The 55,508-nt window shown below is 72.1% G+C and carries 55 protein-coding genes, 5 tRNA genes and 1 pseudogene (1 of these 61 running past the window's edge); 19 read left to right on the top strand and 42 right to left on the bottom strand.

What is annotated here, in order from left to right; all coding sequences use genetic code 11:
- From ABZ479_RS34285 to nsdA, 4 genes are all read right to left on the bottom strand, one after another.
- Window positions 1-948, bottom strand: partial view of a [protein-PII] uridylyltransferase gene (locus ABZ479_RS34285; protein WP_500465188.1) — the start only. 1,530 nt of this gene lie to the left of the window's left edge; only the first 948 of its 2,478 coding nucleotides appear in the window; the start codon lies at window positions 946-948; the stop codon falls past the left edge of the window.
- 93 nt (window positions 949-1,041) lie between these two features.
- Window positions 1,042-1,380, bottom strand: coding sequence for a P-II family nitrogen regulator (locus ABZ479_RS34280; RefSeq protein ID WP_391578994.1), 339 nt, complete (start codon window positions 1,378-1,380; stop codon window positions 1,042-1,044).
- Window positions 1,377-2,735 carry an ammonium transporter gene (locus tag ABZ479_RS34275; protein ID WP_500465187.1) on the bottom strand — a complete coding sequence of 453 codons (1,359 nt, stop codon included), beginning with the start codon at window positions 2,733-2,735 and terminating at the stop codon, window positions 1,377-1,379. The genes ABZ479_RS34280 and ABZ479_RS34275 overlap by 4 nt, the downstream gene beginning before the upstream one ends.
- Before the next feature lie 418 nt (window positions 2,736-3,153).
- Window positions 3,154-4,602, bottom strand: a complete 1,449-nt coding sequence (gene nsdA, locus ABZ479_RS34270) for a transcriptional repressor NsdA (RefSeq protein ID WP_500465186.1) — start codon at window positions 4,600-4,602, stop codon at window positions 3,154-3,156.
- Window positions 4,603-4,901: 299 nt separating this feature from the next.
- On the opposite strand from nsdA, the gene ABZ479_RS34265 reads away from it, so the two are divergent.
- Window positions 4,902-5,576 carry a bifunctional DNA primase/polymerase gene (locus ABZ479_RS34265; protein WP_500465185.1) on the top strand — a complete coding sequence of 225 codons (675 nt, stop codon included), beginning with the start codon at window positions 4,902-4,904 and terminating at the stop codon, window positions 5,574-5,576.
- A gap of 64 nt (window positions 5,577-5,640) precedes the next feature.
- On the opposite strand, the gene ftsY is transcribed toward ABZ479_RS34265, so the two are convergent.
- Window positions 5,641-6,867 (bottom strand): signal recognition particle-docking protein FtsY, encoded by a 1,227-nt coding sequence (gene ftsY / locus ABZ479_RS34260; protein ID WP_499602192.1) that lies wholly within the window; start codon window positions 6,865-6,867, stop codon window positions 5,641-5,643.
- Window positions 6,868-6,967: 100 nt separating this feature from the next.
- On the opposite strand from ftsY, the gene ABZ479_RS34255 reads away from it, so the two are divergent.
- On the top strand, window positions 6,968-7,957 hold the full coding sequence (locus tag ABZ479_RS34255; RefSeq protein ID WP_500465184.1) for an LLM class flavin-dependent oxidoreductase: 990 nt from the start codon (window positions 6,968-6,970) through the stop codon (window positions 7,955-7,957).
- 11 nt (window positions 7,958-7,968) lie between these two features.
- Here the strand turns inward: ABZ479_RS34255 and ABZ479_RS34250 are convergent.
- The 4 genes and pseudogenes from ABZ479_RS34250 to ABZ479_RS34235 form a co-directional block, all read right to left on the bottom strand.
- A pseudogene (locus ABZ479_RS34250) lies at window positions 7,969-8,227 on the bottom strand (MFS transporter); the annotation flags it as partial.
- Between the two features lie 58 nt (window positions 8,228-8,285).
- Window positions 8,286-11,846, bottom strand: a complete 3,561-nt coding sequence (smc, locus tag ABZ479_RS34245) for a chromosome segregation protein SMC (RefSeq protein ID WP_500465183.1) — start codon at window positions 11,844-11,846, stop codon at window positions 8,286-8,288.
- 175 nt (window positions 11,847-12,021) lie between these two features.
- Window positions 12,022-12,210, bottom strand: coding sequence for a hypothetical protein (locus ABZ479_RS34240; RefSeq protein ID WP_319131640.1), 189 nt, complete (start codon window positions 12,208-12,210; stop codon window positions 12,022-12,024).
- A 413-nt stretch (window positions 12,211-12,623) separates the two neighbouring features.
- Entirely contained in the window at window positions 12,624-12,905 is a 282-nt protein-coding gene (locus ABZ479_RS34235) for an acylphosphatase (protein ID WP_026251710.1), read from the bottom strand.
- 124 nt (window positions 12,906-13,029) lie between these two features.
- Here ABZ479_RS34235 and ABZ479_RS34230 point away from each other — a divergent pair, with 124 nt between their 5' ends.
- On the top strand, window positions 13,030-13,938 hold the full coding sequence (locus tag ABZ479_RS34230) for a CAP domain-containing protein (RefSeq protein ID WP_500465182.1): 909 nt from the start codon (window positions 13,030-13,032) through the stop codon (window positions 13,936-13,938).
- Window positions 13,939-14,188: 250 nt separating this feature from the next.
- On the opposite strand, the gene ABZ479_RS34225 is transcribed toward ABZ479_RS34230, so the two are convergent.
- Both ABZ479_RS34225 and ABZ479_RS34220 read right to left on the bottom strand, forming a co-directional pair.
- On the bottom strand, window positions 14,189-14,542 hold the full coding sequence (locus ABZ479_RS34225; RefSeq protein WP_500465181.1) for a hypothetical protein: 354 nt from the start codon (window positions 14,540-14,542) through the stop codon (window positions 14,189-14,191).
- A 262-nt stretch (window positions 14,543-14,804) separates the two neighbouring features.
- A complete protein-coding gene (locus tag ABZ479_RS34220; protein ID WP_500465180.1) occupies window positions 14,805-15,701 on the bottom strand; it encodes a phosphotransferase in 897 nt (298 codons plus the stop codon).
- Window positions 15,702-15,823: 122 nt separating this feature from the next.
- On the opposite strand from ABZ479_RS34220, the gene ABZ479_RS34215 reads away from it, so the two are divergent.
- Window positions 15,824-16,282: a winged helix-turn-helix transcriptional regulator gene (locus ABZ479_RS34215; RefSeq protein ID WP_500465179.1), complete on the top strand. Its 459-nt coding sequence runs from the start codon at window positions 15,824-15,826 to the stop codon at window positions 16,280-16,282.
- Here ABZ479_RS34215 and mutM read toward each other — a convergent pair.
- The 11 genes from mutM to ABZ479_RS34160 all read right to left on the bottom strand — a co-directional run bounded on the left by mutM (window position 16,225) and on the right by ABZ479_RS34160 (window position 26,857).
- Window positions 16,225-17,124, bottom strand: a complete 900-nt coding sequence (mutM, locus tag ABZ479_RS34210; protein ID WP_500465178.1) for a bifunctional DNA-formamidopyrimidine glycosylase/DNA-(apurinic or apyrimidinic site) lyase — start codon at window positions 17,122-17,124, stop codon at window positions 16,225-16,227. The two genes, ABZ479_RS34215 and mutM, sit on opposite strands and share 58 nt — an antisense overlap.
- A gap of 94 nt (window positions 17,125-17,218) precedes the next feature.
- A complete protein-coding gene (gene rnc / locus ABZ479_RS34205) occupies window positions 17,219-17,968 on the bottom strand; it encodes a ribonuclease III (protein ID WP_500465177.1) in 750 nt (249 codons plus the stop codon).
- A 19-nt stretch (window positions 17,969-17,987) separates the two neighbouring features.
- On the bottom strand, window positions 17,988-18,161 hold the full coding sequence (rpmF, locus tag ABZ479_RS34200) for a 50S ribosomal protein L32 (RefSeq protein WP_026251550.1): 174 nt from the start codon (window positions 18,159-18,161) through the stop codon (window positions 17,988-17,990).
- Window positions 18,162-18,163: 2 nt separating this feature from the next.
- Window positions 18,164-18,703, bottom strand: a complete 540-nt coding sequence (locus ABZ479_RS34195; RefSeq protein WP_500465176.1) for a YceD family protein — start codon at window positions 18,701-18,703, stop codon at window positions 18,164-18,166.
- Between the two features lie 181 nt (window positions 18,704-18,884).
- The gene (locus ABZ479_RS34190) at window positions 18,885-19,976 is read right to left on the bottom strand and encodes an ATP synthase subunit B family protein (RefSeq protein ID WP_500465175.1); all 1,092 of its coding nucleotides are present in this window, start codon (window positions 19,974-19,976) and stop codon (window positions 18,885-18,887) included.
- 10 nt (window positions 19,977-19,986) lie between these two features.
- Window positions 19,987-20,466, bottom strand: coding sequence for a pantetheine-phosphate adenylyltransferase (gene coaD, locus ABZ479_RS34185; RefSeq protein WP_499602207.1), 480 nt, complete (start codon window positions 20,464-20,466; stop codon window positions 19,987-19,989).
- Between the two features lie 35 nt (window positions 20,467-20,501).
- Entirely contained in the window at window positions 20,502-21,083 is a 582-nt protein-coding gene (rsmD, locus tag ABZ479_RS34180) for a 16S rRNA (guanine(966)-N(2))-methyltransferase RsmD (RefSeq protein ID WP_500465174.1), read from the bottom strand.
- A 70-nt stretch (window positions 21,084-21,153) separates the two neighbouring features.
- Window positions 21,154-21,699, bottom strand: coding sequence for a helix-turn-helix domain-containing protein (locus ABZ479_RS34175; protein ID WP_500465173.1), 546 nt, complete (start codon window positions 21,697-21,699; stop codon window positions 21,154-21,156).
- Between the two features lie 95 nt (window positions 21,700-21,794).
- Entirely contained in the window at window positions 21,795-23,993 is a 2,199-nt protein-coding gene (gene recG, locus ABZ479_RS34170; protein ID WP_500465172.1) for an ATP-dependent DNA helicase RecG, read from the bottom strand.
- 141 nt (window positions 23,994-24,134) lie between these two features.
- A complete protein-coding gene (locus ABZ479_RS34165) occupies window positions 24,135-24,989 on the bottom strand; it encodes a calcium-binding protein (RefSeq protein WP_500465171.1) in 855 nt (284 codons plus the stop codon).
- Between the two features lie 152 nt (window positions 24,990-25,141).
- Complete coding sequence (locus tag ABZ479_RS34160) at window positions 25,142-26,857, bottom strand: DAK2 domain-containing protein (RefSeq protein ID WP_500465170.1); 1,716 nt, start codon at window positions 26,855-26,857, stop codon at window positions 25,142-25,144.
- A 269-nt stretch (window positions 26,858-27,126) separates the two neighbouring features.
- On the opposite strand from ABZ479_RS34160, the gene rpmB reads away from it, so the two are divergent.
- The gene (rpmB, locus tag ABZ479_RS34155) at window positions 27,127-27,312 is read left to right on the top strand and encodes a 50S ribosomal protein L28 (RefSeq protein WP_014628431.1); all 186 of its coding nucleotides are present in this window, start codon (window positions 27,127-27,129) and stop codon (window positions 27,310-27,312) included.
- 104 nt (window positions 27,313-27,416) lie between these two features.
- Here the strand turns inward: rpmB and thiD are convergent, their stop codons facing one another.
- Together thiD and ABZ479_RS34145 are read right to left on the bottom strand one after the other, a co-directional pair.
- Window positions 27,417-28,205 (bottom strand): bifunctional hydroxymethylpyrimidine kinase/phosphomethylpyrimidine kinase, encoded by a 789-nt coding sequence (gene thiD, locus ABZ479_RS34150; protein ID WP_499602216.1) that lies wholly within the window; start codon window positions 28,203-28,205, stop codon window positions 27,417-27,419.
- Between the two features lie 22 nt (window positions 28,206-28,227).
- On the bottom strand, window positions 28,228-29,187 hold the full coding sequence (locus ABZ479_RS34145; RefSeq protein ID WP_499602217.1) for a thiamine-phosphate kinase: 960 nt from the start codon (window positions 29,185-29,187) through the stop codon (window positions 28,228-28,230).
- Between the two features lie 155 nt (window positions 29,188-29,342).
- Here ABZ479_RS34145 and ABZ479_RS34140 point away from each other — a divergent pair, with 155 nt between their 5' ends.
- Entirely contained in the window at window positions 29,343-29,576 is a 234-nt protein-coding gene (locus ABZ479_RS34140) for an Lrp/AsnC family transcriptional regulator (protein ID WP_018562083.1), read from the top strand.
- Window positions 29,577-29,626: 50 nt separating this feature from the next.
- The gene (locus ABZ479_RS34135) at window positions 29,627-30,091 is read left to right on the top strand and encodes a DUF3515 domain-containing protein (RefSeq protein WP_500465169.1); all 465 of its coding nucleotides are present in this window, start codon (window positions 29,627-29,629) and stop codon (window positions 30,089-30,091) included.
- Between the two features lie 33 nt (window positions 30,092-30,124).
- Here the strand turns inward: ABZ479_RS34135 and ABZ479_RS34130 are convergent, their stop codons facing one another.
- Genes ABZ479_RS34130 through ABZ479_RS34120 form a run of 3 tightly spaced genes read right to left on the bottom strand, consistent with a single transcriptional unit; the run spans window position 30,125 to window position 33,012 of the window.
- Window positions 30,125-31,261, bottom strand: a complete 1,137-nt coding sequence (locus ABZ479_RS34130; RefSeq protein ID WP_500465168.1) for a D-alanine--D-alanine ligase family protein — start codon at window positions 31,259-31,261, stop codon at window positions 30,125-30,127.
- A gap of 27 nt (window positions 31,262-31,288) precedes the next feature.
- Complete coding sequence (locus ABZ479_RS34125; RefSeq protein ID WP_500465194.1) at window positions 31,289-32,236, bottom strand: NAD(P)H-dependent glycerol-3-phosphate dehydrogenase; 948 nt, start codon at window positions 32,234-32,236, stop codon at window positions 31,289-31,291.
- 50 nt (window positions 32,237-32,286) lie between these two features.
- On the bottom strand, window positions 32,287-33,012 hold the full coding sequence (locus ABZ479_RS34120) for a lysophospholipid acyltransferase family protein (protein ID WP_500465167.1): 726 nt from the start codon (window positions 33,010-33,012) through the stop codon (window positions 32,287-32,289).
- Window positions 33,013-33,301: 289 nt separating this feature from the next.
- On the opposite strand from ABZ479_RS34120, the gene cofC reads away from it, so the two are divergent.
- Window positions 33,302-34,015 carry a 2-phospho-L-lactate guanylyltransferase gene (gene cofC, locus ABZ479_RS34115; protein ID WP_500465193.1) on the top strand — a complete coding sequence of 238 codons (714 nt, stop codon included), beginning with the start codon at window positions 33,302-33,304 and terminating at the stop codon, window positions 34,013-34,015.
- Window positions 34,016-34,025: 10 nt separating this feature from the next.
- Entirely contained in the window at window positions 34,026-34,244 is a 219-nt protein-coding gene (locus ABZ479_RS34110) for a hypothetical protein (protein WP_500465166.1), read from the top strand.
- Between the two features lie 76 nt (window positions 34,245-34,320).
- On the opposite strand, the gene ABZ479_RS34105 is transcribed toward ABZ479_RS34110, so the two are convergent.
- The 4 genes from ABZ479_RS34105 to leuC all read right to left on the bottom strand — a co-directional run bounded on the left by ABZ479_RS34105 (window position 34,321) and on the right by leuC (window position 37,441).
- Window positions 34,321-34,929 (bottom strand): HU family DNA-binding protein, encoded by a 609-nt coding sequence (locus tag ABZ479_RS34105; RefSeq protein ID WP_500465165.1) that lies wholly within the window; start codon window positions 34,927-34,929, stop codon window positions 34,321-34,323.
- Window positions 34,930-35,052: 123 nt separating this feature from the next.
- Window positions 35,053-35,286, bottom strand: coding sequence for an SCO5555 family protein (locus ABZ479_RS34100; RefSeq protein ID WP_329185541.1), 234 nt, complete (start codon window positions 35,284-35,286; stop codon window positions 35,053-35,055).
- Window positions 35,287-35,420: 134 nt separating this feature from the next.
- The gene (leuD, locus tag ABZ479_RS34095) at window positions 35,421-36,014 is read right to left on the bottom strand and encodes a 3-isopropylmalate dehydratase small subunit (RefSeq protein WP_500465164.1); all 594 of its coding nucleotides are present in this window, start codon (window positions 36,012-36,014) and stop codon (window positions 35,421-35,423) included.
- 5 nt (window positions 36,015-36,019) lie between these two features.
- On the bottom strand, window positions 36,020-37,441 hold the full coding sequence (gene leuC, locus ABZ479_RS34090; RefSeq protein ID WP_500465163.1) for a 3-isopropylmalate dehydratase large subunit: 1,422 nt from the start codon (window positions 37,439-37,441) through the stop codon (window positions 36,020-36,022).
- A gap of 161 nt (window positions 37,442-37,602) precedes the next feature.
- Here leuC and ndgR point away from each other — a divergent pair, with 161 nt between their 5' ends.
- Complete coding sequence (gene ndgR / locus ABZ479_RS34085) at window positions 37,603-38,319, top strand: IclR family transcriptional regulator NdgR (RefSeq protein ID WP_499602225.1); 717 nt, start codon at window positions 37,603-37,605, stop codon at window positions 38,317-38,319.
- 13 nt (window positions 38,320-38,332) lie between these two features.
- Here the strand turns inward: ndgR and ABZ479_RS34080 are convergent, their stop codons facing one another.
- Window positions 38,333-38,833, bottom strand: a complete 501-nt coding sequence (locus ABZ479_RS34080) for a DUF4188 domain-containing protein (protein WP_500465162.1) — start codon at window positions 38,831-38,833, stop codon at window positions 38,333-38,335.
- Between the two features lie 81 nt (window positions 38,834-38,914).
- Between ABZ479_RS34080 and ABZ479_RS34075 the strand changes: the two genes are divergently transcribed.
- Window positions 38,915-39,559 (top strand): MerR family transcriptional regulator, encoded by a 645-nt coding sequence (locus ABZ479_RS34075; RefSeq protein ID WP_500465161.1) that lies wholly within the window; start codon window positions 38,915-38,917, stop codon window positions 39,557-39,559.
- A gap of 89 nt (window positions 39,560-39,648) precedes the next feature.
- Here ABZ479_RS34075 and ABZ479_RS34070 read toward each other — a convergent pair.
- The 10 genes from ABZ479_RS34070 to ABZ479_RS34025 form a co-directional block, all read right to left on the bottom strand.
- Window positions 39,649-39,721 (bottom strand) — tRNA-Glu (locus ABZ479_RS34070).
- 18 nt (window positions 39,722-39,739) lie between these two features.
- Window positions 39,740-39,811 (bottom strand) — tRNA-Gln (locus ABZ479_RS34065).
- A gap of 12 nt (window positions 39,812-39,823) precedes the next feature.
- Window positions 39,824-39,896 (bottom strand) — tRNA-Glu (locus ABZ479_RS34060).
- A gap of 27 nt (window positions 39,897-39,923) precedes the next feature.
- Window positions 39,924-39,996, bottom strand: a tRNA-Glu gene (locus ABZ479_RS34055).
- A 17-nt stretch (window positions 39,997-40,013) separates the two neighbouring features.
- Window positions 40,014-40,085: transfer RNA gene (locus ABZ479_RS34050), tRNA-Gln, on the bottom strand.
- An 88-nt stretch (window positions 40,086-40,173) separates the two neighbouring features.
- Entirely contained in the window at window positions 40,174-40,893 is a 720-nt protein-coding gene (locus ABZ479_RS34045; RefSeq protein WP_500465160.1) for an HAD family hydrolase, read from the bottom strand.
- A 9-nt stretch (window positions 40,894-40,902) separates the two neighbouring features.
- Window positions 40,903-41,862, bottom strand: coding sequence for a pseudouridine synthase (locus tag ABZ479_RS34040; protein WP_500465159.1), 960 nt, complete (start codon window positions 41,860-41,862; stop codon window positions 40,903-40,905).
- A gap of 69 nt (window positions 41,863-41,931) precedes the next feature.
- Complete coding sequence (gene gltX / locus ABZ479_RS34035; protein ID WP_500465158.1) at window positions 41,932-43,416, bottom strand: glutamate--tRNA ligase; 1,485 nt, start codon at window positions 43,414-43,416, stop codon at window positions 41,932-41,934.
- Entirely contained in the window at window positions 43,409-44,200 is a 792-nt protein-coding gene (locus ABZ479_RS34030) for a fumarylacetoacetate hydrolase family protein (RefSeq protein ID WP_500465157.1), read from the bottom strand. Before ABZ479_RS34030 ends, gltX begins: the two co-directional genes overlap by 8 nt.
- An 85-nt stretch (window positions 44,201-44,285) precedes the next feature.
- A complete protein-coding gene (locus ABZ479_RS34025) occupies window positions 44,286-44,474 on the bottom strand; it encodes a hypothetical protein (protein ID WP_499602236.1) in 189 nt (62 codons plus the stop codon).
- A 565-nt stretch (window positions 44,475-45,039) separates the two neighbouring features.
- Here ABZ479_RS34025 and ABZ479_RS34020 point away from each other — a divergent pair.
- From ABZ479_RS34020 to ABZ479_RS33985, 8 genes are all read left to right on the top strand, one after another.
- Complete coding sequence (locus tag ABZ479_RS34020; protein WP_500465156.1) at window positions 45,040-48,600, top strand: sensor histidine kinase; 3,561 nt, start codon at window positions 45,040-45,042, stop codon at window positions 48,598-48,600.
- Window positions 48,601-48,609: 9 nt separating this feature from the next.
- Window positions 48,610-49,023 (top strand): roadblock/LC7 domain-containing protein, encoded by a 414-nt coding sequence (locus ABZ479_RS34015; protein WP_018562063.1) that lies wholly within the window; start codon window positions 48,610-48,612, stop codon window positions 49,021-49,023.
- Window positions 49,024-49,099: 76 nt separating this feature from the next.
- Window positions 49,100-49,507: a DUF742 domain-containing protein gene (locus tag ABZ479_RS34010; RefSeq protein WP_018562062.1), complete on the top strand. Its 408-nt coding sequence runs from the start codon at window positions 49,100-49,102 to the stop codon at window positions 49,505-49,507.
- Window positions 49,488-50,096, top strand: a complete 609-nt coding sequence (locus tag ABZ479_RS34005) for a GTP-binding protein (RefSeq protein ID WP_500465155.1) — start codon at window positions 49,488-49,490, stop codon at window positions 50,094-50,096. Before ABZ479_RS34010 ends, ABZ479_RS34005 begins: the two co-directional genes overlap by 20 nt.
- Before the next feature lie 462 nt (window positions 50,097-50,558).
- Window positions 50,559-53,672, top strand: a complete 3,114-nt coding sequence (locus ABZ479_RS34000; protein ID WP_500465192.1) for a sensor histidine kinase — start codon at window positions 50,559-50,561, stop codon at window positions 53,670-53,672.
- A gap of 9 nt (window positions 53,673-53,681) precedes the next feature.
- The gene (locus tag ABZ479_RS33995) at window positions 53,682-54,095 is read left to right on the top strand and encodes a roadblock/LC7 domain-containing protein (protein WP_018562059.1); all 414 of its coding nucleotides are present in this window, start codon (window positions 53,682-53,684) and stop codon (window positions 54,093-54,095) included.
- A gap of 71 nt (window positions 54,096-54,166) precedes the next feature.
- Window positions 54,167-54,727, top strand: coding sequence for a DUF742 domain-containing protein (locus ABZ479_RS33990; RefSeq protein ID WP_499602242.1), 561 nt, complete (start codon window positions 54,167-54,169; stop codon window positions 54,725-54,727).
- The gene (locus tag ABZ479_RS33985) at window positions 54,708-55,286 is read left to right on the top strand and encodes a GTP-binding protein (RefSeq protein ID WP_089224993.1); all 579 of its coding nucleotides are present in this window, start codon (window positions 54,708-54,710) and stop codon (window positions 55,284-55,286) included. The genes ABZ479_RS33990 and ABZ479_RS33985 overlap by 20 nt, the downstream gene beginning before the upstream one ends.
- The last annotated feature ends 222 nt before the right edge of the window (window positions 55,287-55,508 follow it).

Genomic DNA, 55,508 nt, shown 5'->3' with positions numbered 1-55,508 from the left:
CTCGGGACGGGAGCGGCCGAGCAGCCCGCGCCTCCGGGGGCGCGTCTGGCGGGAGCGCAGGACCCGGCCGACCTCGCGCCAGGTGACGTCGAAGGCGTAGCCGACGGTGCGGGCCGCCTCGTACACCTGGCGCAGCAGCGCGTCGGCGTCCAGCAGCCCGAGCGCGTCGGCGACCTGGTCCTGCTCCTGCAGGGCCAGCCGGTCGGTGGCACGGCCCGTCACCAGGTGGAGTGCGTCACGGGCGTCGAGCAGCCGGGTACGGGCCTCCTCCAGGCCCTCGCGGGGCGCGTCGGCGAGCCAGGACGCGGCGACGGCGCGCAGCGCGGTCGCGTCGCGCAGCCCGCCGCGGGCCTCCTTGAGGTCGGGCTCCAGCAGGTACGAGAGCTCGCCGTGGCGTTCGGCGCGCTCCTGGCACAGCTCTTGGAGCGCGGGGAGCCGCTTGGGGGCCTGGTTGCGCCAGTCGGCGAGGACGGCGGTGCGCAGGGAGGCGGTGAGGGCGGTGTCGCCCGCGATGTGGCGGGCGTCGAGGAGGCCGAGCTGGACCTTGAGGTCCTCGGCGGCGGTCCCGCGGGCCTCGGCGGGGGTGCGGACGGAGTGGTCGAGGGCGACGCCGAGGTCCCAGACCGGGTACCAGATCCCGTCGGCGAGGCCGGCGACGTCACCGGGCCCGGCGGAGCCGTCGTGGAGCAGCAGCAGGTCGAGGTCGCTGCGCGGGGAGAGCTCGCCCCTGCCGTAGCCGCCGACGGCGACCAGCGACCAGCCCCGGGCCCCGGTCCGGTCGGCCGCACCGCGGGCGAGGTCGGCGAGCCAGCCGTCGGTGAGGGCGGCCAGCGCCTTGCGCCGCGGCGGCCCGGACGGTCCCCCGCCGTTCAGGAGGGCCAGCCGGGCCGCCGCGTAGCCTGCGGGGGCGTGTCCGTCGGGGGCTTTCGCGTCGACGTTCTCCGTCACACTGTCTCCAGTCGCAGGCCGTGCGGCGGAACCGCCCGGTTTCGGTGGTGCGGAAGGGGCGCGGCCGGTCTCCCGGCCGCGCCCCCCGCGTCCTCAGAGTGCGTCCGGGCCGCGCTCCCCGGTCCGGACCCGTACGGCGGTCTCGACGGGGATGCTCCAGACCTTGCCGTCACCGATCTTGCCGGTGCGGGCCGCCTTGACGACGACGTCGATCAGCTGGTCCGCGTCGCCGTCCTCGACGAGCACCTCGATGCGGATCTTGGGCACGAGGTCGACGGTGTACTCGGCACCGCGGTAGACCTCGGTGTGGCCGCGCTGGCGGCCGTAGCCGCTGGCCTCGGTGACCGTCAGGCCCTGGACGCCGAAGGCCTGCAGGGCCTCCTTGATCTCGTCCAGCCGGTGCGGCTTCACGACCGCGGTGATGAGCTTCACGCGTCCACCTTCTTCGACGGGGCGTCGGTCACCTGGGTGCCGCTGCCGCTGCTGCTGTCCAGGGAGGAGAGGGCGGCCCTGACCGCGCCGGCCACGCCCGCGAAGTCGTAGCCGGTCTCCGCGTGCTCGGCCTGGTCGATGCCGGCGACCTCGGTCTCCTCGCTGACGGTGAATCCGATCACCAGGTCGATCAGCTTGGCAAGGATCGCCGAGGCGACCAGCGAGTATGCCAGGACCACGCCGACGCCCAGGAACTGCTTCCACAGCTGGTCGAAGCCGCCGCCGTAGAAGACGCCCTTGGCGGTCTGGCCGACCCCGCCGGTGGCGAAGAAGCCGATGAGCAGGGAGCCGACGATGCCGCCGACCATGTGCACGCCGACCACGTCGAGGGAGTCGTCGAAGCCGAACCTGAACTTCAGGCCGACCGCGGCGGCGCAGGCCACACCGGCGATGGCGCCGACCGCGATGGCCCCGAGCGGACTGACCGAGCCGCAGGCCGGGGTGATGGCGACCAGGCCGGCGACCGCTCCGGAGGCGGCACCCAGGGTGGTGAAGGAGCCGTGCCTGATCCTCTCGTAGGCGAGCCAGCCGAGCATCGCGGAGGCGGTGGCGACCTGGGTGTTGGTGAAGGCCACGGCCGCGACGCCGTCGGAGGCGAGCCAGGAGCCGGCGTTGAAGCCGAACCAGCCGAACCACAGCAGACCGGCGCCGAGCATGACCAGCGGCAGGTTGTGCGGCCGGAACGGGTCCTTCTTGAAGCCCACGCGCTTGCGGATGACGAGGATCACGCCGAGCGCCGCGGCACCGGCGTTGATGTGCACCGCCGTACCGCCCGCGAAGTCGATCACGCCGCGCGTGAAGAGGAAGCCGTCCGAGGCCCAGACCATGTGGGCGACCGGGAAGTACACGACGGTCGCCCACAGGGCCACGAAGAGCGACCAGGCGGTGAACTTCACCCGGTCGGCCAGGGCGCCGCTGATCAGGGCAGGCGTGATGATCGCGAACATCAGCTGGAAGACGGCGAAGACGTAGACCGGGATCGTGTAGCCGTCCCACAGCTGGTTGATCCCGATGTTGCGCATGCCGGCCCACTCGAAGCCGCCGAAGAAGGCGTTGCCGGAGTCGAACGCGACGCTGAAGCCGTAGAGCGTCCACAGCACCGTGACGATGCCGATGGCGATGAAGCTCATCATCAGCATGTTCAGGACGCTCTTGACCCGGACCATGCCGCCGTAGAAGAAGGCCAGGCCGGGGGTCATCACGAGCACCAGTGCCGCGCTCAGCAGCATGAACGCCGTGCTACCGCTGTCGAGCGTGGGCGTGTCTGCGGCAAGCGTCAGAAAGCCTGCTGCCATCGGCGTCTCCTCGTCATCCGAACGGCCCGTGCGGGAAGCGGGCTCGGTGGGCCGGTTTTCGCCATGAGGTTGTCCCAGCCGGGTTTCCGTCGGCGCCATCGGGTGTTTCGTCACCGTGACGAAGAAGTCGTCCGTGTTACGTCGCGATGAACCGCCGCCCCAGCGGGCGCCGCCATGACGACGCCGTCATGACGCCGCGACCCCTCTGGCGGGCCGACGAGCTGTATACGTGCCGCGCGGGCCGGGGTGGACAAACCTCGCCACGCCGTCGAGGGGGCGCGGGAGGACGCACAGGAGGACGAAGCGCCGGTGGACGAGGACCGGCCGCGGCGGGCCACCCGGTTGACCTGGCATGGGGGAGCCGAGTCGGGCTGTCGGGATGGCCGGCCGCGGCCGGGGTGCGGGGCGGACCGCCGGTTCAGGCGGTCTCGGCGACCTCGGGGAGGTCGGCGGCGAGGCGCTCGCTGAGCTGGGCGACCTCGGCGACCTTGCCGAAGTCGCGCAGGGCGGTGTCGGCGGTCTTGCGGATACGGGTGTTCACCCGCTCGGAGCGCACGTGCTTGGCGACGTCGATCGCCTGGACGGTGAGCCCGGCGGCCTCCTCCGGGCTGCGCTGGAGCAGGTGCACGGTGGCCATGCCGATCAGGTTGAGGGCGTAGGCGCGCTGGTGGACGCTGTCCTTCGCGAAGAGGTCGACGGCCCGCTGCATCACCGGGTGGGCCAGCGAGGCGTACGTGGGGCTGCGGCCGGCCACGTACGCCAGGTCGCGGTAGGAGTGGGCGTTCTCGGCGTTGAGTTCGGCCTCGTTGAAGAAGCTGATCCAGTCCGGGTCCTCGGTGGGCCGGGAGTCGGTGTAGGAGTCCTCGGCCATCCGCACGGCGCGGTGGCACTTGCTGACCTGGCCCATGTTGGCGTAGGCGCGGGCCTCCATCGCGTACAGCATCGCCTGGGTGGTGGCGCTCGCGGTGTCCCTGCTGCCGTACTGCGCCAGGTGGATGAGTTCCAGTGCGTCGTCCGGCCGGTCCAGGTGGATCATCTGGCGGCTCATGCTGGACAGGACGAACGCGCCCAGCGGGCGGTCGTCTGCCTCCTTGGCCGCGTGCAGGGCCAGGACCAGGTACTTCTGCGCCGTCGGGTGCAGTCCGACGTCGTACGACATCCAGCCGGCGAGCGCCGCGAGCTCGGCGGTGACGCGGTAGAGGCGCTTGGCGACGGACTGCGGATGGGACTCCTGCAGCAGGTCGGTGACCTCGTGCAGCTGGCCCACCACGGCCTTGCGGCGCAGGCCGCCGCCGCACTGGTTGTCCCACTGCCGGAACATCACCGTGGTGGCCTCCAGCAGCTCCAGCTCGGGCTCGGAGAGCCGGACCCTGCCGCCGGATTCGCGCGGCGGGGGCACGTCGGCGCCGGACGCGGGGGTGGGCACCAGCCAGCGCTGCATCGGCTCGACCAGGGAGGGGCCTGCGGCCAGCGCCAGGGAGGTCCCGAGGAAGCCGCGGCGGCCGAGCATGAGGTCGCTGCGGGAGAACTCGTTGATCAGCTGGACCGTCTGCGGCCCCGCCCACGGCAGGTCCACTCCGGTCGAGGCGGGCGGCTGGTGGGCGGGGCGCAGCCCCAGGTCCTCCACCGGGACGACGGTGCCGAACCGTTCGGAGAACAGCTCGGACAGGATGCGCGGGATGGGTTCGCGCGGTTGCTCGCCGTCCAGCCAGCGGCGCACCCGTGAGGTGTCCGTGCTGACGTGCAGGGCACCCATCTGGCGCGCTCTGCGGTTCACCTGTCGGGCGAGTTCGCCCTTGGACCAGCCACTGCGCACAAACCAAGAGGTCAGCTGCGCGTTGGGCTGCTTGTCCTGTGTGCCGCCCACCGTGACGCCCCCATTCCGTCGCCCAACACCTTCGGGGATGAGGGCCGTTGCCTGCCTGGGCCCCCAGTGCCTCAGTGTCCTACGAGTCTTGCCTCCGGCATACCCGCCGGCCCGCACACTTCCGGGGCTTGCAAACCGAAAGTAATCCTACGATCACCCATCCGGCGATGCCTTCAGCGAAAACGCCACCATTCGCCACCCCTTCGAATGAACTACATGTGCACGCGGAGCGATTCACTTGACACATGCCGATCAGGCACGGGCGTAACCATCGGCAACTGCGACCCGTTGGGGGTGTCATGGGCTTCACGATCGGCAGCATGCGGGAGATGCGCCACATCCGCTCCGGCGCGCGCCGCCGGACGCACGCCTCGGCGTGCACCACCGTGGCGGAGTACACCGGGTTGTGCGGATGGGCGGTGGCGCCGGGTGCGCGCGCCACACGCGGGGGCGGGCAGTGCTCCTGCGGTGACCCGGGGTGCGAGGCACCGGGCGCCCACGCACTGGACTTCGCCGGCGAGGTGCCGGCCGGGGCGACCCTCGAGGAGGCCGTGGCGGCCTGGGAGCACGTCCCGGGCGCGGCGCTGATGCTTCCCGTGGGGCGCACCTTCGACGTGATCGACGTGGCGGAACGATCCGGCGTGCGCGCTCTGGTGCGCCTGGAGCGGATGGGCCTGCGGCTCGGCCCGGTCGTCGCCACCCCGGACGGCCGGGCGCAGTTCTTCGTCGCGCCGGGGGCCGCCGCCGAACTCCCCCACCTGCTGTACCGCATGGGCTGGGACGACGCCGACCTCGACCTGCGCTGCCTCGGGCCGGGCGAGCACGTGACCGCCCCGCCCTCCGACCTCGGCGGCCTGGGCCCGGTCCGCTGGCTGCGGCCGCCGGCGCTGGACGCCGACCGCCAGCCCCCGGAGGCCCGGCTGCTGCTGGGCACGCTGGCGTACGTCTGCCACCGGGACCGCGCGTACGCATGAGCGACGGCGAGGGGCGCACTCCCGGGAGTGCGCCCCTCGTCCGCTGGTCGACCGCTGCCGCCGGCTAGGAGCCGATCAGCGCGTCCACGAAGGCCTCGGGCTCGAACGGGGCGAGGTCGTCCGCCCCCTCCCCCAGGCCGATCAGCTTGACCGGCACGCCCAGCTCGCGCTGGACGGCGACGACGATGCCGCCCTTGGCGGTGCCGTCGAGCTTGGTGAGCACGATGCCGGTGATGTCGACGACCTCGGCGAAGACCCGGGCCTGCACGAGGCCGTTCTGACCCGTCGTGGCGTCCAGGACCAGCAGGACCTCGTTGACCGGGCCGTGCTTCTCCACGACGCGCTTGACCTTGCCGAGCTCGTCCATCAGGCCGGTCTTGGTGTGCAGCCGGCCCGCGGTGTCGATGAGGACCACGTCCGCGCCCTCGGCGATGCCCTCCTTGACCGCGTCGAAGGCGACCGACGCCGGGTCGCCGCCCTCCGGCCCGCGCACGGTGCGCGCGCCCACCCGCTCGCCCCAGGTCTGCAGCTGGTCCGCGGCCGCGGCACGGAAGGTGTCGGCGGCGCCCAGCACGACGCTGCGGCCGTCGGCCACCAGGACGCGCGCGAGCTTGCCGGTGGTGGTGGTCTTGCCGGTGCCGTTGACGCCGACGACCATCAGCACGGCGGGCTGCTCGGCACCGTCCGCGTTCGGCAGCCCGTCCGTGTGGAGGGTGCGGTCCAGGTCCGTGCCGACCAGGGTCAGCAGTTCCTCGCGCAGCAGCTGCCGCAGGTCGGCGGGGGTGCGGGTGCCGAGCACCTTCACCCGGGTGCGCAGCCGCTCCACCAGCTCCTGGGTGGGGGCGACACCGACGTCCGCGGTGAGCAGGGTGTCCTCGACCTCCTCCCAGGTGTCCTCGTCGAGGTGCTCGCGCGAGAGCAACGTGAGCAGGCCCTTGCCCAGCGCGTTCTGCGAGCGCGAGAGCCGGGAGCGCAGCCGTACCAGACGGCCGGCGGTGGGCTCGGGCTGCTCGATCTCGGGGGCGGCCGGGCGCTCCTCCACGATGACGCCGCCTGCGGAGGCGTCCTCGGACTCGGGGAGCTCGACCTCTTCGATGGTCCGGCGGGGCTCGTCCCGCGGGGCCTCCGCCTCGTCGCCGACCTGCGGTTCGGCGGGAGGCGCGGTGATCGTCGGCTGCTCGGTGGGCGGCGCGGGGGGCAGCTGCTTCCTGCGGCGGCTGCCCACCACCAGCCCGCCGGCCGCCAGGATCACGACCAGGGCGATGACTACGGCAAGAATGACGGTTTCCATAACCCGTCCAGTATCGGTCACGCGGCCCGCCCTCCCGGGAGCCACCCGGCGGGCGTCCGCGACTCTGTTCATCTGACGGTTCGTCAGCTAACGTCGGCGCATGCCCGCCACTGTCGTACGTTTCAACCTCGTCGACCCCGCGGCCTCGCCCGGGGCGCTGAGCCACCGCTACCGGGCCGCCCTGGAGATGGCCGCGTACGCCGACGAGCACGGCGTCGCCACCCTCCAGACCGAGGAGCACCACGGCTCCCCCGACGGCTGGCTGCCCTCGCCCCTGACCTTCGCGGGGGCCGTCCTCGGCGCGACGCGCCGGATCGCGGTCACCGTCTCCGCGCTGATCGGGCCGCTGTACGACCCCCTGCGGCTGGCGGAGGACCTGGCGGTGCTCGACCACGTCGGCGGCGGGCGGCTGGTCACCGTCGCCGGCATCGGCTACCGCCCCGAGGAGTACGCGGCCCTCGGGGTCGACTGGCACCGGCGCGGCGCCCTCCAGGACGAACTGCTGGACACGCTCCTGAAGGCGTGGACCGGTGAGCCCTTCGTCTTCCGCGGCCGGACGGTCCGGGTCACGCCCCGCCCGCACAGCTCGCCGCACCCGCTGCTGATCGTCGGCGGAAGTTCGCGCGCCGCGGCGCGCCGGGCGGCCCGTTTCGGTCTGCCGTTCTTCCCCAGCGCCCACCTGCCGGAGCTGGAGGCGTACTACCGGGAGCAGCTCGCCGAGCACGGCACGGAGGGCTGGTGCCTGATGCCCCCGCCGCAGGTGCCGCTGCTCCACCTGTCCGAGGACCCCGACCGCACCTGGGCCGAGCACGGCGGCAGGCTGTTCCACGAGGCCGCCACCTACGCGTCCTGGCAGTCCGCCGGCATCCACTCGGCGGTGCGCTCGACGGCCGCCTCCCCGGAGGAACTGCGCCGCGAGGGCGTCTACCGCGTGGTCACCCCCGACGAGTGCGTCGCCTTCGCGGAGGCGAGCACCGACCCGGCCGCCGCGCTCGTGCTGCACCCGCTGTGCGGGGGGATGCCGGTCGAGGAGGGCTGGCGGAGCCTGCGGCTGTTCGCGGAACAGGTGCTGCCCCGGCTCAAGGACTGATCCGGCTCGGCGATCCGCCCGGCCCAGATCGGGAAGCGGGGCGACTCGGGGATGGCGAACGACAGCAGGCCGTACAGGACGGCGTGCACGATCATCACGCCGAGCACGACCCGCCACGCCTCGACCCCCAGCAGCTCACCGCGGTGGTCGCCGTCGGCGGCGTGGAGCAGCCCCCGGTTGACGAGCTGGGAGACGGCGGTGCCGATCACGATCGCGGCCGCGGTACGCGGCAGCCGCGACCTCGGCGATGCAGGCGGGGTCGATCACCGCCCGATCAGCGCGATGGCGACGACCTGTCTTTCGTTCACCACGTGAAGTCGGCGGTCGATCAGGCCTTGAGGCGCTGGCTGATCACCTTCGACACGCCGTCGCCCTGCATGGACACGCCGTACAGCGCGTCGGCGACCTCCATCGTCCGCTTCTGGTGGGTGATGACGATCAGCTGCGAGCTCTCCTGCAGCTCCCGCATGATGCGGATCAGCCGCTGCAGGTTGGTGTCGTCCAGCGCGGCCTCGACCTCGTCCATCACGTAGAACGGGCTCGGCCGGGCCTTGAAGATCGACACCAGCAGCGCCACGGCGGTCAGCGAGCGTTCGCCGCCCGACAGCAGCGACAGCCGCTTGACCTTCTTGCCCGGCGGACGGGCCTCCACCTCCACACCGGTGGTGAGCATGTTCTCCGGGTCGGTGAGGATCAGCCGGCCCTCACCGCCGGGGAAGAGCCGGGAGAAGACGCCCTCGAACTCCCGCGCGGTGTCGTGGTAGGCCGAGGTGAAGACCTGCTCGACCCGCTCGTCGACCTCCTTGACCACCTGCAGCAGGTCGGCCCGGGTCTTCCTGAGGTCCTCCAGTTGCTCCGAGAGGAACTTGTGGCGCTCCTCCAGCGCCGCGAACTCCTCCAGCGCCAGCGGGTTGACCTTGCCCAGCTGCTGGTACGCCTTCTCCGCCGCCTTCAGCCGCTTCTCCTGCTCGCCCCGGTGGTAGGGGCGCGGCGTGTTGCGGGGGTGCTCCGGGTCCTCCGGCAGCACCTCGCCCTCGGCGGGCGGCGACGGCGGCACGAGCTGTTCGGGCCCGTACTCCGCGACCAGCCCCGCGGGCTCGACGCCGTACTCCTCCAGCGCCTTGCCCTCCAGCTGCTCGATCCGCATGCGCTTCTCGGCGCCCAGCACCTCGCCCTTGTGGACGGAGTCGGTCAGCCGGTCCAGTTCGGACTTCAGCTCACGGCCCCGGCGGCGGGCGGTGTCCAGCTCGGCCTCGCGCTCGGCCTTGGCGCGCTCGGCCGCGCCCCGCTCCTCGTCCGCGCGCCCCAGCGAGACCTGGACGTACGCCAGCAGGCCCTGAGCCCCCTTCAGCACCGCGGAGGAGACCTGCGCCTCGTACTCCAGGCGCGCCTTGCGGCGGGCGGCCCGGGCCCTGGACTCGCGTTCGGCGCGGGCCGCGCGGTCCAGGCCGTCCGCGCGTCCGGCCAGGCCCTTGACCCGCTCCTCGTGGGTACGGACCTGGAGCCGGGCCTCCATCTCCGTCTGGCGGGCGTTGGCGCCGTCGGCGGCCAGCCGGTCCCGCACGGACGTGTCCGGCTCCTCGTCGGCGGGGGCGGCCTCCGCCTCGCTCAGCCGGAAGGAGAGCTCCTCGAACTCCTCCACGGCGGCCGCCAGCGACTCCTCCGCGCGGCCCACGGCGGCGGCAGAACGTTCCGCCTCCCCCGCCGCGGCGCGGGCCTGGCCGCCCAGCCGGCCCAGTTGCTGGGCCACGGCCGACTTCTCCTTCTCCGCGGCCCGGCGACGCTGCGTCAGATCGTCGACCACCCGGCCGGCCGCCCCCCGGCGTTCCTTGGCCGCGGCCTGCTCCTCCGCGAGCGTCTCGCAGCGCCCGGCCAGCGCTTCCAGCTCGGCGGCGGCCTCGTCGACGGCGGCCTGGACCTCCAGCAGGCTGGGGGCGCCGGCCGAGCCGCCGTGCGCGAAGTGGGCGCCGAGGACGTCGCCTTCCGCGGTCACCGCGATCAGCCGCGGGTGGGCGGCGACCAGTGACTCGGCCTCGGCGAGGCTCTCCACGACGACGTGGTCCCGCAGCAGACGTCGCACGGCCGGGAGCAGTTCGTCGGGGCCGCTGACGAGTGCGGCCGCGGCCCGCGCGCCCGCGGGCACCTCGGTGGCCTGCTCCTGCGGGCCGCTCTCGCCGGCGACCAGCAGCGCGGCGCGGCCCGCGTCGTCCTTGCGCAGCAGCCGCAGCGCCTCGGCGGCGGCGGACGGGCCGGAGAAGGCCACGGCGTCGGCGGCGGCGCCCAGCGCGGCGGCCACCGGCACCTCGTGGCCCGGGGCGACGGTGAGCAGTTCGGCGGCGGGGCCGAGCAGCCCGGCCAGCCGGTCGCCCGCGGCGAGCAGGGCGCCGGTGCCGTCCTTGCGGCGCAGGCCGAGGGCGAGGGCGTCGTGGCGGGCGGCGAGCGCGGCCCGTCGGCGTTCGGCGGCGGTCGCGGCCTCGCGGGCGGCGGAGTGCGCCTCGTCGGCGCGGGCCTGCTCGTCCTTGGCGGCTTCCAGGCGCTCGTCGAGCTCGGAGTCGTCGGCGTCCAGGTCCTCGACCCGGGCGCGCAGTTCCTCGTACTCCTCCTGGGCGGACTCGGCGCGCTCGCGCGCCTCGTCGCGGGCCGCGGCCAGCCGGCCGATCTCGGCCTCGGCGGACCCGGCCTTGGAGCGGGCGGCGTTGACCTGGCCCTGCAGCCGGGCCAGGCCCTCACGGCGGTCGGCGATGGCCCGGGCCGCGGCCTTGAGCGCCTTGTCCTCCTCGGCGAGGCGGCGTTCCAGCTCGGCGCGGTGGTCGACGGTGTCGTCCAGGGCGCGCTGCGCGGCCTCCAGGGCGTCGGTGAGTTCCGCCTCCTGCTCGCGGATGCGGGCGGCCTCGCGCTCCATGTCCTCCGGGTCGCGGCCGCGCCGCTCCTCGGTCGGCTGCGCGGTGGCATGACGTACGCGCTGCTCTGCCAGGCCAATGGTGCCGCGGACCCGCTCGGCCAGCTGCGACAGTCCGTACCAGGTGGCCCGGGCGTCGGCGAGCCGCGGGGCGAGCGCCCTGACCTGCTCCTCCAGCCGCGCCTCCAGTTGCACGGCGGCCGCCAGGTCCGTCTCGACGGCGTCGCGGCGCTCCTTGAGCGCGGCCTCGTCGGCGACCTCGGAGCGCAGCGCGTCCCGCAGGGTGACCAGGTCGTCGGCGAGCAGCCGCAGCCGGGCGTCACGCAGGTCGGCCTGGATGACCACCGCCCGGCGGGCCACCTGTGCCTGCCGTCCCAGCGGCTTGAGCTGACGGCGCAGCTCCCCCGTCAGGTCCTGGACGCGGGCCAGGTTCGCCTGCATGGCGTCCAGCTTGCGCAGCGCCTTTTCCTTGCGCTTGCGGTGCTTGAGGACGCCGGCCGCCTCCTCGATGAAGGCGCGGCGGCCCATCGGATCGGCGTGCAGCACCGAATCCAGTTGTCCCTGACCGACGATGACGTGCATTTCGCGGCCGATACCGGAGTCGGAGAGCAGTTCCTGGATGTCCAGCAAACGGCAGGTGTCACCGTTGAGCTGGTATTCGCTGCCACCGTTGCGGAACATGATCCGCGTGATGGTGACCTCGGCGTATTCGATCGGGAGGGCACCGTCGCTGTTGTCGATCGTGAGCGACACCTCGGCGCGGCCGAGCGGCGGCCGCCCCGTCGTGCCGGCGAAGATCACGTCCTCCATCTTTCCGCCGCGCAGCGACTTGGCGCCCTGTTCGCCCATGACCCAGGACAGCGCGTCCACGACGTTGGACTTGCCGGAACCGTTCGGGCCGACGACACAGGTGATTCCGGGTTCGAACCGCAGTGTCGTCGCCGAGGCGAATGACTTGAACCCGCGCAGGGTCAGGCTCTTGAGGTGCACGCCGTTGGACTCTACCTCCCGCTCCCGGTTTCACCGAGGAATGCGGGGGGCACATGCAAGGCAAGGGCGGAGATCATGGGAGGGCAACGGGGCGGAAAACGACGAAGGGACGCCGGGGCGTCCCTTGCACATTCCCAAACGGAGTCGTTTCCACTTGACCGGCCGAAAGGCCGAGTCAGGCGAGAACCGGCTCCGCGTGAGGTACGTCGACGAGCTCGTGCGAGGCGGCGGCCAGCGCATCGTTCTCGGCCTGGATCCGTACGAGCTCGGTTTCCAGGTCCTGGACACGCTGCTGCAGCCTTCGCATCTCGGCGAGGAGTCGAGGGTCGGGGCCGCCGACGTAACCGAGAAGCGCCTTTGCCATGATGGATGGTCCTCCACGCTGAGTGACCGACCGGGGAGCGGTGTGGGTCGTTTGTGAGGGGTTAGAGGCACCCGCGCCGTGTGCGCCGAAGCTGCCCTTTGCCATGCCTACAGCTGCGGTGCGCGGGGCTTCCAGCGTCTCACCAAATGGTTGGACGGTCAACACGATCACAGCCCGGTCGTCGGGTGCGCCTAAGAAAGCACGGCGCGAGAACGGCGCCGCGGGCGTCCCGCGTGGCGTGGAGGACGGGGCCGTCAACCGCTCCCCGAAGATCACCGCGTCCTCGTTGTCGGCAGCCTCGCACGTGGTGCGCGAAATGGCAACCTCCTTACCGCTCTTGCCACGTGAGAATGCCGGAGGTCTGTCGCCCGGCCCCTCACCTGCGAGGACGGGGCGGTGCGCCGGGCGGTGCCTCAGCGGATCGCGAAGCCCTCGTAGCCACCGCGCGGCTCGCCCCAGATCTCGGTCACGCCGTCGACGCGGCCGGGCGTGTCGCCGGTCCGCAGCCAGTCGAGCAGTCGGTCGCAGTGGGACCGGTCGCCTTCGGCCACGATCTGCACACGTCCGTCCGAGAGATTGCTCACATAGCCGTCGAGCCCACCGATCTCCAGCGCGTTCGCCCGCGTCCACCAGCGGAAACCCACTTGGTGTACTCGGCCTCGCACCCAGGCCGTGAGTCGGACAGCGTCGTTCATGGAAGCACGCTAACCCGCCAGTTGCACAGGGTTCACACCGGCCCCGCCTGTCTTTCGGTACAGTCGCGCCGCAACAGGACTCACCCGTTCGGGTGAACACCGTCGACATAAAGGACTGCACCGGATGGGCCGCCACAGCCGTACAGCCTCCGAGCCGGCGCCGTTCTCGGAGGCGCCGCGCCACCGCGGGCAGAGCAGCAGGGCCCGGCGGCGCAAGCAGAACCCGGTGCGCACCGGGCTGCTGGCCTCCTCCGCCGCGCTGGCCGTCGGTGCGATCGGCGTCTCCAGCGGACTGCTTCCCTCGCCAGACGGTTCCGGCGGGTTCGCGTACCATGACGACGCTCCCGGCCAGGTCCAGGCCGCCGGGCTGCCGAACACCGCGAGCCCCCAGGACGTCGGCGCCGTGCCCGCCGACCGCGACACCTCGGCCCCCGCGAGCCGCGGGGACGCCCGTACGACCGCGCCCCCGGCGGCGCCGTCGGCGCCCGTGACCGCCACGACGCCGACCCCCTCCGCACCCAGCTCCGCCCCGGTCGAGGTCCCCACCACGCCCGCCGCGCCCCAGCCCTCCGCGTCCTCCGCGCCGGCCACCATCCCGTCCCCGCCCGCGGCCACCACCGTGCCGGGCGGCGACGAGGAGGTGGAGGACGGCGACCAGAGCGTCGCCGAGGTCTCCGTCCTGGCCCTGGTGAACACCGTCCGGGCCACCGCCGGCTGCCAGCCGCTGCACGCCGACAAGAAGCTCTCCGAGCTCGCCTCCGACTTCAGCGCCGACATGGCCGCCCGGGGCTTCTTCGACCACACCGACCCCGACGGCGACGACCCCTGGGACCGCGCGGCCCAGGCGGGCGTCAAGGACCTCGGCGGCGAGAACATAGCCCGCGGCCAGGCCACGGCCGAGGAGGTCATGGACGCCTGGATGAACAGCGACGGCCACCGCGCGAACATCCTCAACTGCGACTTCAAGAAGATCGGCGTCGGCGCGGTGTTCGGCGAGGGCGGCCCCTGGTGGACGCAGGACTTCGGCTACTGAGGCAGAGGTAGTCGCAGGTCAGGTAGCTCGCGGCGGGCCGTCGTCGATCACAGGTTTCCTTCCGGGACCGAGATCGACGGCGGCCTTCGTGCGTGCGTCGCCCATACCGTTCTCGCGCCCAAGCGAAAGCTCCGGCCGCCATCGCGGTCAGCGTCAGTCCGGCTCAGTTCGGGTCCGGAGCCTCGGCTTTTCAAACCGTCGGGATCTCAGACCACGGGGATATCGCTGCCGCGACGGTTTTCAAGATCGCCTATTCATCCGCCGCCGAGGCCTGGCGCTCATATCCGAGAATGTCGTGGACCCAACGATCGAAGTACTCGGCTTCGGCCTGTCGGTCACCTTCGATGGTCAGCCACTCACGGGCCGCCGTGATCATGTGCGCCTCAGCCTGATCCGTTTCCGTCGGCCGGAGCTCGACCCAATCCGTCAGCGCGCCCCACATGAGATGCAGCGAAAAACACGCTTCGTCTCCGTCAGCCCCAGGCCACTCACCCATGGCGCGACCCCATATCTCCAACGCCAGTTCGTACGGTGAAGCGACGCCGTCCAGCATGGCCGTCGCTTGTGCTCTGACCGCTATGCGGAACGCCTCGGAGTCCTCCATGCCAAGAGACTAAGCGAGGCGATCACTGGTCTTGCACGGCCGGAAATCCCAGGGCGATACCGCTCCATCTCGGCCCGGGCCGCGCTCCGGGCCGTCCGAGCGGGCTTCCGGATCACTTCCTCGGCTGCTGAGGTGGTCACCCGGCGCCGGCGGGCCGTTGAACGGCGGCGGCTTCGGCCGCGTAGTGGTGGGTGTGGTCGGGAGGGACGTGGTGCCGCGGGACGCGGCCGTGGGGTGGGGGTGCGGCCGTGCGTTGCCGGCGCTACGGGGCGGTGAGTGCCGCCTCGATCGAGGTGCCGTGGCGCTCGAGCCAGGCCTCGCGGCGTTTGATCTGGTCGCCGACCCCCTCGTGCCACATGCGGGCCCAGCCGCCGCCCTCGGTCTCGGCCATCAGCTTCATGGAGAACCACGCGCGGCGCGCCCGCAGCACGGCGACCTCCAGCAGGCGGCCGCGGTCGGTGCCGGACATCCCGTACGCGTCGGCGAGGAGGCGGCAGCGGCGGGGGACGTCGACGCCGCGCAGGTGGGGGTCGGCGTCGGCGGGGTCGCCGATCGGGGCCCAGTAGAGCATCGCGTTGTGGATCTCCTCGACCCTGGGGACGGGCTTGGCCAGGTCGAAGTCGATGAGCACGGCGGCCCGCCCGTCGCGGAAGACGATGTTGTCGGGCGTGAAGTCCATGTGGCCGATCACCTCGGCGGGGTGGTCGGGCGCGGGTGGCATGTCCGGGTGCGGGGCGGGACCGGACGGGGCTCCGACGCCCTCCGGCGGGGTGAAGCCGGCGGCCGCGTCGTCGTAGGCGCGGACCAGGCGGCCGACCGAGACGAGGCGGTCCTCGTCGGCGATCCAGGCGGGCCGCGGACGTCCGGCGACCTCGCCCGTGACGTAGGTCAGCACCTCGCGGCCGGCGGCGTCGATGCCGAGCAGACGCGGGGCGCCGGGGAATCCGGCGTCCTCCAGGTGGCGGAGCAGGGCGTGCACCAGGGGGCTGTGGGCGCCGGTCGGGCGGCGGACGGTGTCGCCGACGCGGACGACGCCCTCGGTCACGTCACCGCCGAGCAGCGGGATCTCCGCCTGCGGCTCGGCGGTCTCGGCGTACGTGGCGGCGGGGCCGGGCGGAGGAGCCGGGGACGCCGGGGAGGGCGGGCCGTCGGGAAGCATCCGCCCATTGTGCGCCGTACGGCCCGGGGCGCGCCGGGGTTCACGGCAGGGGTTCAGGGCGGGTCCCCGCCGAGGCGCAGCGCGACCCATGGGGTGTGCCGCGGGCGGGTACGCTCCCGCCCATGGAGACGTCCGCGCGTACCTGTGACGCCCCCGGCGGCAGCAGTGGTGCCGGGCCGGAGGCCCTGGAGTTCGACGTGTTCGCCCGCTCCTGCCCGTCGCGGCCCACGCTGGAGCACGTGACCGGCCGGTGGGGTTCGCTGGCGCTGGGTGCGCTGGCCGGCGGGGCGCTGCGGTTCAACGAGCTGCGCCGCCGTGTCGACGGAGTCAGCGAGAAGATGCTGTCGCAGACCCTGCACGCGCTCGAAAGGGACGGCCTCGTACGCCGCGAGCCCCGGCCCACCAACCCGCCGCGCGTCGACTACAGCCTGACGCCGCTGGGCCGGGACACGGCCGAGCGGCTGCTCGCGCTGATCGAGCTCGTGGAGTCGCGGATGCCCGAGGTGCTGACGGCGCAGCGGAGCTACGACGAGCGGACGACGAGCGCGGTGGCGCCGGCCGCGGTGCGCGGCGGTCGCTGACAGCGGGGGCAGAAGTAGCTCGACCGGTTCATCCAGGGGCGGCGGCGGATCGGGGTGCCGCAGCGGCGGCAGGGCTCGTCCTCGCGGCCGTAGGCGTCGAGGGAGCGGTCGAAGTAGCCGGACTCCCCGTTGACGTTGACGTACAGGCTGTCGAAGCTCGTGCCGCCGGCGGCGAGGGCGTCGGTCATGACCTCGCGGATGTGGGTGAGCAGTTCGGTGGTGACCGGCCGGGTCAGGGTCGCGGTCGGCCGCTCGTAGTGCAGCTTGGTGCGCCACAGCGCCTCGTCGGCGTAGATGTTGCCGACCCCGCTGATCAGCGACTGGTCCAGCAGCGCCCGCTTGATCGTGGTGCGGCGGCGGCGCAACGCGGTGTGGAAGGCCGCGTCGTCGAAGCGGGGGTCGAGCGGGTCCCGGGCGATGTGCGACAGGGGCACCGGCAGCCGCTCGGGGTCGCCGGGTACGCACTCGTGCAGCGACAGGCCGCCGAAGGTGCGCTGGTCGACGAAGCGCAGCTCCGTGCCGAGGTCGTCCTCGAAGCCGATCCGGATCCGCAGGTGGGTCTCCGCGGGCGCGTCCTCGGGCTGGACGAGCAGCTGGCCGCTCATGCCGAGGTGGCCGAGGAGTGCCAGCGGGGAGTCCGCCAGCGGCAGCCACAGGTACTTGCCGCGGCGCAGGGCGGGACCGAAGGTCTGCGCCTCCAGCCGGGCGGCGAAGTCCGCGCCACCCGCGAGGTGGCGGCGCACGGCACGGGCGTGCAGCACCTCGGCCCGGGCGACCGTACGGCCGCTCACCCAGCGGTCCAGGCCCCGGCGTACGACTTCGACCTCGGGCAGCTCCGGCACGCGGTGCGCTCCTCTCGGACGGCGGTTCCCCGCCCGGGGAACCGCAAGGCCCGTCCGGGCGGCCTCGGGGGCCGGCCGGACGGGCCTGACGGGTTCAGCTCGCGACAGTGCCGTTCGCGTCGCGCTTGGCGCGGATGTCGCGCCAGGCGGACTCGGCGGCCTGCTGCTCCGCTTCCTTCTTGCTGCGGCCGGTGCCGGTGCCGTACTCGACACCACCGACGCGGGCGGCAGCCGTGAAGGTCTTCTCGTGGTCGGGTCCGGTCTCGGAGACCACGTACTCCGGGACACCGAGTCCCTCGCCCGCGGTGAGTTCCTGGAGGCTGGTCTTCCAGTCCAGTCCCGCACCGAGGTTGGAGGACCTCTCGATCAGCGGATCGAAGAGCCGGTGCACCAGCTCCGACGCGGCGTCCAGGCCCTGGTCCAGGTAGACCGCGCCGATCACCGCCTCGAGGGTGTCCGCGAGGATGGACGCCTTGTCCCGGCCGCCCGTGCCCTCCTCGCCCCGGCCGAGGCGGATGAAGCTGCCCAGGTCGAGGCCACGGCCGACGTCGGCCAGGGCACGGGAGTTCACCACCGCGGCCCGGAGCTTGGCGAGCGTGCCCTCCGGGAGGTCCGGGTGCGTGCGGTAGAGCGTGTCCGTGACCACCAGGCCGAGCACGGAGTCCCCGAGGAACTCCAGGCGCTCGTTGGTGGGCAGACCACCGTTCTCGTACGCGTACGAGCGGTGGGTCAGCGCACGCACCAGAAGGGCGGGTTCGAGTGTGTACCCGAGCCGCCCTTCCAGAACCGCGGGGGACGAGGCTGCCCTACCGGCGTCCGTCGACGTTGCGCCGTCTGACGACATGGAGCCCCTCACCCGCCGATCAGACCTCGAGGACCTGACGACGGTTGTAGGTGCCGCAGCTCGGGCACGCGATGTGCTGCTGCTTCGGCTCGTGGCAGCGCTCGCACGCCACCAGGCTCACGGGCGCAGCCTTCCACTGCGAACGGCGGTGGCGCGTGTTGCTGCGCGACATCTTCCGCTTGGGAACAGCCACGGCTACTTCTCCTGGTTCTCGTCGGCGCCGTCCTCGGCACCGCTCAGCTGGATTTCCTGCAGGGCCGCCCAACGGATGTCGGTGACCTCGTGGTGGTGGTCCGGGTCGTCCGCCAGCCGCGCGCCGCAGTCGGAGCACAGGCCGGGACAGTCGTCCTGGCACACCGGCTGCAGCGGCAGTTCGAGAACCACCGCGTCCCGCAGCACGGGCTCGAGGTCGAGCAGGTCGCCCTCGAGGAACAGAGTGTCCTCCTCCTCGGCGTCGTCACCGGCGTCGGCGGCACCGTGGTGCCCACCGGTCCGGGTGTCGGCGTCGGGGTAGGAGTACATCTCCTGGAAGTCCGTCTCGAGCTCGCGCTCGACCGGTTCCAGACACCTTACGCACTCCCCCGAGAGCGGTGCGCGGGCGGTGCCCGTGACGAGCACCCCCTCCATCACCGACTCCAGGCGGAGGTCCAGCGTGATCTCCGTGCCCTCGCGGACACCGATGACCTCGATGCCCATGTCCTTGGGGGCCGGCACCGAGCGGGAGACCTTCTTCATCGCCCCAGGACGACGACCCAGCTCGTGCGTGTCGAACACGAGCGGGTTGCGGTGGTCGAGGCGGGTGTTCAGGGCTCCTGCTTTCTTCGGTCCGGTGGTGCGGGCCCGTCGGGACGACGGCGGGCACGCCAAAGCGCCGGGGATCACACGGCTGAGGGATCAGGATACCGGTCCCCCGGGCTCAGCCCAAACCGCGCTCCTGCTCCAGCTCCCGCAGGCGGTTCAGGTCGATCATGCTGGTGTCGAAGAAGCTCGTCTCGTCCAGCGCCGCGCCCTGGCCCTGCTGGTGCTGCTGCGGGACGTAGTGCTGCTGCTGCTCGTAGCCGGTCTGCTGCGGCTGCTGCGGTTGCTGCCAGCCGTAGTTCGGGTCGTAGTACGCCTGCTGCGGCTGCGCGGCGTACGGGTCGGCGTACTGGCCCTGCTGCTGGTACGGGTCCGGCTGCTGGACCTGCTGCTGTTGCTGGTACGGGTCGTGCTGCTGGTAGCCGTAGTCGGGCTGCTGCACGGCGTTCGGGTCGTACTGGTAGTCGCCGGGCGCCACGGGGGCGGCGAGGCCCGCGAGGTACTCGGCGTCGGACTGGCCGGGGACCTGGCCCTCGGCGTCCGTGTCGTGGGCGAGGTGGTCGCCCAGCTCGTCGATGGGGCGGTGGCCGGTGAGCTTCAGGCGGCCGCGGCCGACGGCCTCCAGGGTCTTGCTGAGGACCGCCTCGAAGGCGCCCAGCTTGGCGTCCACGTACTCGTCGGCGCGGCGGCGGAGCGTCTCGGGGTCGCCGCTGCGCTCCGGCGCGTCGTCGTCCTCGTACGGGTAGCCGTTCTCGTCGAGGGCCGGGCCGTGGCCCAGCAGCTTCTCGCGGCCGCGGTCCACCGAGCCGATGGTCTTGGTCAGCACGACCTCGAAGTTGGCGAGCTTGCTGTCGACGTAGTCGTCGGCCTCGGCGCGGATCTCGGTGGCCTCGCGCTGCGCCTCCGTGACGATGCGCTCGGCCTCCTGCTGGGAGCGGCGGGCGATCTCGGTGTCGGAGATCAGCGAACCGCGTTCCGCGTGCGCGGCCCCGATGATCCGGCCGGCCTCGGCCCGGGCCTCCTCGACCATCTGCTCCCGCCCGCCCAGCAGCTGCTGGGCCTGGGAGAGCGAATCGGGCAGCGCCGACCGCACGTCTTCGAGCATGGCGAGCAGGTCGGCACGGTTGACCACGCAGGAGGCCGACATCGGCATGGACCGGGCGGCCTCCACGGCGGCCACGATCTCGTCGAGCTTCTTCTGGACGTCCACGTCCCAGACTCTACTGCTGCCCGAGCTTCTTCTTGAGGGCCTCCAGCACGACGGGCGGCAGCAAGTGCGCGACGTCGCCGCCCCATTGCGCCACCTCCTTGACGAGGCTGGAGGACAGGAAGCTGTAGGTGGGGTTGGTGGGGACGAACAGGGTCTCCACGCCGGACAGCCCGTTGTTCATCTGGGCCATCTGCAGCTCGTAGTCGAAGTCGCTGACCGCGCGCAGGCCCTTCACGATGGCTGGGATGTCGCGCTGCTTGCAGAAGTCCACCAGGAGGCCGTGGAAGGCCTCCACACGCACGTTGCCGTACTCGGCGGTGACCTCCTCGATGAGGGCGATGCGCTCCTCGATCGGGAAGAGGCCCTGCTTCGACTTGTTGATCATCACGGCCACGTAGACCTCGTCGTACAGGCGCGAGGCTCGGGCGATGATGTCGAGGTGTCCATTGGTGACGGGGTCGAAGGACCCGGGGCAGACTGCGCGGCGCAACGGTGACTCCTCGCTCTGAGGGTTCTGCGGGTGGTTCATGACGCGTCAGTAACGTCGGCGGCGCGACCGTACCAAAGCGTCCCTTCGCCGTACCGGCGGGCCCTGATCCCTTCGTACCCCTCGGGCCAGCGGAATTCCCCGCCGCGGGTGCTCCTCTCCACGGTGGCGACGGCGTCGGCGTCCAGCCAGCCCCGGGTGCGGAGTGTGAGCAGGATCTCGCGGAGCTCGTCGTCGGTGACGGCGTACGGCGGGTCCAGGAACACCAGGTCGTACGGTTGCGCCGGGGGTTCTCCCGCGATCACCTTCTCGGCCTTGCCGGCCCGCACCTCGGCCCCGGGCAGCCCGAGGTGGCGGACGTTCTCCCGGATGACCCGGGCGGCGCGGGGGTCGGCCTCGACCAGCAGTACGTGCGCGGCGCCGCGCGAGAGCGCCTCCAGGCCGACGGCGCCCGATCCTCCGTACAGGTCGGCGACCCGCGCGCCGTGCAGGGCGCCGCGCAGCGACTCCCAGGTGGAGAACAGCCCCTCCTTCGCCCGGTCGGAGGTGGGTCGGGTTCCGTTGCCGGGCGGAACGGCCAGGCGGCGGCCACCGGCGGCTCCGGCGATCACGCGGGTCATCTGCGGCTCACTCGTCTCGTGGGCGGGCGGAACGGCGCCTGCGCGGCGCCGCTCCCCCACGATACGTAGGTCAGTCCCGGCCCTGCTCGTCCCCGGCCTCCGGCAGGGGGGAGCCCGCCACCGTCCCGACGAGCGCGGGCGAGGCGTAACGCGACCAGGACAGGCAGCCGTCGGGCGGGCAGTACTCGGGGCGGCGCGGGTCGTGACCGAGCTCACGCAGCTTCGTCCGGACGGAGTCGGGCGTGCGGCCGAAGCGGGCGGCCACGCGGGCGATGGACTCGCCGTCGTGGAACCGGCGGACCAGCTCCTCCTCGTGCTGCGGCACCCAGGGTGCGCCGTGCCCCGGGAACAGCTCGCGCAGCACGTCGCGGTCGGGTATGGGCTCGGACACGTCGGCCACGAGCGCGAGGGCGCGCAGCGCGCGGTTGAGGGCGATGCGCAGGGACGGGACGTCGGTCAGCGGCAGCGTGAGGGTGCCGGAGGCGAGGAGGGTGTCCGGGTCGTCCTCGGACCAGCCGGCCAGGGTCAGGGTGACGGTGGTGTCGTCGTCGCTGGAGAGCTCGATCCGGAAGACCTTCTCACCGAGCGGCAGTTCGTTCAGATGACGGAACGACATGAAATCAGCCCCCAAAGGTCCAACTACGCCGATTCCCGGGCGGATCGGCGCGGACTGTGTCCATTCTCCCAGGGGGCACTGACAATGACGGTCCGTCAGCCCTTGTCGAGGTACTGCTCGCGGTCGGCGTCGACCAGGCTCTCCAGCGCGCTGCGCAGATCCGGCTGACCGGCCAGTTCGGGGTCCGCGGCGACCAGCGAGGTGGCCTCCTCGCGGGCCGCCGCGATCACGTCCTCGTCGTCGATCACCGTCAGCATGCGCAGCGACGACCGCGTCCCGGACTGGGCCTGGCCCAGCACGTCGCCCTCACGCCGCTGTTCCAGGTCGATGCGCGACAGCTCGAAGCCGTCCAGCGTCCCGGCCACGGCGTCCAGCCGGGCGCGGGCCGAGGTCGCCTCCGGCATCTCGGACACCAGCAGGCACAGACCCGCCGCCGAACCACGGCCGACCCGGCCGCGCAACTGGTGCAGCTGCGAGACGCCGAAGCGGTCCGCGTCCATGATCACCATGGCGGTGGCGTTGGGCACGTTGACGCCGACCTCGATCACCGTGGTCGCCACCAGCACGTCGACCTCGCCGGCGGCGAAGCGGCGCATCACGTCGTCCTTCGCCTCCGGCTGCATCCTCCCGTGCAGGACCTCCACCCGGAGCCCCGCCAGCGGCCCCTTGGCCAGTTGCTCGGCGGTCTGCAGCACCGCCAGCGGCGGCCGCCGCTCCGCCTCGTCCTCCGCGGTCTTCTTCTTCGACGCGTCCGCCTCGTCGTCCGAGTCGCCGATCCGCGGGCACACCACGTACGCCTGGTGGCCGTTCTCGACCTCCTCGCGCACCCGCTCCCAGGCGCGCGACAGGAAGTGCGGCTTGTCCTTCGCCGGCACGACGTGCGTGGCGATCGGCGAACGGCCGGCCGGCAGCTGGTCCAGCACGGAGGTCTCCAGGTCGCCGAAGACGGTCATCGCGACGGTGCGCGGGATCGGCGTCGCCGTCATCACCAGCAGGTGCGGCGGCTGCTTGGCCTTGCCGCGCAGCGCGTCGCGCTGCTCGACGCCGAAACGGTGCTGCTCGTCGACCACGACCAGGCCCAGGTCGTGGAACTGCACCTTGTCCTCGATCAGCGCGTGCGTGCCCACGACGATCCCGGCCTCGCCGGTCACCAGGTCCAGCAGCGCCCGGCGGCGGGCGGCGGCCCCCATGGAACCCGTCAGCAGCACGACCTTGGTGCCCAGGTCCGAGCCGCCGAGCATGCCGCCCTCGGCGAGGTCGCCCATCATCTCCGAGATCGAGCGGTGGTGCTGCTGCGCCAGCACCTCGGTCGGCGCCAGCATCGCGGCCTGGCCGCCCGCGTCGACCACGCCGAGCATGGCGCGCAGCGCCACCATCGTCTTGCCCGAACCCACCTCGCCCTGGAGCAGCCGGTGCATCGGGTGGTCCGTCGCGAGGTCCGCGAAGATCTCCGCCGACACCGTCTCCTGGCCCTCGGTGAGCGTGAACGGCAGCCGGGCGTCGAACGCCTTCAGCAGCCCGTCCTCCGCGGGGACCCGCGGTACGCCCGGCAGCGCGTCGTCCGCCGCCCTGCGCCGCGCGAGGGCCACCTGCAGTACGAACGCCTCGTCCCACTTCAGGCGCTCCTTGGCGACCATGATGTCGGCCTTGGACCGCGGGCGGTGGATCTTCTCCAGCGCCTCAGGCAGCGGCGCGAGCCCCCGCGTCTCCCGCAGCGCGGCGGGCAGCGGCTCGCCCGTGCCGGCCCACTGCGTGGCCCCCAGGGAGGTGAGCACGGTGTCCACGGTCTTCGCGATCGTCCACGAGTTGACCTGCTTGACCGCCGGGTAGATCGGGATCAGCCGGTTCGCGAAGGCGTCCACGGCCTCCTCGCTGTCCTCGGCGTCCAGCAACTGGTACTCGGGGTGCGCCAGCTGCAGGGCCCGGTTGAACACGGACACCTTGCCGGCGAACATGCCGCGGCGGCCGGGCAGCAGATCGTGCTCCGGCTTGAACACCCCCCGGCCGAAGAAGACCAGCGTCAGCGAACCGCTACCGTCGGTGACGACCACCTCCAGGCGCGCCTTGCCCGCGCCGTACGTCTTCTTCGTCGCCTTGGCGACGCGGGCGACGACGGTGACGTGCTCGTCGAGCGGGAGGTCGGACAGGCGGGTCAGCTCGCCGCGCTCGGCGTAGCGGCGGGGGTAGTGGTGCAGCAGGTCCCCGACCGTGCGCAGGTCGAGGTGGTCGGCGAACACCTTTGCGGTGCGGCCGCCGACGGATCGGGCGAGGGGTTCGTCAAGGGCAGCAGACATCGCGTCCATCTTTGCGCACCCCGCCGACAAAGTGCGGCGCGCGGCGCCGCACGGGCCGCACGGGCCGCCGGTGGGGCGTCGCCGCCGGGTGTCCCGGGCGGACGCCTGGGGCGCGCCGCCCGGGACACCGTGGTCATCCGGTCACTTGACGTCGACGTAGTCGCCCGCGACGGCGACGGGCGCGGCGGTCGGCGAACCGGTGTAGCTGAAGCGGTAGTAGCCGTCCTGGGCGGCCTTGACCGTGGTCCTCAGCGAACCCGTCCTGCTCGACTGGATGCCCTTGACGTTCACGTAGTTGGTCGTGCCCGCCTTGCGGAACTGCAGCACGACCTTCTGGCCGGCGTAGCCGCCGCAGTTGTGCCTCTCCCAGTTCGCGAGGGTCAGGGCGCCGGTGATCGTGATCGTCTTGCCCTTCTTCACCGGCTCCGGGGTGGCGTTGACCGTCAGCTTGGTGGCGCGCAGCACCTTGAAGGTCTTGGCGGGGTCGATCTGGACGTAGTGCCCGTTGTTGAGGCCGTTCGCGTAGGCCCACATCTTCCAGGTGCCGGCCTGCGCGTTCTTGCTCACGCCGAAGTGCCGGTAGTCCGAGGTGCTCTTCAGCACCAGGGTGCAGGTGTAGCTGGTGACGGCGTGCACACCGTAGCTGGGGAGCACCACGCCCCAGTCGTCGTGGTTGACGTCCTTGCCGTGGTAGAGGATCCCGCCCGCGTCGCTGATGCCGTCCGGGTCGGAGGCCGTGAGTTTGACGGTGACGGAGGCCCTGCCCGAGGAGTCGACCACGATGGACTTGCCGCCGTTGACGATCACGTTGGATATCCGCGTGCCGCCCGGTGCGGCCGCGGGAGCCGCCTGGACGGACGGCAGCGCGAGGGCGGACAGGGCCAGGGCGCCGACCGCGACGGCCGCGGCGGAGCGGATGCGCAGTTCATGATTGCCCCCACATCGGTGCGGTCCCGCCGTGTTCCCCCCGGCGGGTGACGTTGCCGTCGTGACCACTGTGGACGCGCTGTCCGGCCGTGCCGAGGAATCCCTCCCGACCGTCGCCCGCCGGTCGAACGGCTTTTGCGGGATGCCGACATGGTCACCGGACGGGCCGCACGGCCGCGCCTGCCGTTCATGTACGGCGGCCCCCGCCCGGCGAGCGGGGCCTACTCCACGCCGATCAGGAGCGGGCACGTCTCCTGGCCGCCGTCGTAGACGACCGTGTCGACCGCGAGGTGGCTGTCGCGGACGTGCGCCTCGAGCCGGTCCGCCAGGTCCGCGGGCGCGTCCGCCCCGATGACGAGGGTGACCATCTCCCCGCCCGCCGCGAGCATGCGGTCCAGGACGTTGATCCCGGTCTCCACGAGGTTCCCGCCGATCACCGCGACGTCCCCGTCGATGAGCCCGAGGACGTCCCCGCCCTGGCAGACGCCGGCCATGGTCCAGGACTGGGCCTCCGCGACGGCGAGCTCGGCGTAGCGCGTGGCGCCGGCCGCGGAGGTCATGGCGACGACGTCCTCGTCGAAGCGCCGGGTGGGCTCGTGGACGGCGATGGCCGCGATGCCCTGGACCGCGGACCGGGTGGGGATGAGGGCCACGCGGACGCCCTCCGCGCGGGCCTGTTCGGCCGCGGCGCCCACCGCGTGCCGCAGTTCGACGTCGTTGGGCAGCAGGACGACCTCGCGGGCGTGGGCCCGGCGGATGGCCTCCGCGATGTCGCCGCTCGCGGGCGGCTCTCCGGGCCGTACCGCGACCACGGTGGCGCCGGCCCGGGCGCAGAGCGAGGCCAGGCCCTCGCCGCGCACCACGGCGACGACCGCACGCACCGCACGCTCGCCCCGTTCGCCCTCCCCGTGGACGCCGCTCGTCCCGTGCACGCCGCTCGTCCCGCGGCGCCCGCGCTCCATCGCCCTCGCCTGGTCCCCGAAGTGCGTGACCTTGATGCGGTACGGCCGGCCGGCCTCGATCCCCGCCTCGATGGCGCCGCCCACGTCGTCGACGTGCACGTGGACGTTCCACAGCCCGTCCCCGCCCACGACCACCAGGGAGTCGCCGAGCCGGTCCAGCCGCGTGCGCAGCGCGGGGACGGCGCGGTCGGGCGCCTCCAGGAGGTAGATGACCTCGAAGCCCGGCCCGCCGGGCACCGCGTGCGGGTCGCCGCCGTCCGCGCCCTCGCCCGCGGCAGCGCAGCCGTACGGCACGACCGGGGACGCGCCCCTGGGCAGCGGCACCCGCAGGGCGTCGTCGAGCGGGCCCATCGGGGCCTGCCCGGAGACCGCGTCAGCGAGGGCGCCCAGGACGGCGACGAGGCCGCGCCCGCCGGCGTCGACGACACCGGCGTCACCGAGGACGGCCAGTTGCCGCGGAGTTGCCGCCAGCGCGAGGCGGGCCGCCTCGTACGCGGCCCGGGACACCTCGTGGACGCCGCCGCTCGCCGCGGAGGCGGCCTCCGCGGCGGCCGTGGCGACGGTCAGCATCGTGCCCTCGACCGGGTGCGCGACCGCCTGGTACGCGGACTCCGCGGCCCGGCGCAGGGCCGGACGCAGGTCGCCGGCGTCCACGGTGAGGACCTCGGCCATGCCGCGCAGCAGTTGGGCCAGGATCGTCCCGGAGTTGCCGCGCGCCCCTATGAGCGCGCCGTGCGCCATGGAGCGCAGGCACGAGGTGAGGTCAGGGGTGCTTCCCGAGGCGGCGTGGCCCTCGAAGACGGCGTCCACGGACTGGGCGGCGGACTCCACGGTCAGGAAGAGGTTCGTGCCGGTGTCCCCGTCGGCGACGGGGTAGACGTTGATCGCGTCGATCTCCTCGCGGGCCCGCCCCAGTGCCTGGAGGGACAGCCGGCACCATGCGCGCACCGCGGGGGGGTCGAGCGTCGGCGGCACGTGTTCCTCCTGCGGGGGCGGCCGGGGACCTGGGGTGGGGAGGTGTCCGCACGCAGCGTACTGAGCGCCGGGGCCCTCCGGGCGACCGCCCCGTACCGCTGACCATGGTAATTTCGAGGGACAGGAGCGGTCGTAGTATGCTGCTCCGGTTGCCCGGGGCTGTCCCGGGCCGTCCCACGGCACCACCGGTCCTCCTTCAATGCACTTGGACGGGCGACGGCGCCGCCGGGATTTATCCGTTAGTGCATCTGAAGTCTTTGGAGTGACCCGTGGCTGCCAACTGCGACGTCTGCGGCAAGGGGCCGGGCTTCGGCAACAACATCTCGCACTCGCACCGCCGTACTCGCCGTCGTTGGAACCCCAACATCCAGACGGTGCGTGCCGTGGTCGGTCGGACGCCGAAGCGCCTCAACGTCTGCACCTCGTGCATCAAGGCCGGCAAGGTCGCGCGCTGACGCATAGGACGTCGTAGCGCAGCCTTGCGGCTGCCGGAGCCGGTCCACCCTCGGGTGGACCGGCTTTCTGCTGTGACCTCCCACACGTCGGCCGGCGGGATCCGTCAGCGCTGCCGCCAGGCATGGTCCACGGGGCCGATGCCGCCGCCCAGCGGGAAGCCGGCCGCGATGGCGCCGGTGACGTACTCCTTGGCGGCGTGGGCCGCCTCCGGGACGTCCAGTCCCCGGGCGAGGAACGAGGCGACGGCCGAGGCCAGGGTGCAGCCGGTGCCGTGGGTGTGGCGGTTGTCATGCCGCGGGCCGCGCAGCCAGTGCTCGCTGCTGCCGTCGGTGAGCAGGTCGACGGCGTCGCCGCTGAGGTGGCCGCCCTTGATCAGGGCCCAGCGGGGCCCGCACTTGAGGACGGCGGCCGCGGCCTCGCGCATGGCCGGCTCGCCGTCCACGACGACGCCCGTGATCTGGCGCACCTCGTCAAGGTTGGGGGTGGCGACGGTGGCCAGCGGCAACAGCCGGGTCCTGACGACCTCGACGGCGTCGGCGGCGAGCAGCGGGTCGCCGTGCTTGGAGACACCGACCGGGTCGACGACCACGGGGACGTCGAGCGGGGCGAGGAGTTCGGCGACGGCGGTGACGAGCCCGGCCGAGGCGAGCATCCCGGTCTTGACCGCCTGCACGCCAATGTCGTCCACCACGCTGCGGAACTGGGCCCGTACGGCCTCCACGGGCAGTTCCCAGGCGCCCTGGACGCCCAGCGAGTTCTGCGCCGTGACGGCCGTGACCACGCTCATCCCGTGGACGCCGAGGGCGAGCATGGTCTTCAGGTCGGCCTGGATGCCCGCGCCGCCGCCGGAGTCGGAGCCGGCGACGGTGAGCACGCGCGGTGGAATCGTCATGGGGCGAATCTAGTCGCCGCCGTCACTCGGCCCCGAAGTGGTCCCATCCGCCGGCCTTGTCCCAGGGAGCGCCGTCCACGGTGACCTGGGGCGCCGTGGTGGCCTTCACCACCCGGCCGATGACCCGCCAGCGGGCGGGCAGCTTCGTGTCCGGGGGGAAGGCGGCGACTATCGCGTGGTCCTCTCCCCCGGTCAGCACCCAGTGCAGCGGGTCGACCCCGACGGCCTGGCCGATGTCGGCCATCTGCGCCGGGACGTCGATGTCGGCGGAGGAGAGGTCGATGGCGACCCCGCTGGCGGCGGCAATGTGGCCGAGGTCGGCGACGAGCCCGTCGCTGACGTCGGTCATGGCCGTCGCGCCGAGTTCCGCGGCGGCGGGACCGGCGTGGTACGGCGGTTCGGGGCGGCGGTGGGCCTCGACGAAGGCGCGCGGGGAGCGGAACCCCCGGGAGAGGACGGCGAGTCCCGCCGCGGACCAGCCCAGCCAGCCCGTGACGGCGACGACGTCGCCGGGCCGGGCACCGGATCGGGTGATGGGTTCGCGGTCGCGCAGGTCACCCAGTGCGGTGATGGAGAGCATGATCGTGTCGCCGCGGACGACGTCGCCGCCGACCACGGCCGCGCCGGCCACCTGGCACTCGTCCCGGATGCCGTCCATCAGCTCGACCGGCCAGGTCACCGGCAGGTCGGCCGGGACGACCAGGGCGAGCAGCACCGCGGTCGGCACGGCGCCCATGGCGGCGATGTCGGCGAGGTTCTGCGCGGCGGCCTTGCGGCCCACGTCGTAGGCGGTGGACCAGTCGCGGCGGAAGTGCCGCCCCTCCACGAGCGCGTCGGTGGTGGCCACCACCCGCCGGTCCGGGGCCGCCACCACGGCGGCGTCGTCACCCGGTCCGAGCCGGACGGCGGGGCTGGAGGTGAGCCGGGCGGTCAACTCCCTGATGAGCCCGAACTCCCCCAGTTCGCCCACGGTGCCCTTCATCTGACTGTCCCCTTCACCTGGCCGGTCCCCTTCTGTGTGCGCTTGCGCGGCGGCTTCGGCACGGCCGGTACCGCGCGGGTCTCCCCGCGGCATGCGGCGACGCGGTACCGTGACGTTCCCTCCCACATGATCCTCGTAGCCGCCCTGGAGGTTCCGTGGTACAGGCGTACATTCTGATCCAGACCGAGGTAGGGAAGGCCTCGGCAGTAGCGGAGGTGATCTCCAAGATTTCCGGGGTCATCCAGGCCGAGGACGTCACCGGCCCGTACGACGTGATCGTGCGCGCCCAGGCCGACACGGTCGACGACCTGGGGCGCCTCGTGGTGGCGAAGGTGCAGCAGGTCGAGGGGATCACCCGCACCCTGACCTGTCCGGTCGTCCATCTGTAGGCCCCCTGTAGGCTCGGCGGGTGATGTACCGCCGGGTAGCGCTAGTCTCCGTGTCCGCCGCCGCGTGCGTGTCCGCGGCGGCGGTCTGGATCTCCGCCTCCGGCGGTGACGCGGGCGGGGTCGCCGTTCCGTCGCCCTCCGCCTCCGCCGCCCGGATGTGCGGCGCGCTCCACGACGCGCTGCCGGGCAAGGTCGACGGCCTGTCGAAGCGGTCGGTGCGTCCCGTCTCCGACCTCACCGCCGGTTGGGGGGATCCTACGGTGGTGCTGCGCTGCGGCGTGCCGCGACCCGAGATGCTGACCCCGGGCAACCCGTCGTACAACCCCACCGCGGACGCGGTGGAGGTCAACGGCGTCAGCTGGCTCGTCGAGCCGACCGGCGACGGCTACCGCTTCACGACGACCGGCCGCAAGGCCTTCGTCGAGGTGACGGTACCCGCCCGGTATGCGCCCGAGGTCAATCCGCTGACCGACCTCGGGCACGCGGTGGAGACGACGATCCCCTCCGAGCTCTGACGCACCGGGGGTAAGGCTCCCGTCCGGTCGGGCTCAGCGCAGGCCGGTGGAGCGCCGCAGCGCGGCCTGGATCAGCCGGTCCACCAGTTCCGCGTAGCCGACGCCGCTCTCCCGCCACATGCGCGGGTACATGGAGATCGGCGTGAAGCCCGGCATCGTGTTGATCTCGTTGATCACGAACTCGCCGTCCTCCTGCAGGAAGAAGTCCGCGCGGACCAGGCCCTCGCAGGAGGCCGCGTCGAAGGCGGCCACGGCGAGCCGCTGCACCTCGGCGGTCTGCTCCGGGGTCAGCGGCGCGGGGACGACGCCCTCGGCGGAGTCGATGTACTTCGCCTCGAAGTCGTAGAAGTCGTGCGCGGTGACCGGCGGGATCTCGGCGGGCACCGACGCGCGGGGACCGTCCTCGAACTCCAGGACACCGCATTCGATCTCGCGGCCCCGCAGCAGCGACTCCACGAGCACCTTGGGGTCGTGCCGTCGGGCCTCCTCGATCGCCTCGTCCAGGCCGGCGAGGTCGTTGACCTTGCTGATGCCCATCGAGGACCCGGCGCGGGCGGGCTTGACGAAGACCGGCCAGCCGTGGTCGGCGGCGAATTCGACGACCTTCGCGCGGGCCGCGGCCGGGTCGTTCTCCCACTCGCGGGGGCGGATGACGACGTACGGGCCGACCGGCAGGCCGAAGGAGACGAAGACCCGCTTCATGTACTCCTTGTCCATGCCGACGGCGGAGGCGAGCACGCCGGAGCCGACGTAGGGCACGCCGGAGAGCTCCAGCAGCCCCTGGAGGGTGCCGTCCTCGCCGTACGGGCCGTGCAGCATGGGGAAGACGACGTCGACGTCGCCGAGGACCTTGGGCACCGAGCCGGGCTCGCTGTAGACGACCTCGCGGCTGGCCGGGTCCACCGGCAGCACCACCGAGCCGTCGGAGGACTCGGCGAGCTGCTCGACGCTCGGCAGCGCCCGGTCGGCGATCGCCATCCGGGACGGGTCGTCGGCGGTGAGCGCCCAACGGCCGTCGGTGGTGATCCCGATCGGCAGCACGTCGTACTTGTCGCGGTCGATCGCGCTGAGTACGGCGCCTGCGGTGACGACCGAGATGGCGTGCTCGGAGCTGCGTCCGCCGAAGACGACCGCGACGCGCGGCTTGCGGGAAGAAGGCTGAATGCTCATGTCGCGTTGACCTTACCGTTCCGGACGTCAGCGTTCCGACTTGGCGGAGCGCGACATCAGCTCCTTGACCGCGACGACCGGCTGCTTCCCGTTGTGCACGATGTCGACGACGGTCTCGGTGATGGGCATGTCGACGCCGTGCCGGCGGGCCAGGTCGAGGACCGACTCGCAGGACTTGACGCCCTCGGCGGTCTGCCGGGTGACCGCGATGGTCTCCTGCAGCGTCATGCCCTGGCCCAGGTTGAAACCGAAGGTGTGGTTGCGGGACAGCGGCGAGGAGCAGGTCGCGACCAGGTCGCCCAGGCCCGCGAGACCGGAGAAGGTCAGCGGGTCGGCACCGAGCGCGATGCCGAGCCGGGTGGTCTCGGCCAGGCCGCGCGTGATCAGCGATCCCTTGGTGTTGTCGCCCAGGCCCATGCCGTCGGCGATGCCGACCGCCAGGCCGATCACGTTCTTCACCGCGCCGCCGAGTTCGCAGCCGACCACGTCGGTGTTGGTGTACGGGCGGAAGTACGCGGTGTGGCTGGCGGCCTGCAGCCGCTTGGCGACGGCCTCGTCGCGGCAGGCGACGACGCTGGCGGCGGGCTGCCGCGCGGCGATCTCCTTGGCCAGGTTGGGGCCGGACAGCACGGCGACGCGCTCCGGGCCCGCCTTGGCGACCTCCTCGATGACCTCGCTCATCCGCTTGGCCGTGCCGAGTTCGACGCCCTTCATCAGGCTGACCAGCACCGAGTCGCGGGGCAGCAGCGACTGCCACTCGGCCAGGTTGCCGCGGAGCGTCTGCGACGGTACGGAGAGGATCACGAACTCCGCGTCCCGGGCGGCCTCGGCGGGGTCGGTGGTGGCGGTGATCGTCGCGGGCAGCTCGGTACCGGGGAGGTAGAACGGGTTGCTGCGCGTGTTGTTGACGGCCTCGACGACCTCGGGGCGGCGGCCCCACATGGTCACCTGGGCGCCGGCGTCCGCGAGCACCATCGCGAAGGCGGTGCCCCAGGAGCCCGCGCCGTAGACCGCGCAGCGCGTCGTCACTTGGTGGTCCCCTTCTGCTTGCGCGGGTCGAAGCGCTCGGCGGGCGGTGTCTGACCGCGCAGTTCGCCCAGCAGCTCGCTGACCGCGGCCATGATGGTGTCGGTGGCGTCCCTGAGCACCTCGGCGTTGGCCTCCTGGCCGTGGAAGGCCGACAGGTCCACCGGCGGTCCGGCGACGACCCGCAGCGTCCTGCGCGGGAAGAGGCGGACCTTCTTGTCCTTGGCGTACGGCGGCATGACCTCGTTGGCGCCCCACTGGGCGACCGGGATCACGGGGGCCTTGGTCATCAGCGCGACCCGGGCCACGCCGGTCTTGCCCACCATCGGCCACATCTCGGGGTCGCGGGTCAGCGTGCCCTCCGGGTAGAAGGCGACGCACTCGCCGGAGTTGATGGCGTCCACCGCGGCGCGGAAGGCGTTGGCGGCGTCGGTGCTCTCCCGGTACACGGGGATCTGGCCGGTGCCGCGCAGGATCGCGCCGACGAAGGCGGGCTTGAACAGCGGCGCCTTCGCCAGGAAGCGCGGGACCCGTCCGGTGTTGTACTGGAAATGCGCGTACGACAGGGGGTCGAGGTACGAGTTGTGGTTGACCGCCGTGATGAATCCGCCCTGGACCGGAATGTGCTCCATTCCACGCCAGTCCCGCTTGAAGAGAACGACGAGCGGCGGTTTGGCGATGACGGCTGCGAGCCGGTACCAGAAGCCGATTCTGCGGCGGGACACCAGAACTCCTCCTCGTTCCGCCGCCGGCCCGGGATCACCGGACCGCGGCCTGCTGTGGTCGGCGGCACCGTACGGCCGGTGCGGCCGCACAAGTGTCGCCGGAAGGGCCACCGTAACGCCAGGGCGAAGGCCCTCGGGGGGCGCGCCCCCGGCGCGGGCGCCGGGCCGGGGAGCCAGGGCACGTGCCAGGGAGATCGTGCACCCGGAGGCGGGCCGCCGGGAAGGGGGGTTGGGGCAGGGTGGCGGTGGGCCCGTGGGACCCGAGCACAATAGTTCGGTGTCGCCACCCGTGGAATGGTCGCTCGTCGTCCCGCTGAAGCCGCTGGCCGCCGCCAAGAGCCGCCTCGCGGAGGCCGTCGGCCCCGTGCGGCCCGGGCTGGCACTGGCCTTCGCGCAGGACACGGTGGCCGCCGCGCTGGCCTGCGCGGTGGTACGAAACGTGACGGTCGTCACCGATGACCCGCTCGCCGGGGCCGCGCTGGCGGCCCTGGGGGCGCGCGTCGTGCCGGACTCGCCGGCGGCCGGCCTCAACGCCGCGCTGCGGCACGGCGCCGAAGCGGTCCGCCGGCACCACCCCACCGCCGCCGTGGCGGCCCTGAACGCCGATCTCCCGGCCTTGCGGCCCGCCGAACTGGCCACGGTGCTCCGCGCGGCCGCGCGGCGCCCAGGGCGGTCGTTTCTGGCCGACGCGGCCGGAATCGGCACCACGCTGCTGGCGGCCACCGCGGGAACCGCCCTCGCGCCGGCCTTCGGGGGGCCCTCGCGGGCTCGCCACCGGGCCTCCGGCGCCCGTGAGATCGCCCTGCCGGACGTGGACTCCGTGCGCCGGGACGTCGATACGGGCGAGGACCTGGCCGCCGCCCTGCTGCTGGGCGCCGGGCCGCACACGCGGGCGCTGCTGCTGCCGGGACTTCGGGCGGCGCCGCAGGACGGTTCCCCCGCACCCGGCCCGGCCGGGTGCCCGGCCGCGGGGGCACCGGCCCCGGGCGGCGGTGCCCGATAGGCTGAGGCCCATGCAGGCCACCGCGTACACCTACGACCCCGAGACCCGTGCCGGCAGCGTGCTGCTGGACGACGGGACGCCGCTGCCGTTCGACGCGGCGGCGTTCGACGCCGGGGGCCTGCGGCTGCTGCGGCCCGGTCAACGGGTACGGATCCACACGGAGGGCAGCGGGGACGGGCGCCGGGTGGTGTTCGTGACGCTGCAGACCTTCCCCGACCCGGGGGCCTGAGCACACGACGACGCGGGCCGGGTACCCCTGACCCAGGGGTACCCGGCCCGTCGGCGTGTACGGGGCCGCGGAATCGTTACCGCTTCGCGGCCCGCTTGGTGGCGGTCTTCCGGGCCGCCGACTTGGCGGGCGCTTTCTTGGCCGGGGCGGTCTTCTTGGCGGTCGCCTTCTTCGCCGTGGTCTTCTTGGCGGTCGCCTTCTTCGCCGTGGTCGCCTTGGCCGCGGTGGTCTTCTTGGCCGTGGTCTTGGCGGCGGTGGTCTTCTTGGCCGTGGCCGCCTTGGTGGCGGCCTTCTTCGCCGTGGTCTTCTTCGCGGCGGCCTTCTTGGTGGTGGCCTTGGCGGTGACGCCTCCGCTCAGGCTGCCCTTGGGCGCCTTCTTGACGGAGACCTCTCCCATCTTGGGGAGCTTCTTCGACCCGCTGACCAGGTCCTTGAAGCCCTGACCGGCGCGGAAGCGCGGGACGGAGGTCTTCTTGACCCGGACCCGCTCCCCGGTCTGGGGGTTGCGGGCGTAGCGGGCGGGACGCTCCACCTTCTCGAACGAGCCGAAGCCGGTGACCGAGACCCGGTCCCCGCTGACCGTCGCACGGACGATCGCGTCCAGGACGGCGTCGACCGCGTCCGCGGCCTGCTGACGGCCGCCGAGCTTGTCGGCAATCGCTTCAACGAGCTGCGCCTTGTTCACGTCTTCCCCTTCGGAAACTTGCCCGGCGATGAAGTTCGGGCTTTTTCGCACGCTAGGCGGATATATACCGCAAATCAAATACGAAACGGGCGAATCACCCTTGTGCCGCAACGAACTCGGGGCTCAGGAAGACCTTTGATCGGGGAATCGGCCTTCGTCGAGGTCCTTCATCAGTTCCTCCAGACGCCTTGCCGCACCCGCGAGATCGTGCTTCGCGGCCGCGGTGATGACGAGCAGCCGCCGGGCCAACTGCATCCTGACGTCCTCCGGCACTTGCAGACCCGCCACCCGGGTGTGGGCCTGCTTCAACCTGGCAGCGAGGAACCCGTACAGCTCGAGTTGGCCATCGTGTTCCATGTGCCGATTGTGTCATCTGCGGTGAGTTGTCACGAGGTGTGGAGCCGAACACGCCGCAGCGCCCCCCGCCCGGTGGGGGCGGGGGGCGCTGCGGAGGTGGGGCCGGCGGGCGGCCGCGGGGGCCGCCGGACCGCTCAGACCTGCAGGGTCTGCGGCTTGTAGGAGGGGCGCTCGGCCTCGTAGGCGGCGATGTCGGCCTCGTTCTTCAGGGTGAGGCTGATGTCGTCCAGGCCGTTGAGCAGCCTCCAGCGGGCGTTGTCGTCCAGCTCGAAGGGGGCGGTGACGTCTCCGGCGCGGACCTCGCGGTCCTGGAGGTCGACGGTGATCTCGACGGTGGGGTCGGCCTCGGTCAGCTGCCAGAGCTCCTCGACCGTCTCCTGCGGCAGGATCACGGTGAGCAGGCCGTTCTTCAACGAGTTGCCGCGGAAGATGTCCGCGAAGCGGGACGAGATGACGGCCTTGAAACCGTAGTTCTGCAAGGCCCACACCGCGTGCTCGCGGGAGGAGCCGGTGCCGAAGTCCGGGCCGGCGACCAGGACGGTGGCGCCCTGGCGCTCGGGCCGGTTGAGCACGAACTCGGGGTCCTTGCGCCAGGCCTCGAACAGGCCGTCCTCGAAGCCGTTGCGGGTGACCTTCTTCAGCCAGTGGGCCGGGATGATCTGGTCCGTGTCGGCGTTGCTGCGACGCAGCGGCACGGCGCGCCCGGTGTGCGTGGTGAAAGCTTCCATGGTTCTCAGGCCTCCAGGACGGCTGCGCCGGGCAGATCGGCGGGGGACGAGAGGCGGCCGGTGACCGCGGTCGCGGCCGCGACCTGCGGCGACACCAGGTGGGTGCGGCCGCCCTTGCCCTGCCGTCCCTCGAAGTTGCGGTTGGAGGTGGACGCGGAGCGCTCACCGGGGGCCAGTTGGTCGGGGTTCATGCCCAGGCACATCGAGCAGCCCGCGTGCCGCCACTCGGCGCCGGCCTCCTTGAAGACCTTGTCCAGGCCCTCCTCCACGGCCTGCAGCGCGACCCGGACCGAGCCGGGCACCACCAGCATCCGCACGCCGTCGGCGATCTTGCGGCCCTTGACGACGGAGGCGGCGGAGCGCAGGTCCTCGATGCGGCCGTTGGTGCAGGAGCCGACGAAGACGGTGTCGACCTTCACCTCGCGCAGTGGCGTACCGGGCTCCAGGGCCATGTACTCCAGGGCCTTCTCGGCGGCCAGCCGGTCGCTGGGGTCCTCGAAACCGGCCGGGTCCGGCACGGCGGCGCTCAGCGGGGCGCCCTGGCCGGGGTTGGTGCCCCAGGTGACGAACGGGGACAGCTCGGAGGCGTCGATGACGACCTCGTGGTCGAAGACGGCGTCCTCGTCGGTCCTGAGCGTCTCCCAGTAGGCGACCGCGGCGTCCCAGTCCTCGCCCTGCGGGGCGTGCGGACGGCCCTGCAGGTAGTCGAAGGTGGTCCGGTCCGGGGCGATCATGCCGGCCCGGGCACCCGCCTCGATCGACATGTTGCAGATGGTCATCCGGGCCTCCATCGAGAGCTTCTCGATGGCCGAGCCGCGGTACTCGATGACGTATCCCTGGCCGCCGCCGGTGCCGATCCTGGTGATGATCGCCAGGATCAGGTCCTTGGCGGTGACGCCGTCGGGCAGCTCGCCGTCGACGGTGATCGCCATGGTCCGGAACGGGGCCAGCGGCAGGGTCTGGGTGGCCAGCACGTGCTCGACCTGGCTGGTGCCGATGCCGAACGCCAGCGCGCCGAAGGCGCCGTGGGTGGAGGTGTGGCTGTCGCCGCAGACGACGGTCATGCCCGGCTGGGTCAGGCCCAGCTGCGGACCGACGACGTGCACCACGCCCTGCTCGACGTCACCCAGCGGGTGCAGCCGCACCCCGAACTCGGCGCAGTTCTTGCGCAGCGTCTCCAGCTGCGTGCGCGAGACCGGGTCGGCGATCGGCTTGTCGATGTCGAGGGTGGGGGTGTTGTGGTCCTCGGTCGCGATGGTGAGGTCCAGCCTGCGGACCTGGCGGCCGTTCATCCGCAGACCGTCGAAGGCCTGCGGGCTGGTGACCTCGTGGAGCAGGTGCAGGTCGATGAAGAGGAGGTCGGGCTCGCCCTCGGCGCGCCGTACGACGTGATCCTCCCAGACCTTTTCCGCGAGTGTCCTTGCCATCGCATTCCCTCCGACCGGCCGCTCTGCCGGCCTGTTCGTCGTTGCCCTGCGTGTCCGCGCCCTTGTGGGGAGTGGCCGCAGCGGCCCTGTGCATTCCAGCGTGCCGCGTCCACCGGAAAATTGAACTTGCGTTTCACAGAGTGAGACGGGAGTATCGTTGCATGGACAACAGTAGTGGCGTCGGCGTTCTCGACAAGGCGGCTCTGGTGCTCAGCGCGCTGGAGTCCGGCCCGGCCACCCTGGCCGGGCTCGTGGGCGCCACGGGTCTCGCCCGCCCCACCGCACACCGCCTGGCCGTCGCCCTGGAACACCACCGGATGGTTGCCCGCGACATGCAGGGGCGCTTCATCCTCGGTCCGAGGCTGTCCGAACTCGCCGCCGCGGCGGGCGAGGACCGACTGCTGGCCACCGCCGGTCCGGTGCTCACGCACCTGCGGGACGTGACCGGCGAGAGCGCCCAGCTCTACCGTCGCCAGGGCGACACCCGCATCTGCGTGGCCGCCGCCGAGCGGCTGTCCGGACTGCGGGACACCGTCCCCGTCGGCTCCACGTTGCCGATGAAGGCGGGTTCGGCGGCCCAGGTCCTGCTCGCCTGGGAGGAGCCGGAGCGGCTCCACCGCGGTCTGCAGGGGGCCCGCTTCACCGCCACCGCGCTCTCCGGTGTGCGGCGCCGCGGCTGGGCGCAGTCGATCGGCGAGCGTGAACCCGGCGTGGCCTCCGTCTCGGCCCCGGTGCGCGGCCCGTCCAACCGCGTGGTGGCGGCGGTGTCCGTCTCCGGTCCGATCGAGCGGCTCACCCGTCACCCCGGGCGCATGCACGCCCAGGCCGTCGTGGACGCCGCGGCCCGGCTGTCGGAGTCGCTGCGCCGCAGCAGCTGAGCCGGCGCCGGCCTCAGGCCGCCCGCTCCTCACCCGCCTTCAGCCGCTGGGCCGCCGTCTCGCCCCGGCGTCCCACCGGGACCACGCCCGTCGCGGCACCCAGCCCGAAGGCGGGCATGTCGACGTAGACGGACTCGTAGGCGCCCGCCGGCGCCGCGTACGTCTCGTGCCAGAAGCCCACCCTGCCCTTGCCGGCCCGCGCGCGGCGGTTGAACGCCGCCCACGCGGGCCGGTGCTGCTTGTCCTGCTGCGAGGCGTACGTGAAGAGCTGCTCCGTGGACCTCCAGTACTGGACGACGTAGATCACCCGGGGCCCGCCGAACAGCAGCCGGTACCCGAGGAACCCGCTCCCGTCGTCCTGCGACAGCTCCCGCAGCATGCGGGGCATCGCACGGAAGACCGGCAGCCAGCTGCCGAGGGACCGGAAGCGGTTGATCCGCATCCCGATGAGGAACACCACGATGCCTCCCTCGGCGGCGGCGGTGTTGCGGCCCGGAATCACCTGCGCGGACATGAGGAACCCCTGTCGGTCGTGTTGGATAGTGGCACTATCCATGCTTAGATAGTGCCACTATCCGATGGAGGGCGCAAGGGAATGCGACTGGCGGAGTTGAGCGAACGCAGCGGCGTGGCGACGGCCACGATCAAGTACTACCTGCGCGAGGGCCTGCTCCCGCCCGGCCGCCGCGTGACGGCCACGCAGGCCGAGTACGGGGAGGACCACCTACGCCGGCTGCGGTTCGTCCGGGCACTGATCCAGGTCGGCAAGGTGCCGGTGACCACCGCCCGCGAGGTGCTCGCCGCGGTGGAGGACGAGTCTCTCGGCCGGCACACGCGGCTCGGCGCCGCCACCTTCGTCCTGCCGCACGGCCCGGAGCCCGACGAGGACGACCCGGCGACCGGAACGGCCCGCCGCGAGGTGGACCGGTTGATGGCCGAACTCGGCTGGCGCTACGGCAGCGAGGAGTACGGCCCCTCCCCCGCGTACCGGATGCTCGTCACGGCGGTCGCCGCCCTGACCCGCCTCGGATACCCCAGCAGCGCACGGCACTTGGCGCCGTACGCGCGGCTCGCCGCCCAACAGGCCGTCCACGACCTGGATCTGGTCGAGACGTACGACACCCCGCTCGAACAGGCGGCGGCCGCGGTGACGCTCACCGTGCTCTACGAACCCGTGCTGCTGGGCTTGCGCCGGCTCGCCGAGGCGGAGGAGTCCCGGCGCCGCTTCGGAGTTGAGTGACCCGGAACGCCGGGAAGGTGCCGGGCGGGGGCCGGGACCGGCGGAAACGGGAGAGGCCCCCCGCCGAAGCGGAGGGCCTCTCCCTGATGTACCCCCGACCGGATTCGAACCGGCGCTACCGCCTTGAGAGGGCGGCGTGCTAGGCCGCTACACAACGGGGGCAAGTCTTCAGGAAATACGCTGGGGTACCAGGACTCGAACCTAGACTAAATGAACCAGAATCACTCGTGCTGCCAATTACACCATACCCCATGGTGTGTCAAGTACCCCCGACCGGATTCGAACCGGCGCTACCGCCTTGAGAGGGCGGCGTGCTAGGCCGCTACACAACGGGGGCCCTAGCGATCCCTGCGAGAGAGATCCGTACCCCCGACCGGATTCGAACCGGCGCTACTGCCTTGAGAGGGCAGCGTGCTAGGCCGCTACACAACGGGGGCTTTGCAGAAGATCTGCGCTGGGGTACCAGGACTCGAACCTAGACTAACTGAACCAGAATCAGTCGTGCTGCCAATTACACCATACCCCACCAAAACTCAACCCCCCGCAGGGGGTTTTGTTTGGCCGCGCTTCCCGTGCCGGCCTTTTCGGCCCGCCCGGGCGGCGCAGGAAGAACATTACCCGATCGGTGACGGGGCTCCAAAACGAGTATCCGCCGCCAGAAGTGCGGGCAGCTCCCCGAGCCCGGTGATCCGGCGCAGGTCCGGCGCGGTGACGGAACCCGTACGGTCCAGCCACACCCCGTACAGGCCCGCCGCGTCCGCGCCGCGCGCGTCGGTGTCGGCCTTGTCGCCCACGTAGGCGACCTCCTCCGGCGGCAGCCCGAGCGCCCGGCACGCTCCGAGGAAGGCCTCCGGCGCGGGCTTGGCGTGCCCGAGTTCCTGCGAGCACACCAGGCACTCGAAGCGGTCGCGGATCCCGAGCCGGGACAGCTTGCGCTCCTGGTGGGTGGTGCTGGAGTTGGACAGCAGACCGTGCCGGTACCGCGGGGTGAGGGCGTCCAGCGCCGGCAGGACGTCGGGGAAGACCGCCCAGGCGGCCTCGAAGTGCACGTAGTACGCCGCGAACCACGCGTCGGCCTCGGTGTCGGGCACGGACGGACCCAGGAGGGCCCGGACGCGCTCCCTGCGGTGCTCGGTGAAGGTCAGTTCCCCGGTGAGGAAGCGCGCGTAGTGCGTCTCCATCACCTCGCGCCAGGTGTGCAGCGCCCGTTCCTCGCCGCCGAACGCACCGAGCAGACCCTCGGCCTGGAGGTGACGCAGCGCGCCGGACCGCTCGGCACCGGAGTAGTCGAAGATCGTGTCGTCGATGTCCCAGAGCACGGCGCGGATCGGCATATGCCGACTCTAGCCCGGTACTCCGTCCGGGGTGCCGGGGGCCGGCGGCCACCCCGTGAACAGCGTCCGGCGGCTCTCGAAACGGCGTGCCTCGCCCGTCACGGGGTCCTCGAACTCCAGCGCCCGGGCCAGCAGCCGCAGCGGACGGGAGAAGTCGCCGGGCGCGGCGGGCGGCAGGACGTGCGGGTAGACGGGGTCGCCGAGGATCGGCAGACCCAGGCCGTTCATGTGCACCCGCAACTGGTGGGTACGGCCGGTCTCGGGGCGGAGCCGGTAGCGCGCGAGTCCGTCGCGGTGGTCCAGCAGTTCCACGTGGCTGCGGGCGTTGGGCTCGCCGGGGACCTCGCGGGCCGCCATCTCACCGCGTTCCTTCACGATCCGGCTCTCCACCGTGCGCGGCAGCACCAGGGCGGGGTCGTGCCGGGCCACGGCCTCGTACTCCTTGCGCACCAGCCGGTCGCGGAAGATCGTCTGGTAGGCGCCGCGCAGCTCGGGGCGGACGACGAACATCACCACGCCCGCCGTCAGCCGGTCGAGCCGGTGGGCCGGGCTGAGCTCGGGCAGCGCGAGGTCGTGGCGCAGCCGGGTCAGCGCCGTCTGCACGACGTGGGCGCCGCGCGGCATGGTGGCGAGGAAGTGCGGCTTGTCGACGACGAGCAGCCGGTCGTCGTGGTGGAGCACCTCGATCGCGAAGGGCACCGGGACCTCCTCCGGCAGCTCCCGGTGGAACCAGACGTGGCCGCCCGGGTGGTAGGCGGCGTCGGGTGCGAGCGGGCCGTCGGCGCCGTGCACCTCCCCCGCCGCGAACATGGCGTCCACCCGTTCCGGGGGAACCGCCGTGCCGAAGCGTTCCACCAGGTGGTCGCGGACCGTCGTCCAGGTGCCGGTGCCGGGCAGCCGGACGCGTACGGGATCGACCCCGCGGCGCTGGGGCAGCGGGGGTACCGGGGGCCTGGTCCTGCGGCGCACGAGGTGGTCCGGGAGGCGTGCCGCCCCGGGCGCCTGGTGGAGGGCCCGGGGCGGTTCGGCGTACCGCGGTCAGCCGGCGAGCTTCGCCAGGGTGGCGTCGACGCGGGCCAGGGTGCGCTCACGGCCGAGCACTTCGAGGGACTCGAAGAGCGGCAGGCCGACGGTGCGGCCGGTGACGGCGACGCGTACCGGGGCCTGGGCCTTGCCGAGCTTGAGGCCGTGGGTCTCGCCGGCGGCGAGGACCGCGTCCTTCAGGGCCTCGGCGTTCCAGTCGGCGGCCGCCAGGTTCTCCCGGGCGGTGGTCAGCAGCGCCGAGGCGGCGGCCGGGTCCTTCATCGCCTTCTGCCAGGACGCCTCGTCCTCCACCGGCGTGTCGAGGAAGAGGAAGTCGACGTTGTCGGTGATGTCGGAGAGCACGGTCAGACGGGTCTGCGCGTGCGGCGCGACCGTCTCGAAGGCGGCCTGGTCGAACGCCTCGGGCGTCCAGGGGGCGAACGGGGCCTTCAGCCACGGCCCGCAGGCCTCGACGAACGTCTTCACGTCCAGCATGCGGATGTGGTCGCCGTTGATCGACTCGGCCTTCTTGAGGTCGAAGCGCGCCGGGTTGGCGTTGACCGCGTCGATGTCGAAGGCGGCCACCATCTCCTCGACGCTGAAGACGTCGCGGTCGGCGGAGAGCGACCACCCGAGCAGCGACAGGTAGTTCAGCAGGCCCTCGGGGAGGAAGCCGCGCTCCCGGTAGAGGTTGAGGGAGGACTGCGGGTCGCGCTTGGAGAGCTTCTTGTTGCCCTCGCCCATGACGTACGGCAGGTGGCCGAAGTGCGGGGTGGTGCCGTTGCCGACCCCGATCTCGGCGAGCGCGCGGTAGAGCGCGATCTGGCGCGGGGTGGAGGACAGCAGGTCCTCGCCGCGCAGCACGTGCGTGATCTCCATCAGCGCGTCGTCGACCGGGTTGACCAGCGTGTAGAGCGGGGCGCCGTTGGCCCGGACGATGCCGTAGTCGGGCACGTTGTCCGGGGTGAAGGTCAGCTCGCCGCGCACCAGGTCGGTGAAGGTGATCGTCTCGTCGGGCATGCGGAAGCGGACGATCGGCTCGCGGCCCTCGCGCTCGTACGCGCCGGCCTGCTCGGCGGTGAGGTCGCGGCAGTGGCCGTCGTAGCCGGAGGGACGGCCGGCGGCGCGGGCGGCCTCGCGGCGCTCGTCGAGCTCCTCGGTGGTGCAGTAGCACTTGTACGCGTGGCCGGACTCCAGCAGCTTCGCGGCGACGTCCTGGTACACGTCCATGCGCTGCGACTGCCGGTAGGGCGCGTGCGGGCCGCCGACCTCGGGGCCCTCGTCCCAGTCGAAGCCGAGCCAGCGCATGGCCTCCAGCAGCTGCTGGTACGACTCCTCCGAGTCGCGGGCGGCGTCGGTGTCCTCGATGCGGAAGACCAGGGCGCCCTGGTGGTGCCGGGCGAACGCCCAGTTGAACAGGGCGGTGCGGACCAGGCCCACGTGGGGGTTGCCGGTCGGCGAGGGGCAGAAACGTACGCGTACGGGAGCTGCGCTAGTCACGCTTGATCACCTTGTTGGTGAGAGTGCCGATGCCTTCGATGGTGACGGCGACCTCGTCGCCGACGTGGAGCGGGCCGACGCCCGCCGGGGTGCCGGTGAGGACGACGTCGCCCGGGAGCAGCGTCATGGCCTCGGTGACGTGGACGATCAGGTCCTCGACGGACCGGATCATCTGGCTCGTGCGGCCGGACTGGCGGAGTTCGCCGTTGACGGTCGCGGTGACGGCGAGGTCGTTCGCGGCGGCGAGGTCGAGGCCGGTCTCGATCCAGGGGCCGATGGGGCACGAGGAGTCGAAGCCCTTGGCGCGCGCCCACTGCTTCTCGGCCTTCTGGGCGTCCCGCGCGGTGACGTCGTTGGCGCAGGTGTAGCCGAGGACGACCTCGGCGACGCGTTCGCGCGGGACCTCGCGGCACATCCGGCCGATGACGACGGCGAGCTCGGCCTCGTGGTGCACCTCCTGCGAGAAGGAGGGGTACACGATGGGGTCGCCGGGGCCGATCACCGAGGTGGACGGCTTGAAGAAGGCGACCGGGACCTCCGGCACCTCGTTGCCGAGTTCGGCGGCGTGTTCGGCGTAGTTCCGGCCGATCGCGACGACCTTGCTGGGGAGCACGGGCGGCAGCAGCCGGACCTTGCTCAGCGGCACCTTGGTGCCGGAGCGCTCGTACTCGGCGAACGGGATGCCCTTGATGATGTCGAGGACGAGTCCGTCCGGGACGGACTCGTCGCCCTCGACGACGCCGAAGGCGACATTGCCGTCGATGGAGAACCTGGCGATGCGCACGGGAAGCAGCTCACCTCACTGGCCGGAGACTGACGCTCCAGGTTATCCCGGGGGTGGCTGCCCGACCCGCCCGCCGAGCCGCGCCTCAGGCGGTCGGCAGCTCCGTCAGCACGGTGCGGCGGGGGTTGGCGGTCTGCCGGGGAAGCACGACCGCATCCGTGGCCTCGACGGCCGGGGCGACCTCTGCGGTCCGCGTGTCCTCGGCGTCCGTCAGGTGCGCGAGGGTGGTGCGGCGCGGGTTGGCTATGGGTCGCATGATCATGGTCGTCTTCATGGGCCGGTCAGAACCTCGTGTTGTACCGGGCGCCTGGCAAGGCGCGGTTGACGTAGTACACGGCTGTGTCAAACGTCAATCTATCGGCGCCCATTCCCCGATCCGGATGCCCAATACAACTGACAGCGTGTGATTTTCCTCACGAACGCGAGGACAAGCAGGGCGAATCGGTCGGCCGGCCGATGCCCTCGAATCCGACATCACGGCTCATCCGGACTCTTCACCCCCGGTTGGCAGCAGCCGGGCAGCAGCCAAGGGGGTCGAACTCCCCTGGAGAAAGCCCGGATTGCCGGAAGACAGCCGAAAGCGCACCGACACCGTGTGATCCACCGGACGCGCTGAGTCACGTATTCCACTCGAAACCTGTCGGCCCTTGTTGGACGTCCGGCACTGTGCTGGAATTCCCCGGACCGCCGTATCAACAGATGCCGGCGCGCAGGGGGGAGCGTGCGATCGCCGAGCGGCGGCGGCCAATGGGTATCCGCCGGGGAGGGCGGGACTCCGAAGACTCGACACCGTCCTGCCGCCCGTGCGGGGGACGCCTGGTCCAGAGGTTGCGACGCTAGTGCAGGGACGTTTCAAGAGGGATGGCGGCGCTGCGGGCGACCCGGAGCAGCGCGGTGGGACCGAACACGGTCCTGCCCGCCGGGAGGAAACCGCAGACGCCGGAACCGCGGGCGCGCAGAGCGACGTCACGCCGGGACCTGGTGTGCGCACCGGCCCGAAGCACGGCTCCCGGATAGCCATGCGCAACTGGCGCATCAGCACCCGTCTGGTGTCGCTGCTCGCGCTGCCGGTGGTCGCGGCGACCACACTGGGTGCGCTGCGCATCCAGAGCTCGCTGGAGAACGTGCAGCAGCTGGAGGCAATGACCTCGCTGACCGACCTCACGGAGCAGGCGACCAAGCTGGCCGCCGCGCTCCAGGAGGAGCGAGACGTCTCCGCCGGCCCGCTGTCCAGCACGCCCGTGGACAAGGACGACGACAACATCGAGGCCGCGAGGGAGAAGACCAAGCTCGCGCGCACGGCGTTCGTCAACGCCGCCAACCAGGTCTCGCCGGACCTCACGGGTGTCAACGCCTCGATCACCACGATCAACCGGCAGCTCGGCAGCCTGGGTCCCATCCGAGAGCGTGCCTACGAGCAGCCCGAGTACATCGCGCAGACCGCCAGCGAGTACAACGAGCTGATCCAGTCGCTGATCGACCTCTCCCAGGAGATGGCCGAGGCGACCGGTAACCCGGACATGATCTCCAGTACCCGCGCGCTGGCGGCCTTCTCGGCCGCCAAGGAGTTCGACTCCATCCAGCGCGCCGTGATCAGCGCCGCGCTGGCCCACAACCACCAGCTCAGCTCCAACGACTTCCGCTACCTCCAGGGCACCTTCCGCTCCGAGGCCACGGAGCTGAAGCAGTTCACCCAGATCTACGGCCGGTCGAACGCCGAGACCCTCCTCAAGGGCCTCAACGGCGGCAACGACGTCGTCAACACCGTCAACGACCAGGCCGCCCGCATCACGGCGTCCGAGTCCAGCATCCAGAACTTCCAGGGCGGCTACCTGGACTGGGACGACGCGGCCAAGACCAAGCTCCAGGTCATGGGCCAGATCGAGCAGACCCTTCTGCAGCAGATGCAGCAGAAGGCCCTGACGCTGCGCGACGAGGCCCAGCAAGAGGCCATCCTCAGCGGTGCGCTGATCCTCCTCGTGCTCGGCATCTCGGTCGTCGGCGCCTTCGTCGTCGCCCGGTCCATGGTCCGCTCGCTGCGCCGGCTGCAGGACACCGCCCAGGAAGTCGCCCAGAAGCGACTGCCCGAGCTGGTCAAGCAGCTCTCCGAGTCCGACCCGCAGGACGTCGACACCTCGGTCGAGTCGATCGGCATCCACACGCGCGACGAAATCGGCCAGGTGGCCCGCGCGTTCGACGAGGTCCACCGCGAGGCCGTCCGTCTCGCCGCCGAGCAGGCGCTGCTGCGAGGGAACGTCAACGCGATGTTCACCAACCTCTCGCGCCGCAGCCAGGGCCTGATCCAGCGTCAGCTGAGCCTGATCTCCGAACTGGAGTCCCGCGAGGCCGACCCGGACCAGCTGTCCAGCCTCTTCAAGCTCGACCACCTCGCGACCCGTATGCGCCGGAACGGCGAAAACCTCCTCGTCCTCGCGGGCGAGGAGCCCGGCCGCCGCTGGACCCGCCCGGTCCCGCTGGTCGACGTCCTCCGCGCCGCGGCCTCCGAGGTGGAGCAGTACGAGCGCATCGAGCTCACCTCGGTGCCCGCGGTCGAGGTCACCGGCCGAGTCGTCAACGACCTCGTCCACCTGCTCGCAGAGCTGCTGGAGAACGCGACCTCGTTCTCCTCCCCGCAGACCAAGGTGCGGGTCACCGGTCACGCGCTGCCCGACGGCCGCGTGCTGATCGAGATCCACGACACCGGCATCGGTCTCTCCCCGGAGGACCTCGCCGACATCAACGAGCGGCTCGCGAACCCGCCGACGGTGGACGTCTCCGTCTCCCGCCGCATGGGTCTGTTCGTGGTCGGCCGCCTGTCCCTGCGGCACGGCATCCGGATCCAGCTCCGTCCGTCCGACTCGGGCGGCACCACCGCGCTCGTCATGCTGCCGGTGGACGTCACCCAGGGCGGCGCCAAGCCGCAGCCGGGCGCGGGCAACCGCGGCCAGCAGCCGGGCGGTGCCCCCGCCGCGGCTCCGGGCGGTCCTCCGCCGCCGGCCATGGGCGGCGGCGCCGGCACGGGCCTCGCGGGCATGCACCGCGGTGGCCAGCGCGGCCAGGTCTCCGGTTCCGGGGCCCGTCCGGCCCTCAACTCCGGTCCCGGCATGGGCCCGCAGGGCGGCCGTCCGGCCGGCCCCGGCGCCCCCGCGGCCCCCGGCCCGCAGCGCTCCGGCCCGAGCTGGGCCAACGAGCAGGTCCCCGGTGGCCAGGGCCGTCCGCAGCAGCCCCAGCGGCCCGCGGCTCCCCCGCAGCGTCCGGCGGCCCCGCAGCCGATGGGCGCGGCCCACGGCCCCGAGGCCGACATGCCGCGCGGTCACGAGGAGCTGGAGTCCACGGCGCAGTTCGAGCGCCCGGACTTCAACGCGATGCCGCACACGGGGCCGGCGTACGGCGGCCCCCAGGCGCCGCAGGCCCCGCACATGCCCCAGGCTCCGCAGATGCCGCAGCAGGGTGGCCATGTCCCGCAGCAGCAGGGCCAGTTCACCCGCAGCGACGTCTTCCAGCGCCCCGCGGCCCCGCAGGCGCCCCAGTACCCGCAGGCCCCCCAGGCGCCCCAGTACCAGCAGGCGCCGGAGGCACCGCAGTACCCGCAGGCGCCCCAGTACCCGCAGGCCCCCCAAGCGCCGCAGTACCAGCAGGCGCCGGAGGCCCCGCAGGCCGCTCCGGCGGCCCGGCAGGGTCCGCGGCACTCCGGGGCCTACGCCCAAGAGCCGGGTATACCGCAGCAGCGTCCCGCGGCTCCGCAGGCCGACCGGCACCCGCTGCCGGCCGCCAGCGAGCCGATGGCACTGCCGCCGGCCCCGATCCGCGCGGACGAGCCCAGCCCGATCTTCGACTCCCTCGAGTCGGACTGGTTCCGTACCGGCCGTGCGGAGCGCATGCAGCAGGTGCACGTCGAGAGCGGCCCGGTCGCCCCGCAGCCGAACGGCAACGGCATGAACGCCGGAGCGCCCACCCGGCCGCCGCAGCGTCCGCAGCAGCCCGCGCCGCAGCACCACCCGCAGCAGCCCGCGCCGCAGCGGGCCCGCGCCGAGCACCCCGCGCCGCCCGCGCACCCGGCACCGCCCACGCAGCCGCCGCAGCCCCCGCGGCGCGAGCCGGCGTCGTGGCGCTCCTCGCCGAACGACGAGGTCTGGGAGCGCGCCGGTCAGGTGCGCCAGCCGTCCGCCGGCGGGGTCACCCCCTCCGGTCTGCCGCGGCGGGTCCCCAAGGCCAACCTCGTCCCGGGAGCCGGTGCTCCCCAGCAAGCCCCACAGGGCGGTCCGCAGATTTCCCGGGCCCCCGACGACGTGCGCGGACGCCTGACCAACCTCCGTCGCGGTATCCAGCAGGGCCGCCAGGCCGGTACGGGAACGACCGACGGCCGCGGCTTTGGCACCACTCACCAGCAGGAGCGTTAGTTGAGTCAGATGAGCCAGGCGGCACAGAATCTGAACTGGTTGATCACCAACTTCGTGGACAACACCCCCGGGGTGTCCCACACCGTGGTCGTATCCGCCGACGGCCTGCTGCTGGCCATGTCCGAGGGTTTCCCCCGTGACCGCGCCGACCAGCTGGCCGCGGTGGCCTCCGGCCTGACCTCGCTGACCGCGGGCGCGTCCCGCATCTTCGAGGGCGGCAGCGTCAACCAGACCGTCGTGGAGATGGAGCGCGGCTTCCTCCTCCTGATGTCGGTCTCGGACGGGTCCTCACTCGCCGTCCTGGCGCACCCCGAGTGCGACATCGGCCTCGTGGGCTACGAGATGGCCCTGCTCGTCGACCGAGCGGGCGCCGTCCTCACCCCCGACCTGCGCGCAGAACTCCAAGGCAGCCTGATGGGCTGAGCTCTCCGGAGCCCGGCCGAATGCACGCCCCATGACTACTCGCGACACGCGTCCGCTCTTACCCGGAGGACCATTCATGACCCCGCCGCCCGCCTCGCCCGGCCCGTACGGCGCGCCCCACCATGCGCCGTACGGGGATGAAGGCGACCAGCCGCTGGTGCGGCCGTACGCCATGACCGGTGGTCGCACCCGGCCCCGCTACCAGCTCGCCATCGAGGCGCTGGTCAGCACCAGCGCGGACGCGAGTGCCTTCCAGGGGCTACTCCCCGAACACCAGCGCATCTGCCACCTGTGCATGGAGATCAAGTCGGTCGCCGAGATCTCCGCACTGCTGGGGATCCCGCTGGGAGTGGCCCGGATTCTGGTGGCCGACCTGGCTGAGGCCGGTATGGTCGCCATCCACCAGCCGAGCAGTGGCGAGGCCGGCGGACAGCCTGATGTGACACTGCTCGAAAGGGTGCTCAGTGGACTTCGCAAGCTCTAGGCCGGGGCAGCAGGCGGCGTACGGTGCGCCGCCCGCGGCCCGGTCCACCACCTCGGCGAAGATCGTGGTGGCGGGTGGCTTCGGCGTGGGCAAAACCACGTTCGTCGGAGCGGTCTCGGAGATCAACCCGCTCCGCACGGAGGCCGTGATGACCTCGGCGTCCGCGGGCGTGGACGATCTGACGCACGTGGCCGACAAGACCACCACGACCGTCGCGATGGACTTCGGTCGTATCACGCTCGACGACGACCTGATCCTGTACCTGTTCGGTACGCCGGGCCAGGACCGCTTCTGGTTCATGTGGGACGACCTGGTCCGCGGTGCCATCGGCGCCGTCGTCCTGGTCGACACCCGCCGGCTGGCCGACTGCTTCCCCGCGGTCGACTACTTCGAGAACAGCGGCCTGCCGTTCGTCATCGCCCTCAACGGCTTCGACGGCCACCAGCCGTACACGCCCGACGAGGTCCGGGAGGCGCTGCAGATCGGCCCGGACGCCCCCATCATCACCACGGACGCCCGGCACCGCGCCGAGGCGAAGAGCGGCCTCATCACGCTCGTGGAGCACGCGCTGCTCGCTCGCCTCAAGTAAGCGTTCCAGCTTGCCACTTCGCGTATGGACCGGCTGTGTCTTTTGACATGGCCGGTCCTTCTGTTCATAACGTTTCGACCGCGAATCGGAACAACCCGAACACCCCCCGCGCCCAGTCGGCTTCACTGCGCACACATCGAACCGGTGAATTGCCACCGCTTTACGCTTATGCCCGTTTTAACCGGCGCGTGATCATGGGTTCGCAGTCCTCGCCGGACGTTTGTGGAGCACCCCCATGACGTGCTGGAATTCATCGAAACCCGAGAGTAGGAACGGCGCCGCCCGCGCCGTCGCCGAGAGGTTGTTGGTCGAGTGAGGAACACGAGGCGAGCAGAGCCGGGTCCCGCGGACCACCCGCGTGGCAATTTCACCCCGCCTGCGCGGTACGGCACGGCGCAGGCCACAGACCCCGAGTCCGGCACCGCTCCCGAGCCGGTGGCGAGCACGGGCAGCCGGTTCGCCATGCGCAACTGGCGGGTGGCAACCCGTCTGAACGTCATCCTCCTCATCCCGGTGCTGGTCGCCCTGGTCTTCGGCGGCTTCCGGGTGCAGAGCTCGGTGCAGACCTGGCAGGACGCGGACGACGCCGTACGCACCGCCAGCGCCGTGAGCGCGGCCGTGGACTACGCGAACGCCATCCTGAACGAGCGCGACCTCAGCGTGGTTCCCCTGCTGGCCGGCGACGCCGACAACAAGAACGTCGTCGCGACCCGTGCGGCCACCGACCAGGCCGCCGCGAAGTTCGACGCGGCCGTCGCCCAGCTGCCCGTGACCGACCGGCTGCAGCGCCGCGTGGAGAACATCCGCGAGGGCGAGAAGGTCCTGGCGAAGCTGCGCGACACGGCCTTCACCCGGCAGCTCCCGGGCGTGCAGACCGAGGAGAAGTACGTCGAGGTCCAGCACCCGCTGATGGAGCTCGCGAACGAGCTGGGCTACGGCACCGACAGCATCGCCTCCTACGGCCGCACCCTCTACGCGCTCGAACTGACCAAGGCCGCCGAGTCGCTGACCCGCTCCATCGGCACCCACCTGCTGGTCGAGGACCGCGACAAGCTGGCCGACGGCGAGCTGCAGCTCCAGCTCACCGCCTTCACCTCGTACGCCTACCTCCAGCAGGTCGCCCTCGAGGAGTACCGGGGCGGCGGCACGGACGCGGACTACCGCCGGCTGCTCGACGAGCAGGCCGCGGCCCTGGAGAAGGGCAAGGCGCAGGCCGCCCAGGCCGCCCAGGCGGCCAAGGACGCGGGCCAGCCCTTCAAGGCGCCGCCGAACCTCGAGACCATGATCAAGCTGATCGCCTCCGGCCAGGGCCCCGAGCAGCTCAAGTCCCAGGGCCTGACCGTCGAGAGCTGGTTCGGCGCGAGCACCCTCGCGTTCGACGCCTACAAGAACGTCGAGCAGCACCTGGCCGACCAGGCGTACAGCGACGCGAACGACCTCGCCAACAGCGCCCGCATCGACGCGATCGTCAACTCCGCCGTCGTGCTGGTGGCGCTGATCATCGCCTTCATCGTGGCCGCGATGGTCGCCCGCTCCATGAGCAACAGCATGCGCCGCCTGCGCACCTCGGCCTTCGAGGTCGCCGAGCAGCGCCTGCCCGGCCTGGTCGACCAGCTCTCGCGCACCGACCCGGGCAAGGTCGACACCCGCGTCCAGGCGATCCCGATCACCTCCAACGACGAGATCGGCGAGGTCGCCCGCGCCTTCGACCAGATCCACCGCGAGGCCGTACGGCTCGCCGCCGAGCAGGCACTGCTCCGCGGCAACGTCAACGCGATCTTCACCAACCTCTCCCGCCGCAACCAGGGCCTCATCCAGCGCCAGCTGACGCTGATCACGGACCTGGAGAACAACGAGGCGGAGCCGGACCAGCTGGCGAACCTCTTCAAGCTGGACCACCTGGCGACCCGTATGCGCCGCAACGGCGAGAACCTCCTGGTCCTCGCGGGCGAGGAGCCCGGCCGCCGCTGGAACCAGCCGGTCCCGCTGGTCGACGTGCTCCGCGCCGCGGCCTCCGAGGTGGAGGCCTACGACCGCATCGAGCTGGTCGGCATACCGGAGACCGAGATCCACGGCACCGCCGTGACCGACCTCGTGCACCTGCTCGCCGAGCTGCTGGAGAACGCCACCACCTTCTCCTCGCCGCAGACCAAGGTGCGGGTCACCGCCACCCGGCTGCCCGACGGCCGCGTCATGGTCGAGATCCACGACAAGGGCATCGGCCTCACCGCAGAGGACTTCGCGGACATCAACCACAAGCTGGCCGACCCGCCGACCGTCGACGCGTCGATCTCCAAGCGCATGGGCCTGTTCGTGGTCGGCCGCCTCGCCGACCGGCACGGCATCCGCGTCCAGCTCCGCCCGTCCGGCGAGCAGGCCGGCACCACCTCGCTGGTCATGCTCCCCGAGCCGATCACCCACGGTGGCGGTGGCGAGGAGATGCCGCTGGACGACGACTTCACCGTGTCCCGGATCGTGCCGGAGCTCGAGACCCCGCAGTTCGCCGCCTACGGGCCGACCGCCGCGGAGCTCGGTTTCGACGACTCGCGCTACGAGCGCGCCGAGGCACCGGAGGACGCCCGCTCGCTCGACCCGGTCGGCCGTTCGCTCATGCGCGACCAGCGCCGCGCCCAGCTCGAGGCCGCGGCCGGCGACCGCACCGCGGAGCGCCCGCCCTTCGAGGGCGAGGCGCAGGAGCAGGTCTTCCAGGAGACCGCCGCCGAGGCCGCGTTCCAGGAGACCCCCTTCCAGGACAACGGGTTCCAGGACAGCGGCTTCCAGGACAACGGTTTCCCCGCGAACGGCTTCGACGGGCAGGGCTTCCAGGAGCCGCAGGCCCAGCCGTTCCAGGAGCAGCACGGCTACGACGCCCAGCCCGCCTTCCAGGAGCCGGCGTACACCGACGGCGCCTTCGCCGAGCAGGGGTACGCCGCTCCGCAGAACGGCTACGCCGCCCAGGAGGACTGGCAGCAGCAGAACGGCTACGCGCAGGAGCAGTGGACGGCGACGCCCGGCGACCTGCCGCAGACGGCCCAGCCGCAGGGCTTCCCCGGGCAGCCCGCGACCGATTCCGCCGCAGCCGCCCCCTTCGAGGCCCCGGACCGCGTAGGCTTCGACCGACCGGGTCCGACCACCGGCCCGCTGCACTCCTCGGTGACCGACGCGGGCCTGCCGCGCCGCGACCGCGGGTGGCAGCAGTCCGGCCAGGCGGTTCCGGCGCAGCCGGAGCCCCAGGCGGCGGAGGCCTTCCCGGCGCAGCCGGCGCCCTCCGCTCCGGCGCCGGACGGGGAGTCCGACTGGCGCTCCACGAACGACGAGAACTGGCAGCGGGCCGAACAGGCCCGCAAGCCCAAGGCGGGCGGGGTCACCCCCTCCGGCCTGCCCCGGCGGGTCCCCAAGGCCAACCTGGTCCCGGGCACCGCACAGCAGACTCCGCAGGGCGGCCCCATGGTCTCCCGTGCACCCGAGGACGTCCGCGGCCGGCTGAGCAATCTCCGGCGCGGTGTCCAGCAGGGACGCACTGCGGGAACTGACACGAACGGCCAGGGCTTCGGCCCCAAGCACCAGGAGCGTTAGTTGAGTCCGATGAGCCAGGCGGCACAGAACCTGAACTGGTTGATCACCAGTTTCGTGGACCAGACCCCAGGGGTCTCCCATACGGTTGTGGTCTCTGCCGACGGCCTGCTGCTGGCGATGTCCGAAGGATTCCCGAGGGACCGCGCGGACCAGCTGGCCGCGGTGGCCTCCGGTCTGACCTCGCTGACCGCGGGTGCCTCGCGCATCTTCGAGGGCGGCCACGTGAACCAGACCGTCGTGGAGATGGAGCGCGGCTTCCTCTTCATCATGTCCGTCTCGGACGGGTCCTCGCTGGCCGTGCTGGCGCACCCCGAGTGCGACATCGGCCTCGTGGGCTACGAGATGGCCCTGCTGGTCGACCGGGCGGGCAACGTGCTCACCCCCGATCTGCGTGCGGAATTGCAGGGCAGCCTGCTCAACTAACGGACAGGCATGCGGGCGCGTCTGGGGACCCGTAGGGTTTTCAGACGCGCTACCCAGCTGGAGGAGGAACCGTGGCAACGCCCCCAGGCGGAGATCAGTACGGCAATCACCAACAGCAGCCGCCCCTGAAGCGGTTCAACTTCCCCTCGGCACCGAGCCAGGAGCCACCCCCCTCCCACGGTGGGGGGAACCCCGGCCCCATGCCGCCGCACCGGCAGCCGAGGATCCAGCCGTACGAACCCCCGCAGGCGCCACCGCCTCGGACAGCTCAGACCGGGCGCGCCAGGACGCCGTCCGGTCTGGTACGCCCCTACGCCATGACCGGAGGCCGCACCCGGCCGCGCTACCAGCTCGCCATCGAGGCACTGGTCAGCACGACCGCCGATCCGGCCCAGCTGCGGGGCCAGTTGCCGGAGCACCAGCGGATCTGCATCCTCTGCCGGGAGATCAAGTCGGTCGCGGAGATCTCCGCGCTCCTCTCCATCCCCCTCGGCGTCGCCCGAATCCTCGTCGCCGACCTGGCGGAGGCCGGGCTCGTCGCCATTCACCAGCCCGGTGGCGACGATGCCTCGGGCGGACAGCCAGACGTGACACTGCTCGAAAGGGTGCTCAGTGGACTTCGCAAGCTCTAGCGGTCCAGCTCGCTCAACCACCTCGGCGAAGATCGTGGTGGCGGGCGGCTTCGGCGTGGGCAAGACCACGTTCGTCGGTGCCGTATCGGAGATCAACCCGCTGCGTACCGAAGCCGTGATGACCTCCGCCTCCGCGGGGATCGACGATCTGACGCACGCGCCGGACAAGACCACGACGACCGTGGCGATGGACTTCGGCCGCATCACCCTGGACGAGGACCTGATCCTCTACCTGTTCGGTACCCCGGGCCAGGACCGCTTCTGGTTCATGTGGGACGACCTGGTGCGCGGCGCCATCGGCGCGGTCGTCCTCGTGGACACCCGCCGGCTGGCCGACTGCTTCCCCGCGGTCGACTACTTCGAGAACAGCGGCCTGCCGTTCGTCATCGCCCTCAACGGCTTCGACGGCCACCAGCCGTACAACCCGGAGGAAGTCCGCGAGGCCCTCCAGATCGGTCCCGAGGCACCCATCATCATCACGGACGCCCGGCACCGCGCCGAGGCGAAGAGCGCGCTCATCACGCTGGTCGAGCACGCGCTGATGGCGCGCCTGCGGTAGCGGTCCCCGCTCCCGCGACGACGCGAAAGGCCCCGCACGGGATGTGCCGGGCCTTCGCGTCGTCCTCGCGCCCGGGACGGCGACCACCCGGCCCGTACGACGACGGCGGCGCGGCACCCGGGAAGGGAGCTCATCGAGGTGCGCTCATATGACGACATTACGGTCGAACTGACGCGGGGGCGTGCGGTGATGTGGGGGAGCGCGGATCAAGGGGCGGAGAAA

Source organism: Streptomyces sp. NPDC005722 (assembly GCF_040630935.1).
Classification (GTDB): Bacteria; Actinomycetota; Actinomycetes; order Streptomycetales; family Streptomycetaceae; genus Actinacidiphila.
Note: the sequence above shows the minus strand (reverse complement) of the source record. Positions and strands in the feature narration are given on the sequence as shown.

Bases quoted from the DNA above. Each gene is read 5' to 3' on its own strand.
- ABZ479_RS34080 (WP_500465162.1), bottom strand. From the start codon at position 38,833: ATGTCCGCGCAGGTGATTCCGGGCCGCAACACCGCCGCCGCCGAGGGA.
- rsmD (WP_500465174.1), bottom strand. From the start codon at position 21,083: ATGACCCGCGTGATCGCCGGAGCCGCCGGTGGCCGCCGCCTGGCCGTT.
- ftsY (WP_499602192.1), bottom strand. From the start codon at position 6,867: ATGGAAACCGTCATTCTTGCCGTAGTCATCGCCCTGGTCGTGATCCTG.
- ABZ479_RS34175 (WP_500465173.1), bottom strand. From the start codon at position 21,699: ATGTCGTTCCGTCATCTGAACGAACTGCCGCTCGGTGAGAAGGTCTTC.
- ABZ479_RS34195 (WP_500465176.1), bottom strand. From the start codon at position 18,703: ATGAAGAAGGTCTCCCGCTCGGTGCCGGCCCCCAAGGACATGGGCATC.
- ABZ479_RS34075 (WP_500465161.1), top strand. From the start codon at position 38,915: ATGCGACTGGCGGAGTTGAGCGAACGCAGCGGCGTGGCGACGGCCACG.
- ABZ479_RS34220 (WP_500465180.1), bottom strand. From the start codon at position 15,701: ATGCTTCCCGACGGCCCGCCCTCCCCGGCGTCCCCGGCTCCTCCGCCC.
- ABZ479_RS34255 (WP_500465184.1), top strand. From the start codon at position 6,968: ATGCCCGCCACTGTCGTACGTTTCAACCTCGTCGACCCCGCGGCCTCG.
- ABZ479_RS34000 (WP_500465192.1), top strand. From the start codon at position 50,559: ATGCGCAACTGGCGGGTGGCAACCCGTCTGAACGTCATCCTCCTCATC.
- ABZ479_RS34110 (WP_500465166.1), top strand. From the start codon at position 34,026: ATGCAGGCCACCGCGTACACCTACGACCCCGAGACCCGTGCCGGCAGC.
- ABZ479_RS34045 (WP_500465160.1), bottom strand. From the start codon at position 40,893: ATGCCGATCCGCGCCGTGCTCTGGGACATCGACGACACGATCTTCGAC.
- ABZ479_RS33995 (WP_018562059.1), top strand. From the start codon at position 53,682: ATGAGCCAGGCGGCACAGAACCTGAACTGGTTGATCACCAGTTTCGTG.
- ABZ479_RS34025 (WP_499602236.1), bottom strand. From the start codon at position 44,474: ATGAAGACGACCATGATCATGCGACCCATAGCCAACCCGCGCCGCACC.
- ABZ479_RS34215 (WP_500465179.1), top strand. From the start codon at position 15,824: ATGGAGACGTCCGCGCGTACCTGTGACGCCCCCGGCGGCAGCAGTGGT.
- leuC (WP_500465163.1), bottom strand. From the start codon at position 37,441: ATGGCAAGGACACTCGCGGAAAAGGTCTGGGAGGATCACGTCGTACGG.
- ndgR (WP_499602225.1), top strand. From the start codon at position 37,603: ATGGACAACAGTAGTGGCGTCGGCGTTCTCGACAAGGCGGCTCTGGTG.
- ABZ479_RS34240 (WP_319131640.1), bottom strand. From the start codon at position 12,210: ATGGCAAAGGCGCTTCTCGGTTACGTCGGCGGCCCCGACCCTCGACTC.
- ABZ479_RS34230 (WP_500465182.1), top strand. From the start codon at position 13,030: ATGGGCCGCCACAGCCGTACAGCCTCCGAGCCGGCGCCGTTCTCGGAG.
- ABZ479_RS34100 (WP_329185541.1), bottom strand. From the start codon at position 35,286: ATGGAACACGATGGCCAACTCGAGCTGTACGGGTTCCTCGCTGCCAGG.
- ABZ479_RS34145 (WP_499602217.1), bottom strand. From the start codon at position 29,187: ATGAAGGGCACCGTGGGCGAACTGGGGGAGTTCGGGCTCATCAGGGAG.
- ABZ479_RS34130 (WP_500465168.1), bottom strand. From the start codon at position 31,261: ATGAGCATTCAGCCTTCTTCCCGCAAGCCGCGCGTCGCGGTCGTCTTC.
- ABZ479_RS34235 (WP_026251710.1), bottom strand. From the start codon at position 12,905: ATGAACGACGCTGTCCGACTCACGGCCTGGGTGCGAGGCCGAGTACAC.
- ABZ479_RS34010 (WP_018562062.1), top strand. From the start codon at position 49,100: ATGACCCCGCCGCCCGCCTCGCCCGGCCCGTACGGCGCGCCCCACCAT.
- ABZ479_RS34015 (WP_018562063.1), top strand. From the start codon at position 48,610: ATGAGCCAGGCGGCACAGAATCTGAACTGGTTGATCACCAACTTCGTG.
- ABZ479_RS34125 (WP_500465194.1), bottom strand. From the start codon at position 32,236: ATGGTGCTCGCGGACGCCGGCGCCCAGGTGACCATGTGGGGCCGCCGC.
- ABZ479_RS34265 (WP_500465185.1), top strand. From the start codon at position 4,902: ATGGGCTTCACGATCGGCAGCATGCGGGAGATGCGCCACATCCGCTCC.
- ABZ479_RS34225 (WP_500465181.1), bottom strand. From the start codon at position 14,542: ATGGAGGACTCCGAGGCGTTCCGCATAGCGGTCAGAGCACAAGCGACG.
- thiD (WP_499602216.1), bottom strand. From the start codon at position 28,205: ATGACGATTCCACCGCGCGTGCTCACCGTCGCCGGCTCCGACTCCGGC.
- leuD (WP_500465164.1), bottom strand. From the start codon at position 36,014: ATGGAAGCTTTCACCACGCACACCGGGCGCGCCGTGCCGCTGCGTCGC.
- recG (WP_500465172.1), bottom strand. From the start codon at position 23,993: ATGTCTGCTGCCCTTGACGAACCCCTCGCCCGATCCGTCGGCGGCCGC.
- ABZ479_RS34275 (WP_500465187.1), bottom strand. From the start codon at position 2,735: ATGGCAGCAGGCTTTCTGACGCTTGCCGCAGACACGCCCACGCTCGAC.
- rnc (WP_500465177.1), bottom strand. From the start codon at position 17,968: ATGTCGTCAGACGGCGCAACGTCGACGGACGCCGGTAGGGCAGCCTCG.